General features: G+C 67.8%; 60 protein-coding genes and 1 tRNA gene (2 of these 61 running past the window's edge). 39 read left to right on the top strand and 22 right to left on the bottom strand.

All coding sequences use genetic code 11. From position 1 onward, the window contains the following. Nucleotides 1–589, bottom strand: the 5' portion of a protein-coding gene (locus tag D1409_RS02205; protein WP_123533596.1) for a putative RNA uridine N3 methyltransferase. The gene continues 317 nt to the left of window position 1, outside the view; the window shows 589 of its 906 coding nt (coding positions 1–589); its start codon is at nt 587–589; its stop codon lies beyond the left edge, outside the window. 238 nt (nt 590–827) lie between these two features. After that, nucleotides 828–950: a hypothetical protein gene (locus D1409_RS25515; RefSeq protein WP_268895803.1), complete on the bottom strand. Its 123-nt coding sequence runs from the start codon at nt 948–950 to the stop codon at nt 828–830. 321 nt (nt 951–1271) lie between these two features. Between D1409_RS25515 and D1409_RS02200 the strand changes: the two genes are divergently transcribed. Together D1409_RS02200 and D1409_RS02195 are read left to right on the top strand one after the other, a co-directional pair. After that, nucleotides 1272–1342 (top strand) — tRNA-Gly (locus D1409_RS02200). 538 nt (nt 1343–1880) lie between these two features. After that, nucleotides 1881–2198 carry a hypothetical protein gene (locus D1409_RS02195; RefSeq protein ID WP_123533594.1) on the top strand — a complete coding sequence of 106 codons (318 nt, stop codon included), beginning with the start codon at nt 1881–1883 and terminating at the stop codon, nt 2196–2198. 89 nt (nt 2199–2287) lie between these two features. Here D1409_RS02195 and D1409_RS24245 read toward each other — a convergent pair whose 3' ends face one another. Then, nucleotides 2288–2443 carry a hypothetical protein gene (locus D1409_RS24245; RefSeq protein ID WP_164471535.1) on the bottom strand — a complete coding sequence of 52 codons (156 nt, stop codon included), beginning with the start codon at nt 2441–2443 and terminating at the stop codon, nt 2288–2290. A gap of 323 nt (nt 2444–2766) precedes the next feature. Here D1409_RS24245 and D1409_RS02190 point away from each other — a divergent pair, with 323 nt between their 5' ends. Further along, on the top strand, nt 2767–3750 hold the full coding sequence (locus D1409_RS02190) for a Gfo/Idh/MocA family protein (protein ID WP_123533591.1): 984 nt from the start codon (nt 2767–2769) through the stop codon (nt 3748–3750). Nucleotides 3751–3772: 22 nt separating this feature from the next. Here D1409_RS02190 and D1409_RS02185 read toward each other — a convergent pair whose 3' ends face one another. Beyond that, nucleotides 3773–4441, bottom strand: a complete 669-nt coding sequence (locus tag D1409_RS02185) for a DUF4013 domain-containing protein (RefSeq protein WP_123533589.1) — start codon at nt 4439–4441, stop codon at nt 3773–3775. Between the two features lie 236 nt (nt 4442–4677). Between D1409_RS02185 and D1409_RS02180 the strand changes: the two genes are divergently transcribed. The 9 genes from D1409_RS02180 (at nt 4678) to D1409_RS02140 (ending at nt 12442) form a co-directional block, all read left to right on the top strand. Further along, entirely contained in the window at nt 4678–6042 is a 1365-nt protein-coding gene (locus tag D1409_RS02180) for an ABC transporter substrate-binding protein (protein WP_123533587.1), read from the top strand. Nucleotides 6043–6056: 14 nt separating this feature from the next. Then, a complete protein-coding gene (locus tag D1409_RS02175) occupies nt 6057–7142 on the top strand; it encodes a carbohydrate ABC transporter permease (RefSeq protein WP_164471534.1) in 1086 nt (361 codons plus the stop codon). Then, nucleotides 7139–8113 carry a carbohydrate ABC transporter permease gene (locus tag D1409_RS02170; protein ID WP_123533585.1) on the top strand — a complete coding sequence of 325 codons (975 nt, stop codon included), beginning with the start codon at nt 7139–7141 and terminating at the stop codon, nt 8111–8113. Before D1409_RS02175 ends, D1409_RS02170 begins: the two co-directional genes overlap by 4 nt. A 60-nt stretch (nt 8114–8173) precedes the next feature. Continuing rightward, on the top strand, nt 8174–9319 hold the full coding sequence (locus tag D1409_RS02165; RefSeq protein WP_123533583.1) for an ABC transporter ATP-binding protein: 1146 nt from the start codon (nt 8174–8176) through the stop codon (nt 9317–9319). Nucleotides 9320–9395: 76 nt separating this feature from the next. Then, complete coding sequence (locus tag D1409_RS02160; RefSeq protein WP_123533581.1) at nt 9396–9713, top strand: MTH1187 family thiamine-binding protein; 318 nt, start codon at nt 9396–9398, stop codon at nt 9711–9713. Between the two features lie 129 nt (nt 9714–9842). Beyond that, the gene (locus tag D1409_RS02155) at nt 9843–10067 is read left to right on the top strand and encodes a hypothetical protein (RefSeq protein WP_123533579.1); all 225 of its coding nucleotides are present in this window, start codon (nt 9843–9845) and stop codon (nt 10065–10067) included. 52 nt (nt 10068–10119) lie between these two features. Beyond that, the gene (gene mch / locus D1409_RS02150) at nt 10120–11052 is read left to right on the top strand and encodes a methenyltetrahydromethanopterin cyclohydrolase (protein ID WP_123533577.1); all 933 of its coding nucleotides are present in this window, start codon (nt 10120–10122) and stop codon (nt 11050–11052) included. A gap of 4 nt (nt 11053–11056) precedes the next feature. Beyond that, a complete protein-coding gene (locus D1409_RS02145; protein WP_123533575.1) occupies nt 11057–11554 on the top strand; it encodes a hypothetical protein in 498 nt (165 codons plus the stop codon). A 168-nt stretch (nt 11555–11722) separates the two neighbouring features. Next, nucleotides 11723–12442, top strand: coding sequence for a helix-turn-helix domain-containing protein (locus D1409_RS02140; RefSeq protein ID WP_164471533.1), 720 nt, complete (start codon nt 11723–11725; stop codon nt 12440–12442). On the opposite strand, the gene D1409_RS02135 is transcribed toward D1409_RS02140, so the two are convergent. Next, nucleotides 12439–13080, bottom strand: coding sequence for an alpha/beta hydrolase (locus tag D1409_RS02135; RefSeq protein WP_123533571.1), 642 nt, complete (start codon nt 13078–13080; stop codon nt 12439–12441). The genes D1409_RS02140 and D1409_RS02135 overlap by 4 nt on opposite strands. A gap of 212 nt (nt 13081–13292) precedes the next feature. On the opposite strand from D1409_RS02135, the gene pyrF reads away from it, so the two are divergent. Both pyrF and D1409_RS02125 read left to right on the top strand, forming a co-directional pair. Next, complete coding sequence (gene pyrF / locus D1409_RS02130; RefSeq protein WP_123533569.1) at nt 13293–14117, top strand: orotidine-5'-phosphate decarboxylase; 825 nt, start codon at nt 13293–13295, stop codon at nt 14115–14117. 74 nt (nt 14118–14191) lie between these two features. Continuing rightward, a complete protein-coding gene (locus D1409_RS02125; RefSeq protein ID WP_164471532.1) occupies nt 14192–14824 on the top strand; it encodes a sensor domain-containing protein in 633 nt (210 codons plus the stop codon). Nucleotides 14825–14848: 24 nt separating this feature from the next. Here D1409_RS02125 and D1409_RS02120 read toward each other — a convergent pair whose 3' ends face one another. Then, nucleotides 14849–15070, bottom strand: coding sequence for a hypothetical protein (locus D1409_RS02120; RefSeq protein WP_123533566.1), 222 nt, complete (start codon nt 15068–15070; stop codon nt 14849–14851). 91 nt (nt 15071–15161) lie between these two features. Here D1409_RS02120 and D1409_RS02115 point away from each other — a divergent pair, with 91 nt between their 5' ends. The 5 genes from D1409_RS02115 (at nt 15162) to D1409_RS02095 (ending at nt 20096) form a co-directional block, all read left to right on the top strand. Further along, nucleotides 15162–16517 (top strand): outer membrane protein assembly factor BamB family protein, encoded by a 1356-nt coding sequence (locus D1409_RS02115; RefSeq protein ID WP_123533563.1) that lies wholly within the window; start codon nt 15162–15164, stop codon nt 16515–16517. A gap of 82 nt (nt 16518–16599) precedes the next feature. Then, nucleotides 16600–17187 carry a J domain-containing protein gene (locus tag D1409_RS02110; protein ID WP_123533562.1) on the top strand — a complete coding sequence of 196 codons (588 nt, stop codon included), beginning with the start codon at nt 16600–16602 and terminating at the stop codon, nt 17185–17187. 109 nt (nt 17188–17296) lie between these two features. Continuing rightward, nucleotides 17297–17509, top strand: a complete 213-nt coding sequence (locus D1409_RS02105; RefSeq protein ID WP_123533559.1) for a hypothetical protein — start codon at nt 17297–17299, stop codon at nt 17507–17509. Nucleotides 17510–17618: 109 nt separating this feature from the next. Further along, on the top strand, nt 17619–18302 hold the full coding sequence (locus D1409_RS02100; RefSeq protein ID WP_123533558.1) for a phosphoglycolate phosphatase: 684 nt from the start codon (nt 17619–17621) through the stop codon (nt 18300–18302). 135 nt (nt 18303–18437) lie between these two features. Further along, nucleotides 18438–20096, top strand: coding sequence for a GTPBP1 family GTP-binding protein (locus D1409_RS02095; protein ID WP_123533555.1), 1659 nt, complete (start codon nt 18438–18440; stop codon nt 20094–20096). Nucleotides 20097–20118: 22 nt separating this feature from the next. Here the strand turns inward: D1409_RS02095 and D1409_RS02090 are convergent, their stop codons facing one another. Together D1409_RS02090 and D1409_RS02085 are read right to left on the bottom strand one after the other, a co-directional pair. Further along, nucleotides 20119–20394: a hypothetical protein gene (locus tag D1409_RS02090; RefSeq protein ID WP_123533553.1), complete on the bottom strand. Its 276-nt coding sequence runs from the start codon at nt 20392–20394 to the stop codon at nt 20119–20121. Between the two features lie 80 nt (nt 20395–20474). Continuing rightward, nucleotides 20475–21137, bottom strand: a complete 663-nt coding sequence (locus D1409_RS02085; protein ID WP_123533551.1) for a helix-turn-helix domain-containing protein — start codon at nt 21135–21137, stop codon at nt 20475–20477. 86 nt (nt 21138–21223) lie between these two features. Here D1409_RS02085 and D1409_RS02080 point away from each other — a divergent pair, with 86 nt between their 5' ends. Together D1409_RS02080 and D1409_RS02075 are read left to right on the top strand one after the other, a co-directional pair. Beyond that, nucleotides 21224–22078 (top strand): SDR family oxidoreductase, encoded by an 855-nt coding sequence (locus D1409_RS02080; protein WP_123533549.1) that lies wholly within the window; start codon nt 21224–21226, stop codon nt 22076–22078. Then, nucleotides 22075–22530: a hypothetical protein gene (locus D1409_RS02075; protein WP_123533547.1), complete on the top strand. Its 456-nt coding sequence runs from the start codon at nt 22075–22077 to the stop codon at nt 22528–22530. Before D1409_RS02080 ends, D1409_RS02075 begins: the two co-directional genes overlap by 4 nt. Here the strand turns inward: D1409_RS02075 and D1409_RS02070 are convergent. The 4 genes from D1409_RS02070 to D1409_RS02055 all read right to left on the bottom strand — a co-directional run bounded on the left by D1409_RS02070 (nt 22482) and on the right by D1409_RS02055 (nt 24804). Beyond that, complete coding sequence (locus D1409_RS02070; RefSeq protein ID WP_123533545.1) at nt 22482–23174, bottom strand: HAD family hydrolase; 693 nt, start codon at nt 23172–23174, stop codon at nt 22482–22484. The two genes, D1409_RS02075 and D1409_RS02070, sit on opposite strands and share 49 nt — an antisense overlap. 55 nt (nt 23175–23229) lie before the next feature. Beyond that, nucleotides 23230–23907, bottom strand: a complete 678-nt coding sequence (locus D1409_RS02065; protein WP_123533543.1) for an HAD family hydrolase — start codon at nt 23905–23907, stop codon at nt 23230–23232. A gap of 85 nt (nt 23908–23992) precedes the next feature. Beyond that, entirely contained in the window at nt 23993–24355 is a 363-nt protein-coding gene (locus D1409_RS02060) for a hypothetical protein (RefSeq protein WP_123533541.1), read from the bottom strand. Continuing rightward, complete coding sequence (locus D1409_RS02055) at nt 24355–24804, bottom strand: DUF2240 family protein (protein ID WP_123533539.1); 450 nt, start codon at nt 24802–24804, stop codon at nt 24355–24357. Before D1409_RS02055 ends, D1409_RS02060 begins: the two co-directional genes overlap by 1 nt. Nucleotides 24805–25024: 220 nt before the next feature. On the opposite strand from D1409_RS02055, the gene D1409_RS02050 reads away from it, so the two are divergent. Next, nucleotides 25025–25396: a 30S ribosomal protein S8e gene (locus tag D1409_RS02050; RefSeq protein ID WP_123533537.1), complete on the top strand. Its 372-nt coding sequence runs from the start codon at nt 25025–25027 to the stop codon at nt 25394–25396. 391 nt (nt 25397–25787) lie between these two features. Here D1409_RS02050 and D1409_RS02045 read toward each other — a convergent pair whose 3' ends face one another. Continuing rightward, nucleotides 25788–26786, bottom strand: coding sequence for a phosphate uptake regulator PhoU (locus D1409_RS02045; RefSeq protein WP_123533535.1), 999 nt, complete (start codon nt 26784–26786; stop codon nt 25788–25790). A 469-nt stretch (nt 26787–27255) separates the two neighbouring features. On the opposite strand from D1409_RS02045, the gene D1409_RS02040 reads away from it, so the two are divergent. The 6 genes from D1409_RS02040 (at nt 27256) to phoU (ending at nt 33468) form a co-directional block, all read left to right on the top strand. Next, nucleotides 27256–28341 (top strand): PstS family phosphate ABC transporter substrate-binding protein, encoded by a 1086-nt coding sequence (locus D1409_RS02040; RefSeq protein ID WP_123533533.1) that lies wholly within the window; start codon nt 27256–27258, stop codon nt 28339–28341. Beyond that, nucleotides 28338–29381, top strand: coding sequence for a phosphate ABC transporter permease subunit PstC (pstC, locus tag D1409_RS02035; RefSeq protein ID WP_123533531.1), 1044 nt, complete (start codon nt 28338–28340; stop codon nt 29379–29381). Before D1409_RS02040 ends, pstC begins: the two co-directional genes overlap by 4 nt. Beyond that, complete coding sequence (gene pstA, locus D1409_RS02030) at nt 29378–31018, top strand: phosphate ABC transporter permease PstA (RefSeq protein ID WP_123533529.1); 1641 nt, start codon at nt 29378–29380, stop codon at nt 31016–31018. The genes pstC and pstA overlap by 4 nt, the downstream gene beginning before the upstream one ends. After that, nucleotides 31015–31950, top strand: a complete 936-nt coding sequence (gene pstB / locus D1409_RS02025; protein WP_123533528.1) for a phosphate ABC transporter ATP-binding protein PstB — start codon at nt 31015–31017, stop codon at nt 31948–31950. The genes pstA and pstB overlap by 4 nt, the downstream gene beginning before the upstream one ends. A 68-nt stretch (nt 31951–32018) precedes the next feature. Next, nucleotides 32019–32684: an HAD family hydrolase gene (locus D1409_RS02020; RefSeq protein ID WP_123533526.1), complete on the top strand. Its 666-nt coding sequence runs from the start codon at nt 32019–32021 to the stop codon at nt 32682–32684. A gap of 103 nt (nt 32685–32787) precedes the next feature. Then, a complete protein-coding gene (phoU, locus tag D1409_RS02015; RefSeq protein WP_123533524.1) occupies nt 32788–33468 on the top strand; it encodes a phosphate signaling complex protein PhoU in 681 nt (226 codons plus the stop codon). A 992-nt stretch (nt 33469–34460) separates the two neighbouring features. Here the strand turns inward: phoU and radB are convergent. After that, nucleotides 34461–35174, bottom strand: coding sequence for a DNA repair and recombination protein RadB (gene radB / locus D1409_RS02010; protein ID WP_123533522.1), 714 nt, complete (start codon nt 35172–35174; stop codon nt 34461–34463). 113 nt (nt 35175–35287) lie between these two features. On the opposite strand from radB, the gene D1409_RS02005 reads away from it, so the two are divergent. From D1409_RS02005 to D1409_RS01995, 3 genes are all read left to right on the top strand, one after another. Then, the gene (locus D1409_RS02005) at nt 35288–37141 is read left to right on the top strand and encodes a DUF2264 domain-containing protein (protein WP_123533520.1); all 1854 of its coding nucleotides are present in this window, start codon (nt 35288–35290) and stop codon (nt 37139–37141) included. Between the two features lie 84 nt (nt 37142–37225). After that, a complete protein-coding gene (locus tag D1409_RS02000) occupies nt 37226–37957 on the top strand; it encodes a hypothetical protein (protein ID WP_123533518.1) in 732 nt (243 codons plus the stop codon). Nucleotides 37958–38020: 63 nt separating this feature from the next. Further along, a complete protein-coding gene (locus tag D1409_RS01995; RefSeq protein ID WP_123533516.1) occupies nt 38021–38227 on the top strand; it encodes a hypothetical protein in 207 nt (68 codons plus the stop codon). A gap of 10 nt (nt 38228–38237) precedes the next feature. Here D1409_RS01995 and D1409_RS01990 read toward each other — a convergent pair whose 3' ends face one another. The 3 genes from D1409_RS01990 to D1409_RS01980 form a co-directional block, all read right to left on the bottom strand. Next, nucleotides 38238–39134, bottom strand: a complete 897-nt coding sequence (locus tag D1409_RS01990) for a sugar nucleotide-binding protein (protein WP_123533514.1) — start codon at nt 39132–39134, stop codon at nt 38238–38240. Continuing rightward, nucleotides 39131–40468 (bottom strand): nickel pincer cofactor biosynthesis protein LarC, encoded by a 1338-nt coding sequence (larC, locus tag D1409_RS01985; RefSeq protein ID WP_123533512.1) that lies wholly within the window; start codon nt 40466–40468, stop codon nt 39131–39133. Before larC ends, D1409_RS01990 begins: the two co-directional genes overlap by 4 nt. A gap of 225 nt (nt 40469–40693) precedes the next feature. Next, the gene (locus D1409_RS01980; RefSeq protein ID WP_123533510.1) at nt 40694–41329 is read right to left on the bottom strand and encodes an SOUL family heme-binding protein; all 636 of its coding nucleotides are present in this window, start codon (nt 41327–41329) and stop codon (nt 40694–40696) included. A 390-nt stretch (nt 41330–41719) separates the two neighbouring features. Here D1409_RS01980 and D1409_RS01975 point away from each other — a divergent pair, with 390 nt between their 5' ends. The 4 genes from D1409_RS01975 to D1409_RS24240 all read left to right on the top strand — a co-directional run bounded on the left by D1409_RS01975 (nt 41720) and on the right by D1409_RS24240 (nt 46629). After that, nucleotides 41720–43945 carry a CDC48 family AAA ATPase gene (locus tag D1409_RS01975; protein ID WP_123533508.1) on the top strand — a complete coding sequence of 742 codons (2226 nt, stop codon included), beginning with the start codon at nt 41720–41722 and terminating at the stop codon, nt 43943–43945. A 714-nt stretch (nt 43946–44659) separates the two neighbouring features. Then, complete coding sequence (locus D1409_RS01970; protein ID WP_235853480.1) at nt 44660–44935, top strand: DUF6176 family protein; 276 nt, start codon at nt 44660–44662, stop codon at nt 44933–44935. A 685-nt stretch (nt 44936–45620) separates the two neighbouring features. After that, on the top strand, nt 45621–46397 hold the full coding sequence (locus D1409_RS01965) for a DNA-directed RNA polymerase subunit epsilon (protein ID WP_123533507.1): 777 nt from the start codon (nt 45621–45623) through the stop codon (nt 46395–46397). Between the two features lie 82 nt (nt 46398–46479). Next, nucleotides 46480–46629 carry a DUF7557 family protein gene (locus D1409_RS24240; protein ID WP_164471531.1) on the top strand — a complete coding sequence of 50 codons (150 nt, stop codon included), beginning with the start codon at nt 46480–46482 and terminating at the stop codon, nt 46627–46629. 90 nt (nt 46630–46719) lie between these two features. Here the strand turns inward: D1409_RS24240 and D1409_RS01960 are convergent, their stop codons facing one another. Then, nucleotides 46720–47862: a CBS domain-containing protein gene (locus tag D1409_RS01960; protein ID WP_123533505.1), complete on the bottom strand. Its 1143-nt coding sequence runs from the start codon at nt 47860–47862 to the stop codon at nt 46720–46722. 459 nt (nt 47863–48321) lie between these two features. Between D1409_RS01960 and D1409_RS01955 the strand changes: the two genes are divergently transcribed. Next, complete coding sequence (locus D1409_RS01955) at nt 48322–48813, top strand: HTH domain-containing protein (RefSeq protein ID WP_123533503.1); 492 nt, start codon at nt 48322–48324, stop codon at nt 48811–48813. Nucleotides 48814–48951: 138 nt separating this feature from the next. Further along, nucleotides 48952–49146 carry a hypothetical protein gene (locus tag D1409_RS01950; RefSeq protein ID WP_123533501.1) on the top strand — a complete coding sequence of 65 codons (195 nt, stop codon included), beginning with the start codon at nt 48952–48954 and terminating at the stop codon, nt 49144–49146. Between the two features lie 11 nt (nt 49147–49157). On the opposite strand, the gene D1409_RS01945 is transcribed toward D1409_RS01950, so the two are convergent. Both D1409_RS01945 and hisF read right to left on the bottom strand, forming a co-directional pair. After that, a complete protein-coding gene (locus tag D1409_RS01945) occupies nt 49158–50030 on the bottom strand; it encodes a hypothetical protein (RefSeq protein ID WP_123533499.1) in 873 nt (290 codons plus the stop codon). A gap of 3 nt (nt 50031–50033) precedes the next feature. Next, entirely contained in the window at nt 50034–50849 is an 816-nt protein-coding gene (gene hisF / locus D1409_RS01940; RefSeq protein WP_123533496.1) for an imidazole glycerol phosphate synthase subunit HisF, read from the bottom strand. Between the two features lie 127 nt (nt 50850–50976). On the opposite strand from hisF, the gene D1409_RS01935 reads away from it, so the two are divergent. Together D1409_RS01935 and D1409_RS01930 are read left to right on the top strand one after the other, a co-directional pair. Next, a complete protein-coding gene (locus tag D1409_RS01935) occupies nt 50977–51177 on the top strand; it encodes a DUF7550 family protein (protein WP_123533495.1) in 201 nt (66 codons plus the stop codon). Nucleotides 51178–51258: 81 nt separating this feature from the next. Continuing rightward, a complete protein-coding gene (locus tag D1409_RS01930; RefSeq protein WP_123533493.1) occupies nt 51259–51645 on the top strand; it encodes a hypothetical protein in 387 nt (128 codons plus the stop codon). Between the two features lie 102 nt (nt 51646–51747). On the opposite strand, the gene purL is transcribed toward D1409_RS01930, so the two are convergent. Together purL and D1409_RS01920 are read right to left on the bottom strand one after the other, a co-directional pair. Next, nucleotides 51748–53913 carry a phosphoribosylformylglycinamidine synthase subunit PurL gene (gene purL / locus D1409_RS01925; RefSeq protein WP_123533490.1) on the bottom strand — a complete coding sequence of 722 codons (2166 nt, stop codon included), beginning with the start codon at nt 53911–53913 and terminating at the stop codon, nt 51748–51750. Nucleotides 53914–53966: 53 nt separating this feature from the next. After that, nucleotides 53967–54036: the 3' portion of a universal stress protein gene (locus D1409_RS01920; RefSeq protein ID WP_123533488.1), read on the bottom strand. Its footprint extends 794 nt past the window's final position; 70 of the gene's 864 nt are visible here — the last part of the coding sequence; its start codon lies beyond the right edge, outside the window; the stop codon is at nt 53967–53969.

Below are 54036 nucleotides of genomic sequence, written 5' to 3'. Positions count from 1 at the left end.
GCTCCTCGCCGTAGCGAGAGGCTGCGATGGTCAGCCCGGCGTCGGGCCGCGCGAGTGCGTCGTGTAGGTTCGCGGCGTCGACGACGAACCCTGCCGCGGGCTCGTCGACGAGTTTCGCCCGAACCGGTCGTCGCGAAGAGACCCTGACGGAGACGCGCTCCCCCTCACCCACCTCCATATCGGAAGGGACGGGGAGGGAGACTGGGTGTTGCAGGCCGCAATTGACCCGTACGCGTCCATCAGCACCGACCTCGGTCACGATTCCCTGTCTTAACGACCCCGATTCGTCAGAACCGGAGCCGGTCCGTGAACGGACGCGGAGCGCCGGCAGGACCCCAGCGTACTCCAGTTCGTCCCGCCTGTCCCATACCTCCTTTCGGAGGTAGGGGGGTGTGGCGGCGTACTGCAACACCGTTTTGACGAACCCGGCACCTCTCTTTTCGACCCCGTCTGGGTCGTCGTAGACCGTCAGGCGGTCCACCCGGAAGACCGTGGCCGCGCGGGCCACGTAACCGATCTTGCGAGTCGCCTCGCGTTTGTCCTCGGCTTCCCGGGTGAGGGATGCCGGCACGAGCACACTGGTGGTCATGCCGTGACGCTTCCACGCCGCGCCACTAGACTGTAGCGATACATCCCCAGCCCACCCTTAAAAAAAGCGCGCTTCACACGCGCGGAGGAGAGGCCTTCACATGGCCATCGTTCACACATACACCGTCCGAAGCGACGTGATACTCGCGGGTAGGTTTCCAGCTGGTACCCGGACACCGACACCGCTCGCGCGCGAAGCGGTCGACGGTACTCGGGATCGCGGGCGGACGCACCGATCGTCAGTCGTGAGACGGGATCGGTTCGTCACAGACCGGGCAGGCACCGCGGCCCTCTCCGGCGTCGAGTTTGTTCGGCTGGCCGGTCCATCCACAGACGGGACACATGATCGGGTCGCCGGGCATATCGCGTACGACTGCCGCCCGCCAGCCGGAAAATAGTGGTGACCACGATGCCGCCCCCGCACGCGGGTCTCGCGCACGAGTCCGCGGAGTCCTTCGTCACCGACCGGGTCCTGATCAGGAACGGACGGTCGTCGAGTACTGGGGCTGGGCGTTTCGGTCGAGCCGAGGGGGTGGGACGTGATAGCGATCGGCGAATCAAATCGACAGGGGGCGCGGTCGTCACGGCCGCCCCTTCGACTGTTTCGGAAGTCTTTTATCCCTTTCCGCCAGTCGATATTACTGTAGGCGCGCCGGTGACCCCGGCAGGCGCCGAGCGAGCATGCGACGGTGGTGTAGTGGTATCACAGGACCCTGCCACGGTCCTAACGCGAGTTCAAATCTCGCCCGTCGCACTTTTCCACAACTCGACGACGCGGAGTCTCGTCTCCGCGTCACACCGAGTTGTGGTAAATTCGCTCCGAGATTTGAAGTAGACCGAGGTTCTGCGCCGGAGGCGCAGGTTCTCGGGCGTGGTTCAAATCTCGCCCGTCGCACTTCTTCCGCGAACTACTCCGCGAGCGACCGCGTTGCGTGTCGCTCGCTACCGTGAGCGGATGTGTGCGGGAGAGAGATTTGAAGAATGCCAGTCGCGCGCAGCGAACGGAGTGAGCGAGCACGTCTGGACGTAGTTCAAATCTCGCCCGTCGCACTTTTCCACAACTCGACGACGCGGAGTCTCGTCTCCGCGTCACACCGAGTTGTGGCAAATTCGCTCCGAGATTCGAAGTAGACCGAGGTTCTGCGCCGGAGGCGCAGGTTCTCGGGCGTAGTTCAAATCTCGCCCGTCGCACTTCTTCCGCGATTCGACTCCGAGGGCTCACCGAACGCTCGATCCGGCACGACGCATGGCCGACAGACATATTCGGGCCGTGAGTGTAGTGTCGGCTCAGTGTGAGGGTAGCAGCGAAGCAGGTCTACGCCGTCGGCTTCGGTCTGGGACTGATCGGGAGTCTCGCGGTCGTGGCCGGACTGGTACTCGGCGGGTCAGCAGCCTTCGGAGTGGGTGCACTCGGTGCGACGTTCACCTTCGCCCTCGGCCTCGTCCGTCTCTCCGACAGGGAGGATTTCGACCGGGCCCATTCGCTGGCGTATCGCGTCGCCAACCTGGGCGGTGCGGTGTTCGTGGTCGCGCTCGGTCTCCTGATGCTCGCGATAGGGATCACGACTCTCGTCGCGTTCGGTGACGGCTCGGTCGGCGTGTTCGGCTAACCGATCGTGAATAGAAATCGCGAGTCGACGGTCCGATGACTTTCCTCGCCGTGGCGCTACCCGGAATCACGAACCGGGGGGTGGGTGATTCAGTCCGCGTTCTGTCGGAGCTCGCGTTTGCGGTCCTCGATGGCGCCTTCGATAGCTGCCCGCATGTCGATGCCGTTGGCCTGTTTCAGCGCCGTCTCGAGCTTCGAGAGCGTGTCGTCTTCGTCGCAGGGGAGCGAGTCGGGTCGGTCGGTCATATCCTACCGCAGTCTGAGACGCCGCCTTAACATTTCGGTCTGGAAATCGGAACTGAGAATCGGGCAACTAGCCTGCAGAGAATCGACAGTCACGGTCGTTCAAGAGGGTCCAGCACTATCCAACGGAAACTCTCCCGGTCGGGAGTTCGCTATCGTGAGCCGATGCCGACGGGCGCGTCGCGCGTACCAGCGTCGGTCGCTGATCCTCGGACAGGTCAGTACTACCCATGCCGGTGCGCTGGTATGTCATAGTATAGCATCGTCGAGGCCGACCGGACAGACGGGCCGCGGTCTTTACGGCCGCTCCGTACGTCGACTCGGCTATGCGATTCGGAATTATCAGTACGGCGAATATCGGCGCCGAGTCGGTCGTCCCGGCCATCGTCGCGAGCGACCACGAGGTCGCGGCCGTCGCCTCGCGTGACGGCGCGGCCGCCGAGGCTCTCGCCGACCGGTTCGAGGTCGACGCCGCCTACGAGGGGTACGAGTCGATGCTCGCCGACGACAGTCTCGACGCCGTGTACATCCCGCTTCCCAACGGCCTCCACGCCGAGTGGATCCGCGCTGCGGCCGACGCGGGACTGCACGTCCTCTGCGAGAAGCCCCTCACCGGGAGCGCCGCGGAGACGGAGGCGGTCTTCGACTACTGCGAGGAGCGCGGCGTCACCCTGATGGAAGCGTTCATGTACCGCTTCCACCCGCTGACCGAGCGCGCCGCCGAGGTCGTCGACGAGGAACTCGGCGACGTACGCGCGGTCACGTCGACGTTCACGTTCAGGATGGCCGACGGCGCCGAGGACATCCGCCTCGACCCCGACCTCGACGGCGGGTCCGTGCTCGACGTGGGCACCTACGCCGTCAGCGCCGCGCGCATGTTCCTCGGGGAGCCCGCTCGCGTGTACGCGCGAACACACGACGGACGCGATTGCGGCGTCGACACGGAGATGGCGGGCGTCCTCGAGTACGATTCGGGCGCGAGCGCTCGCGTCCAGTGCGGCTTCGAGACGCCGCTGACGCAGTACTACCGCGTCGAGACGACCGACGGCTGGCTCCGCGCCGAACCGACCTTCGACGTGGACGTCGCCGGCGAGACCTCACTGACCTACGGCGTCGACGGCCGCGAGGTCACCGAGACGTTCGCCCCGGCGGACCACTACCGACTGGAGGTCGAGCACTTCGCGGACTGCGTCGCGAGCGGCGAGACGCCGCGGATCGACCGCGAGGAGAGCGTGAACCACGCACGCGTCCTCGACGCGGTGTTCGAGAGCGCGGAGGCCGGCGAGCCGGTTCGCGTCGCCGACGACTGACCGGGCGACCCGGAGCGTTCGGTCACCGCGCTCGCGCGACGCCGACGGCGCGGCCCCAGAGGTGACAGGCCACCACGGAGCCGTACGCGAGGACGAGCGCGGCGACGACGGGCCCGACGCGGGGGGCGGCGGCGACGAGGTTCGCGACTGAAATGCTCATCGACATCGCCACCGCGCCGGCCGTCCAGCGAGTGAAGTACGCGGCGTGTTTCCCGACCGGGACGACCCGACTGCGCGCGAAGGCGCTGCGGAGCGGACGGTCGCTCGCGGCCTCCGCGAGCGCGATAGGGAGCAGGTAGGCGCCCAGCAGCGAGAGGACGAGCACGGCCGTCGACCCGCCGTAGACCGCGAGCGCGCCGACGAACTCCAGGTCGGCGGAGGCGTTCGACGAGACGGCGCCGTAGATAGTCACCGCCAGGGCGAGGAATGGGACGACGAGATAGCCCAGAGAGACGACCACGGCGGCGACGCTGTCGCGGGCCAGCCCCCGCAGGTCGTCCCCCAGCGGCGGCGCGGGTTCGCCCCGCTCACTCGCGCCGACGACGCGAACGAGATAGCCGAGGAACGGCACTGCGGGCACGACCGGCACGATGAAAGCGAGCATCCCGAGTATCCAGCCGACGACGACGGGCCGTTCGCCGCTCTCGCCACCGAACGGGTACCCGACGGCGCCGTAACGGTCGACGTCCATCTGCTTCGACTGTCACCATCCACTCACGTATGCACTCCGGTCGCCGCCGGCCGGCGCCGAAACGGCGGACTCGTCACTGCGATCGTACAATTTTCTGGCAGCTCGTTAGTTCTCAAACTCCGAACAGATAGGCCCCTTATCCCGCCAGTTTTGCGCATTCAACGATAATATTATATCGTTATATACACTACCATTAAATGTTTCCGCTGCATACGAGCGGGCATGGAGTCTAAATCATGACTCGGAACCGAAGAAGTATTTCTCGACGACGGTTCGTCCAGGCCGGAACAGTGGCGGCGACGCTCGGTATCGCCGGGTGTTCGGGCAACGGTGACGGAGACGGCGGCGACGGCGGCGACGGCGGCGACGGCGGCGACGGCGGCGATGGTAGTGACGGCAGTGACGGTGGCGACGGCGGCAGCACCCCCGCAGGGCCCGTCGAAGTCGTCCACGGCTGGACCGGCGGCGACGGACAGGCCGCCGGGCAGAACCTCCTCGAGGCGTTCGAGGGAGCGTACGACGGGACCGAGGTCGACTGGAACCCGGTCGGCGGCGGCGCGAACACCAACCTGAACGCGGTCGTCGCGAACCGACTGCAGAACAACGACCCGCCGGGCGTGTTCGCCAACTGGCCGGGCAAGTGGATGACCCGCTACGAGGGCGTGCTCGGCAACGTCGACGACGTCTGGGAGGAGGAAGGCTTCGAGGACGCCCACGTGCAGGAGGCACAGGACCTCCACACGCAGAACGGCGCCTATCGAGGCGTGCCGGTCGGTTCCCACCGGCTGAACTGCCTGTTCTACAACGTCTCCGTGGTCGAGGAGGCCGGCGTCGACCCGGACTCGCTGAACAGCATCAGCGCGTTCATCGACGCCCTCGACACCGTCTCGACCGAGACGGACAAGGTCCCGTTCACCCACCTCATGAGCGGGCCGTGGGCGACCGTGCAGCTGTTCGGCGAGATGTACCTCGGCGAACACGGCTACGACGCCTACATGAGCTTCATCGACGGGTCGCCCGACCGCGACAGCGTGGTCTCGACCTTCGAGAACATGCAGACGATCCTGGAGAACTACATCAGCGACGACGCCTCCTCGATCGACCTGACGGCCTCCAACAGCAACATCATCAGCGGCGACGCGGCCTTCATCCACCAGGGTAACTGGGCGGCCGGCGCGTTCCGCAACGCCGACGACTTCGAGTACGACGAGGACTGGGGCTTCAAGACGTTCCCCGGCACGGAGGGCATGTACTCGCTGCACTTCGACTCGTTCCTCTACCCGTCGGACAACCCGACGCCCGAGGCGTCGAAGAACTGGCTGCGCTTCGTCGGCAGCGAGGAGGGGCAGATCGCCTTCAACACGCTCAAGGGGTCCATCCCGACGCGGACGGACGTCGACATGAGCGAGTTCGGTCCCTACCTCCAGGAGACCCAGCAGGACTTCGCCGACGCCGAGGAGCGGCCGCCGAACCTCTACCACGGCCTGGGCGTGTTCGACGAGACGCAGTCCGCGCTCGAGGAAGTCGTCTCCAGCGAGTTCTCCGGACCGTACGACCCCGAGGCGGCCGCCGACGGGTTCGTCGACGCGGTCTCTAACTAACAGGACGACTCCGCATGCGGGATATTTTATCGACACTGATACCACGACTCGGTCGGAGCGGCACAGATAGCGACCGATCGGACGCAGAGACGTCCGAGCGACCGGCGAGCGACCGGTCGGTCGACGGAGACGTGTCAGCGGGCGACCCGGCGGTGCGAGCGGACGGCGGCGTCACCGACCAGCGTCGGTCCACTCCGGGCCGAGTGATCGACGCCGTCGACGACCGGTTCGGCAGCGACTTCGTCGAGTCGCTCCCGTTCTGGGGCCCGCCGTTCCTCCTGATGGGGCTGTTCGTCTACGGCGCCATCGTCTGGAACCTGCTCATCTCGCTGACCGACTTCACGAACTTCGGCAGCCCGGACTACAGCGACCTCGACTTCGAGATGTACACCCGCGCCCTCTCGGACTCGGGCGTCATCTCGGCGACGGCGAACACGTTCATCCTCACGATCGCCTTCACGGTCGCGACGCTCGTCGTCGGACTCTGTCTCGCGATCCTGATAGACCGGGGCATCCGCTTCGAGAACACGTTCCGGACGATCTACCTGCTCCCGATGAGCCTCTCGTTCGTCGTGACGGCGCAGTTCTGGCTGTGGATGTACAACGTCAACAACGGCATCCTCAACATCGCGATCGGGGTGTTCGGAGCCGGTCCGATCGACTGGATCGGCAACCCCTCGGTCGTGCTGTGGGCGGTCGTCCTCGCCCTGCTGTGGCAGTTCTCGGGGTACGCGATGGTCGTCTACCTCGCGGGACTGCGGGCGATCCCGACCGAGCACTACGAGGCCGCGCAGGTCGACGGCGCGTCGACACTGAAGATGTACTGGCGAGTGATCATCCCGCAGCTCAAGGGCGCGACCATCAGCGCGGCGGTCGTCCTGATGGTGTTCGCGCTCAAGGCGTTCGACTTCCTCTACTCGCTCGTGTCGGGGTACCGACCGCCCAACGGCGCGGACATCCTCGCGACGAAGATGGTCCGCGAGTCCTACGGGAACCTCAACTGGGCCTACGGCGCCGCGATCGCGATCATCCTCTTCGCGCTGGCGCTCGCCATCATCGGCCCGTACCTCGTCTACGAGTACCGGAGGGGACATCTATGAGTGACACGTCTACCCCAGCGACAGACGGCGAACTGGACGGCTCTGACGACGCCCGAGCAGCCGACCGACCGGGCGCGCTCGAACGGATCGACGCGTCACGGGTCGCACTCTACGGGTTCCTGATCGGGCTGCTCGCGGTGTACATGGTCCCGATCGAGTCCGGGCTGGTCACCTCGATCAAGACGAGTCCGACCGGCGTCAGCGAGACGCTCCCGTACATGCCGCCGCTCCTCCCGGAGACGCTCCAGTTCTTCACGACCGAGAAGTGGCAGACGGCGTTCGACGCCCTGAGTCGCGGCCTCGTGAGCAGCGCGCTCTACGCCGTGCCGGCGACCATCATCTCGGCGTTCGCCGGGAGTCTGGCCGCCTACGGGCTGACGCAGGCGACCTGGAAGGAACGGTACAAGGCGCCGATACTGGCGCTGTTCGTCGCGGGGATCTTCATCCCGCTGCAGGCGGTGCTGGTGCCGCTGTCGCAGTTCTGGTCGAACATCGTCAACGTGGCCGACCTGCTGGGGTTCGTCTGGGCGCTCGGGATCAACGACGACTACGCGGGCATCGTCGAGATGATCGTCACGCACGTCGCCTACGGGATCCCGATCTGTACGGTGCTGTTCCGGTCGTACTACAAGAACATGAGCGAGGAGATGATCGAGTCGGCGCGACTCGACGGCGCGACGATGCGCGGGGTGTACCGCCGCATCGTCCTCCCGCTGTCGACGCCGATGTTCGCGGTCGTCCTCATCTACCAGTTCACGCAGATCTGGAACGACCTGCTGTTCGCGCTCATCCTCATCTCCTCGTCGGCCAGCCCCGCCGCGCCCGTGGTGTTGATACTCGCGGGCCTCGGACAGTCGATGGAGGGGCAGGACTTCCCGCTCAGGATGGCGGGAGCGTTCATCGCCGCACTGCCGACACTGGCCGTCTACGTCGCGTTCGGCGAGGAGTTCGCCGAGGGGGTGGCGTCGTGATGCCACCCCTCGGCTCGGCCGGCACAGCACGCGAATCCACGACCGAACGGAGGACATGATATGGCTCAACTCGAACTAGACGATCTGACGAAGGTATTCCAGGACGGCAAGGACGAGATTGTCGCGGTCGACGGCGTGTCGATCGACATCCCGGACGGCGAGTTCCTCGTCGTCGTCGGGCCGTCGGGCTGTGGGAAGTCGACGACCCTGCGGATGGTCGCCGGCCTCGAGACGGTGACCAGCGGGCAGATCCGGCTCGACGACCACGTCATCAACGACGTGAAGCCCCAGGACCGGGACATCGCGATGGTGTTCCAGTCCTACGCGCTGTACCCCCACATGACGGTCCACGACAACATGGCGTTCGGGCTGGAGGAGTCGACCGACATGCCCGACAGCGAGATCGCCGAGCGCGTCGAGGAGGCCGCGACGATGATGGGTATCGACAACCTGCTCGACCGGAAGCCGGGCGAACTCTCCGGCGGCCAGCAACAGCGTGTCGCGCTCGGTCGCGCGATCGTCCGCGACCCCGAGGTGTTCCTGATGGACGAACCGCTCAGCAACCTCGACGCGAAGCTCCGCTCGCAGATGCGGACGGAGCTCCAGCGCATCCAGGAGGACCTGGGCGTGACGACGATGTACGTCACCCACGACCAGACGGAGGCGATGACGATGGGCGACCGGATCGCCATCCTCGACGGCGGGGTGCTCCAGCAGGTCGCCACGCCGCTGGAGTGTTACCACGAGCCCAACAACCAGTTCGTCGCCGGGTTCATCGGCGAGCCGTCGATGAACTTCCTCGACGTCGACAACGAGAACGGCACCCTCGTCCGCGAGGGGTTCGAGTACCCGCTCGCGCCGGAGATCGCCGACCGCGTCGCCGGCCGAGACGAGGTCGTCCTCGGTATCCGACCGGGCGCCGTCGAGGTCGAGCACACCTCGGCGGGCGACCACCGGTTCGACGCGACCGTCGACGTCGTCGAGCCGATGGGCGACGAGAACACCGTCTACCTGCTGTTCGACGCGTGGAGCGACGACAACGCGCTCGTCGCGACCGTCAGTGGGATGCGACAGATCGAGAGCGGCGAGTCCGTCGTCGCGCACATCCCCGAGGACGCGATCCACATCTTCGACGGGGAGACCGGCGAAGCGCTCCACAACCGCACGCTCGTCGACGAGGAAGTCGCGGACGTCACCGGCGACTGACGTCCCTCGAGCGCATCTCCACCGCGGACGGAGACGCGCCGCAGGGCTTAGGTCGCCGCCCGTCGTGGGTTCGACTATGACAGTCATCGGATTTCTCAGCGTCGCACCGGTCATCGAGGGGAGCATGGCCGAAGCGGTCGCGAAGGCCGTCGCCGCGCTCGACGAGTTCGACGTGGGCTACGAGACGACGCCGATGGGGACGATCATCGAAGCCGACGACTCCGCGGAGCTGTTCGCGGCGGCCGGGGCGGCCCACGATGCCGTCGACGCCGACCGCGTGAGCACGTTCCTGAAGGTCGACGACAAGCGGACTGTCGAGCAGTCCGCCAACGAGAAGGTCGAGGCCGTCGAGGAACAGCTCGGACGCGAGGCGAAGCGTGAACGATCAGAGTAGCGTCGCTGTTCCCGGCCTGACCGGCCGCGGCCCGACCGGTCCCAGTCCGTCCAGCCGCAGCCCAACCGGTCCCGCTCCGTCCGACCGCGACCGGGGGTTCTTCACTGCAGGCGCTCGCGAGTGTCGGATATGGTAGTGCTGTGGCGGCTCGTCGCCGGTAGTATCGCAGTCGTGCTGGGCCTCGCGTGGGTGATCGCGCCGACACGGATGTCACGACTTCAGAACAGAGTGCTGTACTTCGGGTTCTCCGACGACGACTACGAGGGGACCGAGGGCCAACAGCTCATCGGTCGGATCTCCGGGGCGGTCCTCGCGGTGTTAGGGGTGGCGGTCGCGCTCGGGATCACGCTGTGAGCCGGCGGCGTCGAACCGAAGATGCAAGTCCCGCGGACGAGCACGTCTGCGTATGGAGAGTCTCAACCGGACCGCGACGGACCTGGTCGACGAAGCCCTGGACTTCGCCGACGAGCTGAACGTCGCCGTCCACCAGCTCGACAGCGAGGCGCTGGTCGTCGACTTCGGCGTCGACGTCCCCGGCGGCGTCGAAGCGGGACTGATGCTCGCGGAGATACAGACGGCGGGCCTGGCGACCGTCCAGACCCGGATGGACGAGGTCGGCGGCGCACCGCTGGCACACGTCGAACTGTCGACGGACCACCCGGCGATGGCCCTGCTCTGCTCGCAGAAGGCGGGCTGGGAGCTGAGCGTCGACGGCTTCGAAGGGCTCGGCAGCGGACCGGCCCGCTCGCTCGTCGCCGAGGAGGAGGAGTTCCAGCGGGTCGGCTACCGCGACGACTTCGAGTTCGCCGTCCTCACCGTCGAGAGCGACGAAGTGCCCGGCGACGCCGTGGTCGAACACGTCGCCGAGGTGGCCGGCGTCGCCGAGAGCGGCGTCTTCCTCCAGGCGTTCTCGACGGCGAGCCTCACCGGGAGCGTCGCGATGGCCGCCCGCGCGGCCGAACTCGCCACGTTCCGGCTGTCGGAACTGGGCTACGACCCGCTCGATATCCTGTCGGTCACCGGGTCGGCGCCGGTCGCGCCGGTCGCCGGCGACGAGGAGACCGCCATCGCCCGGACGAACGACGCGCTGGCCTACGGCGGGCAGGCCCACCTCGTCGTCGACGAACCGTTCGACCGCTTCGACGAGGTGCCCTCGACGGCGACCGCCGAGTACGACGCCCCGTTCGCCGAGATATTCGACGACGCCGACTGGGACTTCTACGACGTGCCCGAGTCGGTGTTCGCGCCCGCACAGGTCACCATCGACGTGATGGGCGGCGACACGCACGTTCTCGGCGACGTGAACGAGGACCGCCTCGTCGAGAGCTTCGGCCTCTAGAGCCGTGCGATACAAGATCGTCCCCCCGGTCCGTGACCGCGAGTTCCTCGCGACGGCCCACCGGGCGGTACCGCTCGTCCCCGGGAGCGTCGAGGACTGCTGTATCCGACTGGTCGACGAGACCGCCGCCCCCTCGCGCGACGTCGCGAGAGAGTACCTCACCTTCCTCCAGGCCCTCGAACTCGTCGCGGAGACCGACCGCGGGTTCCGACGGCGCCGGGTCGAAGTCGACGAGGCCGACCTGGCCGACGCCTTCGAGCGGCGCGTGTTCGGCGCGACCGAACTGCTCGACGCGCTCCGCGAGGCGGGGTCGCTGACGGTCGACGAGTCGTTCGACCGACTGCGCGGAGCGGTCCCTCGCTGGGAGCGGGACCGACACACCGACTGGGCGGACGAGTGGCGCGAACGGACCGAGCGACTGCTCGACTGGAGCGTCGCGTTCGACCTGGCGACGCGCGACGGCGACCGCTACCGGGTTTCCGACCAGACACAGAACGAGTAGTCCGGCCGGCGCGCTCGGAATTTCTCAGCGATCCACTCACGGAAGTTCGCCAGACAGATTGTCTATCACCAAGATATGAATCTCCGCGTACGTACTATATTACCGTGAGAGGAGGGTAGTGGAACAGCGGATCGAAATCGTTTAGCTATAACCAACGCACGGATCGGTATGCGCGAGTTCGAGTTCGTCCTCACTTACGATGCGGGCGCCGACGAGTTGATGGACGTGTTCGTGGAGCGGCCGGGGGTGCGGGCGCAGACGGCGGCGTGTTTCGCGAACGAGCGGTCGATGTGGCGCGTCGACCACGTGCTCGGACCGGAGGGGGCGCTGGACGCGGTCGAACCGCTGTTTCTGGACGAGTCGACGTGTAACGAGTGTCTGGACGTGGAGGGGTGTACCTCCACGCGCGAGTATCAGGTCCTGAGCGCCGACCCGGACCACCGAGTCTACTTCACCCGGCGCGAGGAGATCCAGCACTGCCACTCGATCCCCTACCTCGCTGTCGACCACGTCGGCGACGGGATCCTGATCGAGGCCGAGCGCGAGGGCGCGGAGTACGTCTGGCGGCTGCTCGTCCCCGACGGCTGTGCGGTGGGCGCGCTGTACGACCGCATCGACGCGCAGTTGCGCGACGGGATCTCGCTCGAACTCAGCCACGTCTCCGACCCGCAGAACTGGAACGCCGGGTACGGGACCGCCGGCGTGTTGACTCCCGAAGAGCGCGAGACGGTCGCCGCGGCCGTGGCAGCCGACTACTACGGCACCCCGCGGGAGTCGACGGTCGCCGACATCGCCGAAGTGCTCGACACGCCCGAGTCGACGGTCCAGTACCGACTCCAGCGCGCCGAGGAGAAAGTCATGACGCGGTTCGCGGCCGAGACCCTCTAGGCGTCGACGAGGTTCGCGACCATCCCATCGACGTACTCGATCTCGTCGTCGTTGACGCCGTGGCCCATCCCCTCGTAGATCCGCTCTTCCACGTCCGCCTCCAGTTTTTCGAGCACTTCCGTCGTGATATGGACGCGTTCTTCGGGGATGTGCGGGTCCACGTCGCTACAGCCGACGAACGCGGGCGTCCCCTCCAGCGACCCTTCGAACTCGTCGGGGTCGACGGTCTCGCCGATCAGCCCGCCGGAGAAGGCGACGCATCCCCCGTACCGCCGGGGATTGCGCGCGACGAACTCGGTACCGAGACAGGCGCCCTGCGAGAAGCCGAGGATCAGCACGCGCTCGGTCGGGATGCCGGCGTCGTTGGCTTTCTGGACAGCGTCCTCGATGGCCTGCAGGCCGGAGGAGCGTCCGGGTTCGTTCGACTCGACGGGCTGGAGGAAGGAGTTGGGGTACCAGGCGTTGCGGTCGGCCTGCGGCGCGAGCAGGGCCAGACCGTCGCGGTGGAGCTGGCGGCCCATCTGGAGGATGCTGCTGGCGGTCGCGCCGCGGCCGTGCACGAGGACCATCGCCGCGTCGGCCTCGTCGAGGGGCGTTCCGCCCGTGGCGAGTTGCTGACCCTGGTGGGGTCCGTCCATCAGACCGCCTCCTCGACGGTGTCAGTCGGGTCTGAACTCGATACGGGCGCTTCGAGCGTCGCGGAGTCGTCTCTCACGGGCTTCCGTACGGCGCCGACCTACAAAGGCGCTCGCCGACACCGACGCCACCCGATGACATCGGCGTCACCGGCCGCGCCGTCGGACTCGCTGAGAGTCGGAACCTTGTTTACCGGACTCGGCGAGGAGGAGATATGAACTTCTTCGACCGACTCGCCGACCGGATCGCGACCGTCGACAGCGTGGTCTCGGTCGGGCTGGACCCCGACCCGGCGCGGATCCCCGACCACCTCGCCGACCACGACCTGCCCCGCTGGGCGTTCAACCGCCGCATCATCGACGCGACCCACGAACACGCCGCCGCGTTCAAGCCCAACGCCGCCTTCTACGAGGACCCCGACGGCTGGAAGGCGCTCCGCGAGACCGTCGCCTACGCCCACGGGAAGGACGTGCCCGTCCTGCTGGACGCCAAACGCGCCGACATCGGCAACACCGCGCGCAAGTACGCCGACCTCCTCTCCGAGGACGGCATGAACGTGGACGCCATCACCGTCAACCCCTACCTGGGCCGCGACTCACTCGAACCGTTCCTCTCGCGCCCGGACAAGGGCGTTATCGTCCTCTGTCGCACCTCCAACCCCGGCGGCGCGGACCTCCAGAACCTCGAACTGGAGACCGGCGAACCGCTCTACGAACGGGTCGCCGCGCTCGCCGACCTCTGGAACGGGAACGACAACGTCGGCCTCGTCGTCGGCGCGACGGCCCCCGAGGAACTGGAGGAAGTCAGGGACATCGTCCCGGACATGCCGTTCCTCGTCCCCGGCGTCGGCGCGCAGGGCGGCGACGCCGAGGCCGCCGTCGAGTACGGCCTCGCGGACGGCGTCGGCCTCGTCAACTCCTCGCGCGGCATCATCTTCGCCGGGGAAGACCAGGGCGAGGGCTTCGCCGACGCCGCCGGGCAGGCCGCGAAACGGCTGAAGAAGCGGCTGAACCGACACCGATCGGAAGCCGATATATAAGGCTAGGGGAGGCGTTCTCCGCCGGAAGTCGTGGGCCTTTTTATAGGGTCGTGGGACTCCTCCGTTCGACCGTGATGACGACGAGTATCAGTTCGGCCCTGGGACGCTTCTTCGGCGTCGCGGTCGACCCGCAGACGTACCGGAACCTGACCTACCTGCTGCTGACGTTCCCGCTCGGCGTGCTCTACTTCACGATGCTGTGGGGCGGCGGTTCGGCCGGGATCGCGATGATACCGATCCTCGTCGGGATCCCGCTGCTCGTCGCGGTGCTGGCGGTCGCCGTCAACCTCGCGGAACTGGAGACGCGCCTCGCTCGCGGCCTGCTCGACAGCGACGTGACCTACGAGACGCCGAACCCGACCGACGAGACGCTCGTCGAGTACGCGACGCGACTGGCGACCGACCCGCGGAGCTACCTCGCCGTCGGCTACCTGCTCTCGAAGTTCGTCGTCGGGCTGGCCGCGTTCGTCGGCCTGACCGTGCTGGGCACGCTCTCGGCGTCGTTCGCGCTCGCTCCCCTGCTGTACAGCCACCCGGAGATCGCCTACCAGCTGGGGCCGACGACCGTCGACACCCTCCCCGTCGCGCTCGCGCTCTCCGCCGGCGGCGTCCTCCTCGCCGTCGTCTCCCTGCACGTGTGCAACTTCGCCGCCCGCGCTCTCGGCGAGTACACGGAAGTGTTGCTCGGGACCGGAGCGGAGAACTGACCCGGTCCCTGCCGTCGTCACCGCTCAGTACTCGTAGGTGTCGACGCCGTCCGGCAGGTCCTCGGACGAGTCGTCGGGCGTGCCGGTCGGGTCGGACGGGTCGCCGCCCCGGACCTCCGCGACGCACTCGCTACAGACGCCCAGTTCGGTGTCGAAGTGGCGGTCACACACGAGGTTACCACAGCGGTCGCAGGTGTGGTCCACGTCCGGTCGCTGACAGACCTCACAGAGCCCTGAGACGCTCATATTCCCGGTTGGGCCCCGACGCGTTTAGGGGTTTGGTGGCCCCCCGATCGGCAGCACAAGACACTTGCCGCGCTTTGGAGATGTCGGCAGTATGAACAGCCCCTCCCGCCGGACGTTCCTGGCCGCCGTCGCCGCGAGTGCGGTCGGATCGGCCGGTTGTCTCGGCGACGAATCCCGCGAGACCGACACCACTTCCACAGGGACGACACCGACGGCCGGACCGGCCGGAACGCCGACCGCGACCCAGACAGCCACGTCGACTTCGACCGATTCCACACCGACCGCCACGGACCCGCCGACCGACACGCCGACGGAGACGCCGCCATCCGAATCCGCCGCCCTCGCGTGGCGCCGGGGGTTCGACGCCGCCGTGACGGCCGACCCAGTCGTCGGGGCCGACCGCGTATTCGCGGGGTCCGAGAGTGGGACCGTCCGCGCGTTCGACGACAGCGGAGTGGTCGGCTGGACGTTCGAGGCGTCGTCGCCGGTGCAGGACCTGACGCTCGCCGAGGACGTCCTGCTGGCGCTGACGGGGACGAACGAACTCTCGTCGGGGCACGTCCTCCACGGCGTCGACGCGGCCTCGGGCGAGGAGCGGTGGACGTTCAGCCCGACGAGCTGGTGGCTCGAGATCCTCGGGACGGCGGACGGCACGGCCTACGTCGCCACCGCCGACGACGCGCTCTCGGCGTCCGGCGAGACGCTGTACGCCCTCACGCTCGCCGCGGGCGACACCGAGTGGTCGGCCGAGATCGGCGACCCGCGCGAGGCCGTCGTCACCGACGACGCGCTGTTCGTCTCCGCGACCGGCCGGACGTACGGCTTCGATCGAGGGGACGGCCGCCAGCGATGGGCGGTCGAGACGGAGGACCGCTACGGGACGCTCGCGGTCGTCGACGGGACGGTCGTGCAGGCCGTCGACGCCGAGGAGAGCGACCGCTACAGCGTGCTCCTGGGGTTCGACCCCGACTCGGGCGAGGAGCGGTGGCGCTTCGACTCGTGGGACGTGACCTCGACGGTCGCGGCCGACCGCGACCTGTTCGCCGGCGGCGCTCGCACTGCGGCGCTGGACCCCTCCGAGGGCACGGTCCGCTGGGAGGACGAGACGCCGGGATTCCTCACGGATGCGAGTCTAACGGATGGGCGCCTCTTCGCCGGCGGTAACACTCTCACGGCGTACGCCAGTGAGGACGGGTCGGAGGCGTGGACGTTCACGCCCGAACCGGCCCAGGGCGGCGTCTCCGCGGCCGGCGTCGCCGACGGGACGCTGTACCTCGACGCGTACCACGACGCCGACGTGCGAAACCAGTACAAGTTCGCCGTCGACGTCGAGGGCGGAGCGGGGCGCTGGGCCTTCGAGAACGGCACCGAACTCACGGATCTGGTGATCGGTGGCGGCCTCGCCCTCACCGGCGGCGAGGACGGCGTGCTCTACGCGCTCCGGTGACTCCTCGGCCCCGCCGCCGGACGGTCCCGGAACCGCTGGTGCGTCCGAGACGTTTAGGGGGGTCCACCTCCAAGGCGCGAACGTGTACGGTTCCCGTCTCGTCACGGCGCTCGCCGTCGTCTTCGCGGCCACGGCCGCCCTCTTCGGTATCTTCGGATTCGTCTACAACCTCGGCTTCCTCCTCGTCGCCGCGCTGTTCGGCGCCGTCGCCTACTTCATGTGGTACCACGCCTCCGGCCGGTTCGCACAGCGCCTCTACCGCGGCGTGGAGGCCCAGGCCGAACCCGGCCGCGGCGGCGCCACCCGCGGCGGCCGGAACGAGCGCGGCGGCTTCGGCGCCGGTCCCCGCGAGGACTGGGAGCCGCCGCGCGACGAGGACGCGCGACGGCGCGCCAGGGCGACCCAGGGACAGCGGGTGGGCGGCGGGCGACGGCGGGCCCGGGCCGACCGCGGCGGGCAACGTCGACAGCGCGCCGCCGCGGCCGCCCAGCGGAGCGGTCCGACGGCGGCCGAGGCCTACGAGACGCTCGGGCTCGACCCCAGTGCCGACGAGGACGCTATCAAGGCGGCCTACCGCGAGAAGGTCAAGGAGGTCCACCCCGACTCCTCGACGGGCGACGAGGAGGCGTTCAAGAAGGTCAACTCGGCCTACGAGCGACTGACGGACTGAGAGCCACCCTGTGCAGTTCTGCTGCGAAGATTCCGCTCAGTGCGCAATTCTGCTGCCAATATTCCGCTCGGGTCACAGCACGTATATGCGGGCGTAATGTCGTTCAGGTATGACTTCGACAGAGGAGAGATTCGACGTCTCCGGGATCCCTCGAAGGTCTGCGTACCTGTTTCTCCAGTTAGTAGTGCTCTATCTCGTCGCGGTAGTTAGCCTCACCTGGGGCGCACTCGGACTGCCGGTCGTGGTCCTCGCCCTGTTTCTCGCTGTCTACGCGATTTTAAAGCAGGTCGAGGGAATCGTCGAAGACACACTCGATCGCTGACTCCTCTATCGAAGCGGTACATCCGCCCATCGTGTCGAGCGGTCGCCGAACGAAGTTCTGCTGGCGGAGTCACCCATGTTTTTGCCCGCGGAACGCCGACGACCGACCAGTGACACCGCCACTCGCCGTCGACATCGACGGGACGCTCACCGACGAACACCGGGCGGTCTACCCGCCCGTCCTCACCGTCCTGCGCGAGTGGGACGCCCCGGTCGTCCTCGCCACCGGGAAGGCGCTCCCCTACCCGGTCGCGCTCTGCGAGTTCGCTGGCCTCGAACGGACCGTCGTCGCCGAGAACGGCGGCGTCGCGTTCGTCCACGCGACCGACGACCTGCTCTTCCTCGGCGACCGCGCGGCCGCCCAGTCGGTCGTCGACGAGTACGTCGCGGTCGGACACGACCTCGGCTGGGGTGATCACGACCTGATCAACCGCTGGCGCGAGACCGAGGTGGCCGTGAATCGCGACGCCCCGCTCGAACCGCTCCAGCGGATCGCCGCCGACCACGGCCTCGAAGTCGTCGACACCGGCTTCGCCTACCACGTCAAGTCGCCGGACGTGAGCAAAGGGCGGGCGCTGGCGGAAGTCGCCGAGCGACTCGACCGCGACCCCGAGGCGTTCGTCGCGGTCGGCGACTCGATCAACGACGTCTCGACGTTCGAAGCGGTCGGCCGGTCCTACGCCGTCGCGAACGCCGACGAACCGGCCCGCGAGACGGCCGACGTGGTCCTCGACGAGGCGTTCGGCGAGGGGTTCCTCGAAGCGGTCGAACGGATCCGGTCGGGTCGGGACTGACGGGTCCGTTCCGGCGCCCGCCACCGACCGCTCACGAGCGTTCCGGACGCCTCCGGAGCGTTCGGGAGCGCTACCGACGTGTTCCCGGCACAAACCCGGAGAAGGCTTTTGTACTGTCCCCCGTTACCGGCCCTCATGAGCCCCGACCGGGCCGTCCTCGAACGCGCCATCGAGCGCGGTGAGCGCGAGGGCGGCAGCGTCGAGTTCAAAGAGCGGCTCAGCAAAGACCTCCACCTCGCCGACGGCCGTCGAGAGAGCCTTGCCGCCCAGCTCCGACACCGCGTCCTCTCCGGCGACGGCGAGGCGACCTACGTTGTCGGCGTCACCGACGACGGCGGCATCGCCGGCATCGCGCCCGACGAGTTCACCGAGTCGATGGACGTACTGAGCCTGCTGGCCGAGGAAGCCGACGCCCACATCGAGAACGTCGAGACGTGGGGCGTCGACGCCGACGGCCGCGCCGAACCGAAAGACGGCCGCCGCACCGGCTCCGACGCGCCCGCCAAGGGCATCGTGGGCGTCGCCATCGTTCGAGAGGGCGCCGTCCTCGAAGACGACGAGCACATCGTCGTCGGCACCGCCGGCCACGTCGACCACGGCAAGTCCACGCTCGTGGGCTCGCTCGTCACCGGCCAGCCCGACGACGGCGAGGGCGGCACCCGCTCGTATCTCGACGTCCAGCCCCACGAGGTCGAGCGCGGCCTCTCCGCCGACCTGTCCTACGGCGTCTACGGCTTCGACGACGACGGCCCGGTCCGAATGGACAACCCCGACCGCAAGTCCGACCGCGCGCGCGTCGTCGAGGAGGCCGACCGCCTCGTCTCCTTCGTCGACACTGTCGGCCACGAGCCGTGGCTGCGCACGACCATCCGCGGCCTCGTCGGCCAGAAACTCGACTACGGCCTCCTCACCGTGGCCGCGGACGACGGCCCGACGAAGACGACCCGCGAGCACCTCGGCATCCTGCTCGCCACCGACCTGCCGACGATGGTCGTCATCACGAAGGCCGACGTCGTCGACGACGAACGCGTCGAGGAGGTCGAACGGGAGGTCGAGCGCCTGCTCCGCGAGGTCGAGAAGACGCCGCTGTCCGTCGCTCGCCACGGCGTCGGCGCGGCCGTCGAGGAGATAGACGACACCGTCGTCCCGGTCCTCGCGACCAGCGCCGTCACGATGGACGGAATGGACGCCCTCGACGAACTGCTGGAGCGACTGCCCAAGACCGCCGGCCCGGAGGACGACCAGTTCACGATGTACGTCGATCGCTCGTACAAGGTGACCGGCGTCGGCGCCGTCGCTTCCGGTACTATTCGCTCCGGTCGCGTCGAGGCCGGCGACGAACTCCTCCTCGGCCCGATGCAGGACGGGAGCTTCCGCGAGGTCGAAGTGCGCTCTATCGAGATGCACTACCACCGGGTCGACCGCGCCAAGGCGGGCCGCATCGTCGGCATCGCGCTCAAGGGCGTCCGCGAGGCCGACGTGGAGCGAGGGATGGTCCTCCTGCCGCGCGACGCCGACCCCGACCCGGTCCGCGAGTTCGAGGCCGAGGTGATGGTGCTCAACCACCCCACCCGCATCGGCGAGGGGTACGAGCCCGTGGTCCACCTCGAGACGGTCAGCGAAGCGGCGGCGTTCTACCCCGACGACGGCCGACTCCTCCCCGGCGACTCCGGGACGACTCGCGTCCGGTTCAAGTTCCGGGCGTACATGGTCGAGGAGGGCCAGCGGTTCGTCTTCCGCGAGGGCCAGTCGAAGGGCGTCGGCAAGGTCACCGACGTGAACCCCGAGGACTGAGCGCTCGCGGACGGCAGACGCGTCAGGACTCCATCTTGTCGACGATCTGATCGGCGGTGTCGCGCGCTTCGGCGTCGCCCGCGACGGCCTCGACCGGGACGAGCACGCTCTGGACCGTCCAGTTCTCGTTGCCGTGTTCGTCGCCGGTGCGGACTTCGGCGCCATCGACGACGGAACCGGCGACGTTCTCCGCCCAGTCGGGCGTCCGGATCTCGTCGAAGTCGTCGGGGTCGCGGTAGCGGACGTGGTAGTAGTTCTCCGTCTGTTCGACGTCCTGAATCGACGGTGCGCTCGCCATGCCAGACAGTTTCGCCGTCCCGTACGAGAGCCGTCTGCCGGCAAAGGAAAGGCCCGCCGAGACCGTCCGTCACCGTTCGCTCACTCGGCGCGCATGACCCCGTGCAGGAGCGTCGACTCGGCCTTGCGGAGGTGTTCGGCCGCGGTGCTGGGCGCACAGTCGAGGACGTCGGCGACCGCCTCGTGGCTCGCGGTCCGGGGCACGTCGTAGTACCCGAGGTCGAGCGCGGCGTCGACGGCCTCGCGCTGGCGGTCTGTGAGCCTCGCCGTCGGGGCGGCCCGGCTCGCCGCGAGGCCGCCGACCGCCTCGACAGTCACGTCGACGGGGTCGGGGACCTGCTCGACCGCGGCCTGGATCTCCGCCTCGGGACCGAATATCGAGAGGGTCACGTCGCCGTCGGCGCCGTAGACGATCGGCGGGACGACGACCAGCCCGCCGCTGGTGATCGGCCCGAACATGTCCCGGAGCGGCTCGGTCGTCGCGTCGCGAACGTAGGCGTAGAACGACCCCTCGCCCGCGGGCTCGATATCGTAGCCGACGACGACGTCGAACTCCTCGGCGGCGGCGGCGAAGGCGTCGGCGTCGCCCTCGACGTAGTGGAGGATCCCCAGCGCGTCGCCGGTGAAGTTCCACTGGAGCGCCGTTCCCCGCTCGACGAACGACGCGTTCGTCATCACGCCGTACATCGGGTGGATATCCCCCTCCCGTCCGTTCGCCGTGATCCGCACGCGAACGCGCTTCATGCGAGCCAGTCCGCCCGGATTCGTTGAAAAACCTACCGGACTGATCCGGCAGCAACGACACGACATCTCGGCGCGTAGCGACGCACATGAGCGAAACGCTAGTGACCGGCGCGTCCGGTACGCTCGGAAGAGCGTTGCTCCCGAGACTGGTGGACGCCGGGGTGGCCGTCCGTGCCGCGAGTCGGTCGCCACCGGACGAGGAAGTCGAGGTCGACGCCCAGGAGTGGCCGGAGAGTACGGAGGGTAGCGCGGAGTGGGTCGAACTGGACCTCGCCGACGGGACCGGGATCGAGTCGGCGGTCGCCGACGTGGACACCGTCGTCCACGCGGCGAGCGCACCGACCGGCGACACCGAAGCCGTCGACGTACGCGGGACGGAGCGCCTCCTCGACGTGGCGGCGTCCGTGGGCGTCGAACACGTCGTCTACGTGTCGATCGTGGGCATCGACGAGATCCCGTACGCCTACTACCAGCACAAACTGACCGCGGAACGAGCCGTCGAATCGAGCGACGTGCCCGCGACGATCCTGCGGGCCACGCAGTTCCACGCGTTCGTCGACGAGATCCTCGGGACGGTCTCGCGCCTGCCGGTGTGGCCGCTGCCGACGCGGTTCCGGGTTCAGCCGGTCGACCACCGCGAGGTCGCCGACGCGCTCGTCGACTGCGCTACCGGGGAGCCACGGGGGCGCGTTCCGCCGGTCGGCGGCCCGGAGGTGCGGACGCTCGGCGAACTGGCGACGGCGTATCGCGAGGCGCGCGGCCTCCGACGGCCGATCGTCCGACTCCCGGTTCCGGGCTCGATCGCGAGCGCGTTCCGCGAGGGGCGGGCGACCTGTCCGGACCGCGCCGTCGGGACGACGACGTGGGAGGAGTGGCTGGCGTCGGAGTACCGCGACAAGTCCGAACCCACGGCGGCACCGCCCGCGGGAGCGCCGTCGTGACCGTGAACCCGAGAGCGTCCGAAGCACGCGACTGGCAGCGACTCGCGGTCCTGGGCGCTGTCGGTGCCCACCTCGCTCTCACGGGGAGTCACGCCGTCGCACACGTCTCGATCCCGGTCCCGAACCCCGACTGGCAGATCGCCTACGCGCTGCTCGTGTTGCTCGGTCTCCCCGTCGCCGGCGCCGGCCTCGCCGTCCGCGGGGCCGTCGGCCGTGGCGCGCTGCTCGTCTTCGTCGGTGGCGTCGGCGGGCTGATCTTCGAAGTCCTCGCGCACTTCGTCGTTCACAGCCCGGACCACGTCGCGAGCGTCGAGAGCGGCCGAGCGCTGTTCGCCGGGACGGCGGGACTCTCCGTCGTCGGGGACGCGCTCCTCGTCGCGGCGGGAGGCTGGGTGCTCTGGGCTCACTCCCAGGGTCGCTCACGGAGCGCAGTCACGTCGTCGACGCGGTGATCCGGCCGCTCGCGGTCGGTTTCGGGACTCGCGCCCGCGTCCCGGTCCAGCGGGATCCACACCGACGTCAGCCCCGCGCGGTTCGCACCCGTGATATCCGTCTCGATCGAGTTACCGACGAAGACGGCCTCCGCGGGCGTCGCGTCGAGGTCCGCGAGCGCCCGCTCGAACGGGGCCGTCGCCGGCTTGGCCGGCGTGTCGATGCCGGCGTAGACGACCGTGTCGAAGCGCTCGCGGATGTCGATAGCGTCGAGCTTCGGGTCCTGCATCGCGGGTTCGCCGTTCGTGACGACGCCGAGCGCGTGCGTCTCGCCGAGGTCGGTCAGCGTCTCGCCGACCCCCTCGTAGGCCGAGACGTTCCCGTGGTCGCGAAGGTCGGCGTAGACGCTCGCCACGTCCCGTCCGATCGAACGGTCGCGCCCCGCCCGTTCGGCCAGGTCCGCGAAACACCGCGCCCGCCGCTCGGCCTTCGCCTCGGCGTCGTCCCTGTAGCGTTCCGCGATCTCGTGATACCTCGCGACGTCGAAGAGCGGGTCGACACCCGCCGCCTCGAACGCCGCGTCGAGCAGTTCGGCGCTGGAACGGACGTAGTCACAGAGCGTCTCGTCGAGGTCGAAGAGGACCGTCGTGACCGCCGAGGACATCACTGGGAGCGCCGCATGGGTCGGAGAAAAGCGTGCCGGTCGGCCGCGAGACCGCCTACGCCCACGGTTCCTCGACCAGGTCGTGGAGGGACTCGACGACGTGATGGGGTTCGGGGTTGGGGTCGGTTCCGTCCCCGTCGGCGAGCCAGACCGAGCGGACGCCGGCGGCGTGCGCACCGGTCACGTCAGAAGCCAGCGAGTTGCCGACGTGGACCGCTCGGTCGGCCTCGACGCCGAGTTCGTCGAGTGCGACGTGGAACGGCTCGGGGTCGGGCTTGTACGGCGCGTCGTGCCCGGCGTGGACGATCACCTCGAACTCGTCCTCGATGCCGAGGCCGGCGAGCTTCTGGGACTGCATCCACGGGTCGCCGTTGGTGACCATGCCGATCCGGTAGGCCTCAGCCAGGGCGTCGAGCGCGCGCTCGGCGCCGTCGCGGAACGCGACGTTTGTCTGGTCGCGCTCGTCGGTGTAGATGTCGGCGATCTCCTCGCCGACGGCCTCGCCGTGGCCGGCCTCGTCCGCGAACGTCCCGAACGCCGCCCGTCGGGTGTCCCGGATGTCGTCGCCGGCGTCGGAGAACTCCCCCAGTCGGCCGATGTACTCGGCGCCGTCGAAGAATGGGTCGACGCCGACTCGGTCGAAGGCGATCTCGAGGATGTCGTCTGCGGTGCGCTCGTACGTACAGAGCGTGTCGTCGAGATCGAACAGGACCGTGTCTACGGAACCCGTCATTGCCGGATACTAGCCCCCTCTCGGCCAAAAAGCGGTCGATTCGAAGCGCGTGCCGGTCTCTACCGGTCGACGAACCCCGGTCGACTCACTCGGAGTCCGCGAGCCCGGCGACCAGCGCGTCGACCGCCCGCTTGACGGCCGCGCCCGACTCGATCCGGAGGTCCGTCTCGTCGACGACGCGCAGGTCCGGTCCGCGGACGGCCGCCGTGACCGTCTCGGCCGCGAGGTCGACGGAGATGGTCGCCGCGTCCGGGTAGATCCGGACCGTCGCGACGCGCTCGTCTCGGTAGGCGATGCCGTAGGCGACAGTCCCTTCCGGCGAGGGTTCGGCGTCCGGGTCGGCGTCGACGACGGTCACGTCACCCAGCGTGCCGCGGTCGCGGCCGGAGAGCTCAGAGGAGAGGAGTTGCGCGATGCGCTTGCCGTCGGAGACGCGGTCTTCGACCATCAGCTCTCACCCAGTTCGCCGCGCGCGCGGTCGGCGACGTCACCGATATCGACGCCCTCGCGGCGGGCGTAGACGACCGCCGCGGCCTCGACGGTGACGCCGAGGTGGGCCTGGAGCTGGTTGACCTCGGCGACCGCGGTCTGTTTGTCGACGCCCGACTCCACGATAGCGTCCAGCGCCCGCTCGAAGTTCGACCGCTGGCGCAACACGTTGTCGTCCGGGACGAACCCGTCCGGGACCGACAGCTCGCGGTGTTCGAAGGTCGGCGCGACCTCGTCGTCGTCGCGTTCGAGCAGTCCCTCGGTGACGGCGACGTCGACCAGCCGCTTGGCCTGCTCTGGGGAGAACCAGTCGCGGTCGAGCGAGAGCGCGACGACGAATTCGCTCTGCGAGAGGCGCTCGCGGCCCTTCGACCGGAAGGGGACGGCGACGGCGCGACGAAGGCTCATCGTGACTCGATGGGTGGGGCCCGGAACGTAACGTTGCCGGTCGGCGACGAGCGGTCGGTGGCTAGCGGTCGGCGGCGAGCGGTCGGTGGCTAGCGGTCGGTGACGAGCGGTCGGGTCGAGGGAAGCGCGGGTCGAGCGGGCGAAGCCGGGTTCGAGCGGGGCGGACGGACGACGACCGGGAGTCGAGAGGTTGAAGTACACGCTGGGACAGTGGTCAGGTATGAAGTTCCAGGGACGCTCCCCGCGCAAGCGGACCGGCGGTCGACGCCGGGACTTCCGCAAGAAGAAGCGACACGAACTCGGGGCCGAGCCGACGGAGACCCGTCTCGGCGACGCGAAACTCAAGACGATCGACGCCCGCGGCAACACGGAGAAGGTCCGCGCCGTCACCGTCGACACCGCGAGCGTCGCGGACGGCGACGAGGTCGTCACCGCCGAGATCGAAGACGTCGAGGAGAACGCCTCGAACCCCAACTACGTGCGCCGAAACATCGTCACGAAAGGCGCCATCATCGCCACGAGCGAGGGGCGCGCCCGCGTCACCTCCCGACCCGGCCAGGACGGTCAGATCAACGCCGTCCTCGTCGAGTAACGTCGTACTCGACTTCTCGCCGTTCTCCGCCCCGGACAGCAGTGTCTCCGCGTCGCGGTGAACCCGTCCGAGGTACATAGCGCTCCCCCGCGATCAGTAGCGGGCTATATCGCTCTTAGCGACGTTTTTGGTCCATCGGTCGCGAGGTGCGGATGGCGTGCGACGGTCACTTCGGCGGAGCACGCCATCGAGCACACCGGGGCACGCCATCGAACACACCACCGAGCACCCGCACCCCGACGCGTCTCGCACACCACACCGAAGAACTGCCACCTCACGGCGGGGCGTCCATCCCCCGCTTTCTTCTCGTACAAATCCGTCGAACAGTGAGCCGATCAGTACTCCACTGAGAACGAGACGGCACGTCGGGACAGGTCACTTCGTGGATACGTTACGGACTGGGTGCGGCTTTCTGGAGGGCGCTCTCGGCGATGTTGCCGCCGTAGTCGGCGGTCCGGGACAGGGAGTCGACGACGAGACCGAGCGACTGGGCGAGTTCCGGGTCGTCGAGGTTCCTGATGACGACGTCCACGTCTCGGGCGCGGTCGTCGATCGCGGGCAGGTCCGCTCGCGCTTCTGTCGCGAGTTCGACGGCCTCTTCGGGGTCGTCCTCGAGGAGGGCGTCCATCGCTGTCTCGGGGACGGTGACCGCCGCGGCCTGTAACTCGCTCAGCGCCGTGGCCACGGACTCGTTGACCGGTCCGATCTCTAGGGCGATCGTCGCGATCTTCGTCGCGTGGTCGGCGATGCGCTCTAGCTGGCGGGCCGACGACTGGTAGTCGAAGACGGTCTCCCGCGGGAACCCGATCTCCGTCGCGGACGCGGGGTTGCGCAGGACCGTCCGGAACACTCGCGAGACCATGTACCACAGGCGGTCGACGTCGTCGTCGCGCTCGATCACGTCGTGAGCGAGTTCGTCGTCGTTCTCCAGGAGCGCCGTCACCGCGTCGGAGAGCATCGTCATCGAGACCAGTCGCATCCGCGTGATCGCGTTGTGGACCGACAGCTCCGAGGAGTCGAGCAGATCCTGGAGGACGACGCGCTCGCCGGTCTCCTCGATGACCTCGAGGCCGACGAGCCCCTGCGTCGCGTTCCTGATGGTGCGCCGCTGGCCGGCGGTGACCCGTGACGCCTCGAAGTTGATGACGTCGAAGCCGCTGACGTACATCGTCATGACCGCGCGCGTGAGCTGTTCCCCCTCCAGCCCGTCGATGTCGATCGACCCCTCCTCGCGCTCGTTCTCGCTCTTCGGCGAGAGCAGGAGGACGTCCTCCTCGGAGTAGAACTCGACGACGCTGCCCGCGCTCACGTCGTTCTCCGTCGCCCAGTCCTTCGGTAGAGACACCGTGTACGTCGATCCGCCCGTGACCTGGACCTTTCTGGTCTCCATGTCTCGGGTTCACGTGCACTGAGCAATAAATCAACCCCTTTCTATATATTTACATCTACGTACCGGTATATTGCAACATATATCGAGCCGAGGGACACGGGACCGCGACCGTCTCTCCGCCCCGGTCGACGATCGCGGATCGTCTACTAACGCCTATATATTCGGTCAGTGTCGTCGGATCGCCCGGTGGTTCGGTCGCCCAGGCCGAACTCACGGCCGGCCGGTAGCAGTCACTTCGCGGGTAGATTCCGCGATATCCGTGAACGGATCGTCGGCGTCTCGATCTCCCGGCGGGCAGAGACCCGTCTGGCCCCTCAGGAACGCGGTAACGGAGCAGATCCGCGGCGCGACTCCCGTAAGGTCTCCCTACTCCCCGACGACACTGCGCATTCACGGTACGCATGAGTATGTACGTCTATATAGCTATAATAGTAGAGTATTTAGTTAATCTAGAGCCACTCATGAGGTAATGCGGGATACACCTGTGACCCGCCGACAACTGCTGGTCGGCGCAACGGGCGTCGCCGCGTCGCTGGGTGGTTGCATCAGTACGAGTTCGAGACCGCCGGGTCAGGCCGGCGGTGGGGACGGCGGGGGCGGCGGTTCGGACCTGGATCTGCTCAAGGCGGGCGGGTCCTCGACGCTGTTCCCGATCGTCCAGGGTGCGGCCTCCTACTGGGCCTCGAACTACGAACCGACCGACCGGGAGTACTGGGGCCCCGGCCAGTACGACATCGAGACGGACATGCGACTGGCCGACTACTGGGGCAGCAAGTACGGGTTCGAGGCCGACGGCGACGTCAACCCGCCGTTCGAAGTGCGGGTCGGTCTCAGCCACTCCGGGACCGGACTGGAGAAACTCCGCGACGAGCAGATCGACATCGGGAACGCGAGCGCGTCGGCCGCGGCCGAGTTTCCCGACGCCTCGGAGGAGGAACTCTCGAAGTTCACCGAGCACGTCGTCGCCGTCGACGCACAGCCTATCATCGTCAGCAGGGAGATCTACGAGGCGGGCGTCACGAAACTCACCGCCGAACAGGTCCGCGGCATCTACACCGGCGACATTACCCAGTGGTCGGAGATCGACGGCTACGACGGCCCCGAGAAGGAGATCCAGGCCGTCGGTCGAGCGGAGGGGTCCGGGACCGACACCGCGTTCCGGTCCAACATGCTCGGGGGTGCCGACGCCGCGATGGACGGCGTCGACTCCCGGAAGGGACAGAACCAGCAGGTCAAGACGACCGTCTCGAACTCCAACAACGCCATCGCGTACATGGCGCTGGCGTTCGTCGACGACTCGGTGCCCGCCATCGAACTCGAGTTCGACGGGACGACCTACACGCCGGGCGAGAACCTCTCCGACCCCTCCTACCCCCTCGCACGTGACCTCTACTGTTACACCTGGCAGGGCACCTCGAAGAAGGAGGCCGCCTTCCTGCGGATGATCCTCAGCGACTTCGGGCAGCAGAACTTCGTCGTCCCCGAGGGGTACTCGAAGCTGACCGCGGAGCGCCAGCAAGCGGAGTTCGACAAGTTGCCGGAGCCCGAAGCATGAGCGTGGCGACGCGACTCGGCGGCCTCGACAGAAACTCGCGCATCGTCGGCGGCATCGGGACCGTCCTCCTGACGCTGACGATCCTCTCCTTTCTCGTCGCCCCCGCCCTGACTGGCTATCTCGCGGTCGCGTTCGCCCTCTTCGTCGCCGGCAGCTACGTCGTCGACGAGGAGAACACGGCTCGCTTTCTCCTCTTCGTGACGACCACTTCGACGGTCCTCATCCTCGCGTTCATCACCGTCTACCTGCTCGTCAACGCCGTCCCGGTCGTCCGAGAGATGGGGCTGTACCTGCTCGTCGGCTCGGACCCGTTCTGGGACACCAGCGCGAACACCTACTCGCTCGTCCCGATGATGTGGGGGACGTTCGTGACCACCATCATCGCGGCGCTCGTCGCGGCGCCGCTGGGCGTCGCCGGCGCCGTCTTCATCAGCGAGATCGCGCCCGGGTGGGCCCGGGAGATAGTGAAGCCCGCCGTCGAGATGCTGGCGGGCATCCCTTCCATCGTCTACGGGTTCATCGGCTACACCCTGATCAACCCGTTCATGCAGGGCGAACTGAGCCTCCCCGACTACGGGAGCCTCTTCGTGACCGGCCTCGTCATCGGCATCATGGCGCTCCCGACGGTCGTCTCCGTCGCCGAGGACGCCATCGCGAGCGTCCCCGACGCGATGAAGAACGGCGCGGGCGCCCTCGGTGCCACCGACTGGCAGACGACCACGAGCGTCACCCTCCCGGCCGCGTTCTCGGGCATCTCGGCCGCCGTCCTCCTCGGCGTCGGTCGCGCGGTCGGCGAGACCATGGCCGCGACGGTCATCCTCGGGAACGTCACGAACCTGCCCGACCCGCTGATGGACGTGTTCGGCAACACGATCACCCTGACGAGCCTCATCGCCAGCCAGTACGGGGCCGCGAGCGGCCTCCAGTTCTCCGCGCTGTTCGCCGCCGGCGTCGTCCTGTTCGTCACGGTCATGGGCTTCAGCATCGGCTCACAGCTCATCGAACGGCGGATGCGACAGCGACTGGGTGGTGAGCAATGAGTTTCGACACGGAGCGGAGTTCGACCGACACGCTCGTCTCTGGCGACTCGTCGACGCGCGAACTGGTCAGCGGCGGATTGGTCGCGCTGTCGTTCGCGTCGTTCACGGTCGGACTGCTCGCTCTCTTCCAGTACCTGCCCGCCGACACGCCCGTCGCCGGGACGACCGTCTCGACGCTGCTGGGAGCTGCCCTGACCGTCGTCGGAACGGGCGTCGTCGTCCTCGGCGCCGCGTCCTACGGCGGGCTCTTCGAGACCGAGCCCGGCCACACGGGCGGACTCGCCTCCGCCGTCTTCGTCGGCGCGCTCTGGTTCGCGGTGGGCGGCCTCGTCGGCGCGCAGACGCTCGGCCTCTCGACGGCCTGGCCTGTCGTCGCCCTGCTGACGGGCGGCGTCGGCGCGGCAGTCGCGCTGGTCGCACGCGAGGACCTCGGCGTCACTCTCTCGGCCGGCCTGTTCGTGCTCCTCTCCGGACTCGTCGTCGTCACGGGACTCGTCGGACCGGGCTGGCGGTGGGGCCCCGAGAACTTCTCGGTCGTCCTGACCGGCGCGGTCGGCGTCCCGGTGATCGCGCTGTTCGCCGGCCTCGTCGGCGCGTGGACGGCCGCCCGCGTCTACGGCGGCTTCGGACCGCAGGGCCGACAGACCGGCGCCTACGTCCTCGTCGGGACGAACGCGGCCGGCATGCTCGCGCTGCTGGTCTCGGTCGTCGGGTTCATCGCCGTCCGCGGGTTCGGCCCGATGACCGAGGGCATCAAGTACGGCCTCTTCTGGGGCCCGTGGACGTGGTTCAATCCGCCGCTGGTCGACACGTGGGTTATCCTCGAAGGACCGATCGTCTGGTTCTACTGGCCGTTCGTCATGGAGGGGTACACCACGGTCGGTTCGGGGATCGACGGGATCCTCCCCGCCATCGTCGGCACCGTCTGGCTCGTCGTCGGCGCAGTGGCCCTCGCCGTCCCGCTCGGCGTCGGCGCCGCCCTCTTCCTCACGGAGTACGCCGACGAGGGGCGGTTCACCTCCCTCGTCGAGATATCGACCAACGGCCTCTGGAGCACGCCCAGCATCGTCTACGGCCTGTTCGGACTGGCCTTCTTCGTCCCGCGACTCGGCAACACGAACTCCCTCCTCGCCGGGCAACTCGTCCTCGGGTTCATGCTCCTGCCGCTGGTCGTCATCACCAGTCGCGAGTCGCTCAAGAGCGTCCCCGACGAGTACCGGGACGCCAGCGCGGCGCTGGGCGTCTCGAAGTGGGAGACCATCAAGAGCGTCGTCCTCCCGGCGTCCCTCCCGGGCGTCATCACCGGCATCATCCTCGGCATCGGCCGCATCGCCGGTGAGACGGCGCCCATCCTGCTCGTCACCACGAGCGACCCCTTCCCCGCGGAGGTCGCCGGGGTGATACAGGGCGGCTTCCGGTTCACGTCGGCGTTCCCCTTCGTGGCGGTGCCGGACGTGAACCTCGTCCAGTCCTCGAGCGCGCTCCCCTACCAGCTGTTCGCGGTCATCGGCGCCGGGCTCGGGGAGAACCTCGACTTCGCGTGGGGCACGGCGCTCGTCCTCTTGCTCGTCGTCATGAGCTTCTACGCGGTCGGCGTCGCATCGCGGATCTACTTCAGGAGGAAACTCGACCAATGAGCGAAACAGACGTGACACAGACCGGAACGGACGCACCGACCACGGCGAACGACCCCCAGTCTGAGACCCAGACCCACACCACGGCTGGCGAGACGGACGAGCGGACTCAGGAAGAGTGGACGAACTTCACCTTCCCCGGCGAGCCCAAACTCGCCGTCGAGGACCTCGACGTCTACTACGGCGACGACCACGCGCTGAATGGCGTCTCCATGGACATCCCCCGCGAGAGCGTCACCGCCCTCATCGGGCCGTCTGGCTGTGGCAAGTCCACGTTCCTGCGCTGTCTGAATCGCATGAACGACCGGATCAACGCCGCGCGCATCGACGGCTCCGTGAAGCTCGACGGCGAGGAGATCTACCAGGAGGGCGTCGACCTCGTCGAACTCCGCAAGCGCGTCGGCATGGTGTTCCAGGCGCCCAACCCCTTCCCGAAGTCCATCCGCGACAACATCGCCTACGGCCCGCGCAAACACGGCGAGTTGAACACCGGGCTCGTCGCCCGCCTCCTCGGCCGCGACGACAGCGACGAGGAGGAAGCACTCGTCGAACAGTCGCTCAGACAGGCCGCCCTGTGGGACGAGGTGAAAGACCGACTCGACGACAACGCGCTCGGACTCTCCGGCGGCCAGCAACAGCGGCTCTGTATCGCTCGCTGTCTCGCCGTCGGCCCCGAAGTGATCCTCATGGACGAACCCGCCTCGGCGCTCGACCCCGTCGCCACCTCGAAGATCGAGGACCTCATCGAGGACCTCGCGGAGGACTACACCGTCGTCGTCGTCACCCACAGCATGCAACAGGCCGCCCGCATCTCCGACCAGACGGCCGTGTTCCTCACCGGCGGCGAACTCGTCGAGTACGACGACACCGACAAGATCTTCGAGAACCCCGAGAGCCAGCGCGTCGAGGACTACATCACCGGGAAGTTCGGCTAGTCGCCTCCCCCTCTCCGTCGTTTCGCACCGATACGCATACTATTCTCCGCCGCCGACTCCCGCCCACAGTGACGACGTACGAAGCGGTCGTCTTCGACAACGACGGTGTCCTCGTCGAGCTCACCGAGATGGACCTGCTGCGCCGGGTCGCCAGAGAGGCGTTCGCGACCCACGGCGTCGACGACCCGCCCGAGGCGCACGTCGACCACGCCGCCCGCGGCGACCTCGACGGCCTCGCCGCGATCGAGGACTCGTTCGACATCGCGCTCGCCGACTACTGGGCCAGCCGCGAGGACCACGCCGTCCGCCACCAGTGCGAGGCGATCCGCGCCGGCGAGAAACCGCTCTACGACGACGTGTCCGCGCTCGGTGACCTCCCCCACCGCAAGGCCGTCGTCAGCAACAACCAGCACGAGACTGTCGAGTTCATCGTCGACCACTTCGGCCTCGGCGACCACTTCGAGCACGTCGCCGGCCGCGACCCCACCGTCGAGGGCGCACGCCGCCGCAAGCCCGAGACCCACTACCTCGACGCGGCCCTCGACGCACTCGGTACCCGTGACGCCCTCTACGTCGGCGACAGTCCCAAAGACGTCGAGGTCGCCCACCGCGCCGGCGTCGACAGCGCCTTCCTCCGACGCGACCACCGGGCCGACACGGTCCTCGACCGCGAGCCGACCTTCGAGGTCGAGACGCTCACCGCGCTCGCCGACGCGCTCGGCAAGTCCCGGTGACGTACTCTGCGACGCGGCTCCGACCCGTCGCCGACGCTCTCACCGGCTGGCAACACGTTCGACGAGCATAAGGTACATTGCTTCGCCGCCAGTCGGGACAACTATGCCACGCGAAGGATATCAGGAGAAGCTAGACACTCTTCGGGAGGACGTCCTCTACATGAGCGAAGTCGTCCTCGAACGGCTCCGAATGGGCCTCGACGCCCTCGAGACGAAAGACGACGACCTCGCCTGGGAGGTCATCAACGGCGACGACGAGGTCAACCAGCTGTACCTCGAACTCGAACAGGACTGTATCGACCTGCTGGCCCTCCAGCAGCCCGTCGCGTCCGATCTCCGATTCATCGCCGCCTCGTTCAAGATCATCACCGACCTCGAACGCATCGCCGACCTCGCCACAAACCTCGGCGACTACACCCACGAGGCCGAGCGCGACCTCTACCCCGACGTCGACATCCAGGAGATCGGGACGCTCGTCGTCGAGATGGTCGAGGCCTCGATGGACGCCTACGACCGCGAGGACCCCGACGCCTGTTTCGCCATCTCCGAACGGGACGACGACATCGACTCCCGCTGTGAGGCCGCCTCCGAGGCCGTCGTCCGCGACCTCATCGAACGCGAGGTCGACGACGACACCGGCGAGGAAGAGGTCGAACAGCTCATGGCCGACGTGTCCCGCCTCCTCCTCACGATCCGCGACCTCGAACGCGTCGGCGACCACGCCGTCAACATCGCCGCCCGCACCCTCTACATGGTCGAGAACGACGACGATCTTATCTACTAGCAGCCATCTTGTTCCCGCTCGGGTGTCCTCGGTCGCTTCGCTCGCTCACGGCTCGCTCCGCTCCCCGTTCGCATCGAGGTGCTCCCTTCGGTCGCACCTCGCCCCCTGCGGGCACCTCTCGCGGCAAAAACATGGTCTCGTCGAGCGGGGCGAGACGAGGCTCGGAAGTCGCAGCCGCGAGCGAAGCGAGCGGATCGTCTTCCGGTGGTGAAAAAGGCGCGGCCTCGCTTCGCTCGGCCGCGTGAACCGGCGCCTTCGGCGCCGGATGCTCAGTACAGCCCGCAGAGTGAAATTGCGGTGGCGCGCGCTGTCGTCTCGGAATCGCTCGCGATTCCGAGGGCCGTCAGAGCGTGCTCTGACGTTGGCGGCCTCCGTGCCGCGACGGAACTGCGCGAGGGATGAGGAGCGCAACGGAGTGAGCACCGCAATCGGTTGGGGAGGTACGAGGCTGTTTTGCGGTGCTGTGTGTGGGGGAGCGGTCCTGGCGTCCCGACGAGCGGAGCGAGTCAGGGCTCGGAAGACGAGCGGAGTGAGTCTTCCGGTGGACTGAAAGGGCGAGGCGCGCTCGCGGTGTCCTCACGAGCGAAGCGAGTGAGGGCTCGAAAGACGAGTGGAACGAGTCTTTCGGTGAGCGGAGCGAACGGAGTCGCCTGAACGGCCCCTATCCGAGCGAGGGCGGCGCGGTGCAGCTGTCCGAGCGAGGATATGCCGTTCAGCGACCGCGAGCGCGCCGAGGGCTTTCATCGCCTGCTGTCGAGTGCAGTCGAAGCAACTCCTAGCGAGCGCGCCGAGGGCTTTCGTCGCTTGCTGTCTCTTGCGGTCTTTTCAGGCCGGCTTCTCTTCACGAAATTGAAATTCGAAATCACTGCTCAAGAAGCACCTGTACTGAGAGCATTGTCGGTCGGTCTCAGGAAACCAAACTGGAATACCGAATATAGCATCCGACAATCGGATAGCCGGAGAAAGCCACGAAACGAGACGACAACACTCGATTACCGCGGTTCGCCGCTCTCCAGACCGTTGTCGGTGATCTTGAACTGCGCTTTCTCGCCGACGGCCTTCGCGCGGTGTTTCTCGAGGGTCGCCCGGCGGTTGCCGCCGCGGAAGCGGTCGACCCGGAGGATGGTCGCCGACCAGTGGTTGAGGGTGTGGCCGCCGAGTCCGCGGGCCTGTTCGGAGTCGATGTCGGTGAACACCTGGTTGGTGAACGCGACGGCGATGTCGTGTTTCCGGGCCAGCGAGAGGAGGTGGGCGAGCTGTCGCCCGACCGCGCGCAGCGCCTCCCCCTCCTCCTGTTCTGTGCGCTGGAGGCGGTAGAACCCGGTCGCGCTGTCGACGGCGATGAAGTCGACGATGTCGACGAACTCCTCGGCGTCGCGGACGGCCTCCTCCTGCTCTTCGAACGTGTGGGCCTCGGTGACGATGAGTCTGGAAGCCACGTCGTCCACGTCGCGGTCCCGACCGCCGGCGAGTTGCTCCATGCGGTCGACCGACAGCCCCTCGGTGTCGATCAGCAGCGCGGAGTCGCCCCGCGCCGCCAGCTCGACCGCGGCCGAGAGGACGACGTTCGTCTTGCCCGCGGCCGGCGGGCCGTACACCTGCGTGACCGCACCGCGCTCGAACCCCCCGCCCAGCAGGTCGTCGATGGCCCCACAGCCGGTCGGAATACGATCGCTCACGTCCTCCGGTTCGTCGTCACCAGTCAAAAACGATCGCAAAGAGGTGAGGCCGTGGACGCGCGGCGCGGGTCCGTCGCTCGCCCGTTTCCCTCACGGACTCTGAAGGGAGCTTTATCTGGGTCCCGCGACCACCCGATGACATGAATCCGCTCGCGGACAACCCGCTGGAGACCCGCTCGGACTTCCAGTCCGCCGTGGTCTCTCTGTACGAGCCGCTAAAACCCCACTTCAGCCCGGGACGGGCCCGGGTGAACCCCGACCCGCGCGGCGCCAGCCACTCGGAGGCCGCGACGGGGATGGAAGGATTCTCCCGGCCGCTGTGGGGACTCGTCCCGCTCGCCGCCGGCGACGGCGAGTTCGACGACTGGGACCGCTATCGGACGGGACTGGTCAACGGGACGGACCCGGACCACCCGGAGTACTGGGGGAACGCCGGAGACTACTCCCAGAAGCACGTCGAACTCGCGGCGATCGGGTTCGGCCTCGCGGTCGCGAGCGACGAACTGTGGGACCCGCTCGACGAGCGCGAGCGGGCGAACGTGACGCGGTATCTGAACCAGGTGGTCGACGCCGACCTGTACGACTGCAACTGGCTGTACTGGCGGGTGCTCGTCACGCTCGGTCTGCGGTCCGTCGGTGCCGACCACGACTGGGCGGCGACCCGGGAGACGATGGACCGACTCGAGTCGTTCTCCCTCGACGACGGCTGGTACGCCGACGGTCCCGGCGGCTGTCGCGACTACTACGTCGCGTGGGCGATGCAGGTGTACGGCCTCGTCTACGCGGAGCTCGCGGGCGACGAGGACCCCGAGCGCGCCGAGCGCCTCCGCGAGCGAGCGCGCCTGTTCGCCCGGGAGTTCAGACACTGGTTCGCCGACGACGGCGCCGGCCTGCCGTACGGTCGCAGCCTCACCTATCGCTTCGCGCAGGCGTCGTTCTGGGGCGCCCTCGCGTTCGCCGGCGTCGAAGCGCTCCCCTGGGGCGAGATCAGGGGGCTCTGGGCGCGCAACATCCGCTGGTGGGCCGACCAGCCCATCTTCACCGGCGACGGCCGGCTCTCGGTCGGGTATCGCTACCCGACGATCAAGACCAGCGAACCGTACAACTCCCAGTGCTCGCCGTACTGGGGGACGAAAGCGTTCCTGCCGCTCGCGCTCCCGTCGGACCATCCGTTCTGGCGGGCCGACGAGCGGCCGCTCGGTGAGACGCCGACGACGACGGTCCAGCGGGAGCCCGGGATGGTCGTCTGCCGCGACCGCGACGCGGACCACCACTACGCCCTGACCGCCGGGCAGAACAGCCACTACCTGGAGAAGTACACGAAGTTCGCCTACTCCACGGAGTTCGGGTTCGGCGTCCGCAGTCGCGCGCCGGGACTCGGCGGCGCCGGCCTCGACAGCGCGCTCGCACTGACTCACGACGGCCGCGACTACCGGACCCGCATCGACGTCACCGAGACCGAGGTCGACGGCGACACGCTGTACGCCCGCTGGGAACCGTGGGACGACGTCACCGTCGACACCTGGCTCGCGCCCGCGTCGCCGTGGCACGTCCGCGTCCACCGCCTCGACACGGACCGCGCGCTCGAGAGCGCGGAAGGCGGATTCCCGATGGACCGGAGCGGCGAGGACGACACCGAGGCCGTCGACGAGGTGACCGACGGCGCCAGCGCGGTCGTTCGGTATCCCGCCGGAACGAGCGGCGTCCGTGACCTCCGCGGAGACCGCTCGGGCGCCGTCGTCGGCCAGGACCCGAACACGAACGTGGTCGCCGCACGGACCGTCGTCCCGACGCTCCAGGCCGAGTACGAACCGGGCACGCACTGGCTCGTCACGGCCGCCACCGCGGCGACCGCCGAGGGCGACCCGCGCTGGGATCGACCGCCGCGACTCGTCGGAGACGGGAGTCCCCCGGTGGTCGAGAACGCGAACGGGACCGAACTGCTCAGCTGTGACGGCGACGCGCCCGGACCGCTCGACGGGTTCCGTCCGTGACGCCGGAGACGGACGGTCGCACACTCGACGAACGCCCGACCGAGACAGTCGAACACTTAGGTGGGAGGCTGGTCTAGGGCCACTGTGATAGTCGTCGCGACGGCGAACTTCGAAGTCTACCACGGCGTCGTCAACGAGTTGCGCGACCGCGGCGTGACGTTCACGACCGTCGAACTCGACGACGACCTCCCGGACGAGACGACCGTCATCGTCAGCGCCGCCGGCGAGGAGCCGCCCAACCCCGAAGCCGTTCCGGTCGTGCGCGCGGACCCGGACGACGCGCGCCGCGCCGTCGACGAAGTCGTCGCCATCCTCCGGGGCGGGAGCGGCCGCACCGTCGTCGGCGTCGACCCGGGCGAGCGCCCCGGCGTCGCAGTCCTCTCCGGTGACATGGTGGTCGCGACGTTCCACGTCCCCCTCACCGACGCCGCCGAGGTCGTCCGCGACGAGGTGGCAGACGCCGTCGATCCGCTGGTCCGGATCGGCGACGGCGCTCGCCTCCAGGGCGCGAAGATCATCGACGACCTCGAGGACGTCCCCGTGGAACTCGTGGACGAGACCGGGACGACGCCGTATCTGGGCACCGGCGCACGCGGGATGGGCGACGTGCTCGCCGCGGTCAACATCGCCCGACTCGAGGGCGAGCGCGTCGAGTCCCGGACCATCGAACCGACGAGCGGCGAACTCCAGCGCATCAAGGACCGTTCGCGCGAGGCGAGCGAGACGAACCGCGCCATCGACGAGACCCTCGCCCGCCGCGTCGCGCTGGGCGAGTTGTCCATGGACGAAGCGCTCGCGGAGCATCGGGAGGACTGACTTCCCAACTGCCGCGGGAGCGCGAGCGAAACCGGTTCGGCGACCTGTGCCGTAGGTGCTGGTATGACGGACGGAGACGACGACGTCGAAGCGGCCCGGCGCGCCGCCGAGGCGATCGACGAGATCGGCGCCGAGCGCCTGTCGAGTGTACTCACGGAGCTGTTCCGGGAGCACCTCGACGAGATGGACAGCGAGGGCGAAGACGGGGCGGACTGGGCGAGCGAGAATGGGACGGACCGAGAGAGCGAGAACGGGGCGGACGAAGCCTGACGGCCCGCGATCACTCGCTCTCGGTGCCGTCCCCCTGCGACCGGAGCGCGGGCGCGACGGCGGCGGGTTCGAACCCGACGACCTCCCGAAACCGATCGGAAGATAGCGACGTGTCCGGCGCTACGTCCATGTCCGTCGGGATCCGGTCCCGTTCGATCGGGCCGGGGTCGTACCCGAGGGCGCGCATCGCCTCGCAGTGGAACTCGTAGACGCTCACTCGGGGCGTGGGGACGTGGACGACGCCGGTCGCGGCGCCGCGGGCGAGCGCCGCGACGCTCTCGGCGGCCTCGGTCACGAGCACCGGGCTCTTGTACATGTCCGTGAAGTACGCGACCGACTCGCCGCGGTCGAGGTGCGCTCGCGTCCGCGCCAGCCTGTGGTCCAGTTCGCCCCGGGAGAAGCCGAAGAGGTAGCTCGTGCGGAGGACGGCGGCGTCCTCGCAGTGCTCGTCGACCGCGTCCTCGAAGGCGACCAGTCGTCGACCGTAGGCGTCACGGGGCGACCGCGGAGCCGACTCGGCGTACCGACTGTCACGACCGTCGAACACCGCCGCGCTGGACATATAGACGAGGCGCACGTCCGCACACCTCGCTGCGAACCGCTCGGCACGGCGCTCGAAACTGGCGTCCACGTCCGATTCGCCGGTGTCCACGTCGCCGCCGTACTCGACGGCGGCCGTGAAGACGACCGTATCGACCTCGTGCTCGTCGACGAGCGAGCCCACGTCGTCGGTCCAGAAGTCGAACTGGACGCTCGCCGCGGGGCTCGGGGTCGAACAGTAGGTTCCGAGGACGCGACGGTCCGCGCCGCCATCGTCGCTGTCGCGGCCGTCGCCCGCTCGCAGTCGCTCGACGACGGAGCGTCCGAGGAACCCGCTCGCGCCGACGACGAGGACGGTCTCGGTCATTCTCTCGCCGCGGTCTCGGCGCGCCGGACGACCTCCCTGACCGGCAGGCCCGTCTCACGAGCGACCGCTGCGGCGTCGTCGTACTCGGCGCTCACGTCGAACACCTCGCCGGCGTCGTCGCTCGCGACCTTGACCGCCACGTCGTAGGACTCGCCGTCGACCTCGACGGGGACGGTCCGCAGGTCGCGCTCGGCGATCCAGCGGTGACCGGCACCGTGTTCGCGGACGCCGAGCGTCCCCGTCTCCTCCGCGAGTCTGCGCGCGACTCGCTGGGCGTCTTCGGGCTTGACGACGACCTTCACGAGGTGTCCCGGGCGCGACTTCTTCATCGTCGCCGGCAGTATCGACACGTCTCGCGCGCCGGCGTCGGCGAGCGACTCCTGGAGGCCCCCAAGCACCTCCGGCGTCGCGTCGTCGAGGTTCGTCTCCAGCACGGTGATGGCGTCCCGCGTGAGTCCGCCGCTCCCCTCGCCGACGATCGCCCGCAGGACGTTCGGGTACCGTTCGAGGTCGTATCCCCCCGCGCCGTACCCGGAGGCGATCACTTCGAGGTTCGGGAGCGACTCGACCCCCTCGGCGAAGTGCGCGAGCAGTGCCGCGCCCGTGGGCGTCAGCAGTTCCCGCTCGACCGGTCCGCCGCGCAGCGACCAGTCCGCGCGCTCGGCGAGTTCGACGACCGCCGGCGCGGGCACCGGATAGGTGCCGTGGCTCATCGCCACCTCGCCGCCACCGGTCGCGAGCGGTGTCGTCACCACTCGCTCGACGCCGAGGTCATCCAGCAGGAGCGAGACCCCGACCACGTCGGCGATGGCGTCGTCGGCACCCACCTCGTGGAAGTGCGTCTCGTCGATGGCCGTCCCGTGGACGCTCGCCTCTGCCTCGCCGAGCAGTTCGAACACCGCCAGCGCGTCGCGCTCCACGCCGTCGGGCAGGCCCAGCGACTCGACCAGTTCCACGACCTCGGCGTACGTGCGGTTCGGCCCCGCTCCCTCGGCGTGACCGTGTGCGTGTCCATGCCCGTCGTCATCACCGTGGTCGTGGCTGTGGTCGCCGTGATCGTGAGCGTGGCCGTCCGAGTGATCGTGGTCGCCGTGATCGTGAGCGTGGCCGTCGTGGTGGTGCTCACCGTGATCTTCCTCGTCGGCGTCCTCGTGGCGCACGTCGACGGCCGTCGCGGAGATTCCGTTTTTCGTGACCGACCGCACGTCGTAGCGGACCGGGAGGGCGTCCTCGACGGGAGACAGAACGTCCGGGTCCGCCCCGGCCGCGACGAGCGCACCCAGTAACATATCGCCGCTTGCACCCAGCCGACCGTCGAAGGCGAGCGTTCGCATACGATAACTCCCGCGCGCGCAGTGCAAAAACGGTCCGGTGGCGGGTGAGGACCTGGACGGTCAGGGTGTCCGTCGCGTCCCAGCTACCCTCGAGTTCGGAGTTCGGGTCTCCGGTGTGTTCGCAGTCGTCGGAAACGAATTCGTGGAACGAAATTGTGGACCGAAGCTACCTCTCCCCCGCAGGGTGGGCCTGCGCGCTGCCCTGCTGTACCGACTCGAACGGAATCAGCTATCGGTGGCGACCTCGACTGCCACTTCGTTCCGGCGCATGAACGGCGGTGTCCACGGGTCGTCGTAACGCAGGAGATACGGGTCGTCCCGGGGATCGATCCCTTCGCGCTCGAGGGCCGAGCGGAGTTTCCGCTCCTGTCTCGCGACGCGCCACTCCGGGGCGTACCAGGAGAATCGCCTCGCGGCCACTCGCTTCGGCGGCTCGACGACGAGTCTGACCGTCGGTTCCGTCGGTATCGGCACGGTCTCCGGGCTGTACTCCGACGGCAGGTAGAACGACATCCGCACCTCGTCAGTCCCGCTCCCGGACGAATCTGACCGAACGGGGGCCGTCATCGCCACCGACGCTCCCGACCGCGTCTCGACGGGTGTGGTCATGGAGATCGACTCGTCGCCCCCGTTGGCTCCGGAGATGTACCCGAAGAGCCGTCGAAACGCCGTGATCTGGTCCGGTGCCGTCGTTTCGACGAGAACCGTCTGCGGATACGCTCGAAGTTCGACCCCGTCGAAGGTTCGGAGCCGCTCGTAGGGAACCGATTCGGCCGAGCGGTTCGAGTACAGACCCCAGCCGACCCAGCCAGCGAGAAAGACGCCCCCACCGACGATCGCGGCCTTGGTAACTTCCCTCATATGCCGGATTCGTGTGCGACGGGGATTAATGAACCGCTCGTCGGGATCGCATTGGCGCTGTTTTGCCGCGTGGTGTCCGCACAGGGTATCGATATCGACACGATCCTCGACGGGGGCACCCGGGGATCGACTCCGGCGAGTCCGACCCGCGGACCCACCGGCGAGCACGATACTCGGGCCCACCGGCGAGTTCGCGGTCCGCAGACGCAGTGCCGTGACGGCAGGAGACCTGTATCGGGTGCTGAGATCGGACGCATTGTGAGCCCCGAAGCGAGGCGGCGAAATTCGGAGACGTGACGGGGAAATAGCCTGTCGATTCACCGAGGAGACCGCCGGAGGCAAAAAGCATATCCGCGGGGGTACCCGAGTGAGACACACTCCCACTCGACTATGAACGAAGTGCAACTAGAAGTGGCGAAAGCGTACCCGAACGACTCGGGTCGCGGCATCGCCCGGCTGGACCCCGACACGCTCCTACACCTCAAGCTTTCACCCGGCGACATCATCGAGATCGAAGGCAGCGAAGTGACCGCGGCGAAAGTGTGGCGAGCGGACCGACAGGACTGGAACACGGATACGGTCCGCATCGACGGATTCACGCGCCAGAACGCCGACGTCGGCATCGGCGAGCGCGTCGAGATCCGCAAGGCCGAGGCCGAGAAGGCGGACAAGCTCGTCCTCGCGCCGCCCGAGGAGGCCAGCGTCCAGTTCGGTTCCGACGCCGCAGGTATGGTGAAACGACAGATCCTCAAACGGCCGGTCGTCGAGCGCGACATCGTCCCGGTGATGTCCTCGACGAACCACCCGTTCATGCGGTCGCCCGGACAGGCGATCCCGCTGATCGCCGTCGAGACGGAACCCGACGGCGTCTGCCTCATCACGGAGGACACCGAGGTCGAACTCCGCGAGGAGCCCATCAGCGGCTTCGAGAAGACCGGCGGCGGCATCACCTACGAGGATATCGGCGGCCTGCAAAACGAGATCCAGCGGGTCCGCGAGATGGTGGAACTGCCGATGAAACACCCCCAGATCTTCAAGAAGCTCGGCATCGAGCCGCCACAGGGGGTCCTGCTCCACGGCCCGCCCGGCACGGGGAAGACCCTGCTCGCGAAGGCGGTCGCCAACGAGACCTCTGCCAGTTTCTTCTCTATCGCCGGCCCGGAGATCATCTCGAAGTACTACGGTGAGTCCGAACAGCAACTCAGAGAGATCTTCGAGGACGCCAGCGAGGAGGCGCCCTCGATCATCTTCATCGACGAACTGGACTCCATCGCACCGAAGCGCGAGGACGTGACCGGCGAAGTCGAGCGCCGCGTCGTCGCACAGCTGCTCACGATGATGGACGGCCTCGAATCCCGGGGCCAGGTCATCGTCATCGCCGCGACCAACCGCGTCGACAGCGTCGACCCAGCCCTCCGCCGGCCGGGCCGGTTCGACCGCGAGATCGAGATCGGCGTCCCCGACGAGGTGGGCAGGGAGGAGATCCTCCAGATCCACACCCGCGGCATGCCGCTCTCGGACGACGTGACCCTCGGCCGGCTCGCCGACGAGACGCACGGCTTCGTCGGCGCCGACATCGAGAGCCTCACGAAGGAGGCCGCGATGAAGGCGCTCCGCCGATACCTCCCGGAGATCGACCTCGACGAGGAGGACATCCCGCCGAGCCTCATCGACCGGATGATCATCAAGCGCGAGGACTTCCGCGGCGCCCTCAACGAGGTGAGTCCCAGCGCCATGCGCGAGGTGCTCGTCGAGTTGCCGAAGGTGTCGTGGGACGACGTGGGCGGCCTCGAGTCGGCCAAGGGCAAGGTCCAGGAGTCCGTCGAGTGGCCGCTGAACAAGCCCGAGAAGTTCCGCCGGATGGGTATCGACCCGCCGAGCGGCGTCCTCCTCTACGGCCCACCGGGCACCGGGAAGACGCTGATGGCCAAGGCCGTCGCCAACGAGACCGACGCCAACTTCATCAGCGTGCGCGGCCCGCAACTCCTCTCGAAGTGGGTGGGGGAGAGCGAGAAGGCCATCCGCCAGACGTTCAGGAAGGCGAAGCAGGTCGCCCCGACGGTGATCTTCTTCGACGAACTGGACTCGCTGGCGCCCGGCCGCGGCGGCGACGTCGGCAGTAACGTCTCCGAACGCGTCGTCAACCAGCTCCTCACCGAACTCGACGGGCTGGAGGACATGGAAGACGTGATGGTCATCGGCGCGACCAACCGCCCCGACATGATCGATCCGGCGCTCATCCGCTCGGGCCGCTTCGACAGGCTCGTCATGATCGGCGAGCCCGACACGGAGGGCCGCGAGCAGATCCTCCGCATCCACACGGAAGACCAGCCGCTCGGTCCCGACGTGAGCCTGCGAGAGCTCGCCGAGGTCACCGACGGGTTCGTCGGCTCGGACCTGGAATCGATCGGCCGCGAGGCCGCCATCGAGGCGCTCCGCGAGGACGAAGACGCCGACGTCGTCGAGATGAGTCACTTCCGACAGGCGATGGACAACGTCCGCCCGACCATCACCGACGACATCCGCGACTACTACGAGCAGATGGAAGAGGAGTTCAAGAGCGGCAGTCAGAACGCCCAGCAGCGCCGTTCCGGCGGCCGCATCGGCTTCCAGTAGCGACCCCTTTTTCGAGCGGGTGCCCCTCGCTCTCTTCTGTCGTTCTTGTTCGGTGGAATACCTCGCTTCGTTCGGCGTGTGTTCAGTGCAGCCCGCAGAGTGAACAATTGCGGTGGCGCGCGCTGTCGTCTCGGAATCGCTCGCGATTCCGAGGGCCGTCAGAGCGTGCTCTGACGTTGGCGGCCTCCGTGCCGCGACGAAGCCGCGCGAGGGATGAGGAGCGCAACGGAGTGAGCACCGCAATCGGTTGGGGAGGTACGAGGCTGTTTTTGCGGTGCTGTGTGTGGCGGAGCGGTCCTGGCGTCCCGACGAGTGGAGCGAATCAGGGCTCGGAAGACGAGCGGAGTGAGTCTTCCGGTGGACTGAAAGGGCGAGGCGCGCTCGCGTTCAGTCGTCTGAGCGGGCACTATCCGAGCGTAGCGAGGATATCCCGCTCAGCGCCCGCGAGCGTGTCGAGGGCTTTCGTCGCTTGCTGACGACTGCGGTCACTCCAACTCGACTTCTATTCACGACTCACTACATAGAAACAACTACTCAACGAGCATCCGTATCGAACAGGCATCGACACCTGTGGCTGCACCCACGTGAGAGACTACGTTCCACAGCCGCCCAAACGATAAGCGACCGAGGGACCTATCGCTCGAACAGAATGACCGACGTCGTGATGGTCAAACAGCGCGTGGAAGAGGGCAAAGTCGACCGCTGAAAGAGTGGATGGGTGAAGTCCGCGACCGAAGTGACGAGGTCGTCGAGACGCTCCGGGACGAGGGGATGAAAACAGAGTCGGCGCTCCTCGAACGCACCGACGACGGCCCGCATCTGGTGTACTACATGGAAGCCGAGGACATCGAGCGAGTCTGGGACCAGTTCGAGGACTCCGACCACGACATCGACGAGGAGCACAAAGAGGTCATGCGCGAAGTGCTCGAAGACGGGCAGGACGTGGGCGAGTACGAACTACTGTATCACGTCACGAATCCCGACCGGTGACCGTCCGGGCCGCTCGTTCCTTTAAGTAGTTCTCGTCACAACGGCATATGGTAAGAGGATTTCTGCGTCGTACTACGATTCGTCAGCGACGCCTACCCCACCTATACCGACGGTCGAACGATCGACGACTGAGTCGCTGGGCCGTTCGCTCCTTTAAGTGGTTCTCGTCACAACGGGGTATAGTAAGAGGAGTTCTTCGCGACATCGCGATCGATCAGCGACGCGGCCACAGTTCGCTTCGACGGCCGGCCGATAGCCGATTGCGGATGGGTCCACTGAGGCCATCGTTCCTTTAAGTAGTTCTCGTCACAAGGGGGTATAGTAAGAGGAGTTTTCTGAGATCTCGTTTTGACCAGCGACCGCTGGGTTCGGGTAGCGGCCACAGACACGACCGGCCGGCTCCCGACGGTGGCCGACGACTGGGGGGCGCTTGCTCGCGACAGGCCTTTAAGTAGTTCTCGTCACAACGGGGTATAGTAAGAGGAGTTCTGCGGCGTAGTTCGACTCCGAGCGACGCGTCCGTCGTGACTCGGTCGGGTCCCGTGGCCGCTCACAACGTCGGCCGGGGCGCTCTTTAAGTAGTTCTCGTCACAACGGGATATAGTAAGAGGGGTCGTGCGGTTCTGCGGTCAATTTCGACCGTCAGCCGGTGCTTTCTATAGTCCAGAGGGCGAAGCCCGACGAGATGAACGGGGGACGTGACGCGGCTGACGACGGGCTCCGGGCCCGAAGCGAGCCGGTCGATCCGCGAGCGGAACGGGAGGTGAGCACCCGTCCGGGAGACGGTTCACTCGGGCGAGTCGAGGCTGTCAAGGACGAGTCGTTCCGCCGGTGGGACGTGACGACGCCGAGCGCGACGCTCATCGGTCGACCGGAGCATCCAGACGAGGACGTGGGCGAGAACCTCCGGCGGCTCCACGACGAGCAACACCCGGCGATGGCCGGCCACGGCGAGCGGATGCACCGACTGGAGAAGGCGCGCATCACGCACGCCTTCTGCAATCGGCTCGGCCTGACGCCGTGGGAGCGCGACCGGGCGCTCGGTATCATGACCGACCTCGACCTGACGGTGTTCGGGAGCCAGCGGGCCATCCAGAAGGTCGCGCTCGTCGTCATCCAGCACGTCGTCGACGACGAGCGCCAGCGGATCCTCGGACTCCACGACACCGACTGGATCGCCGAGCAACCGCCGGAGTCGCTAGCGGACCTGCACGAGCGGTTCGACTCGATCAAAGACGACCCCCGCTACCGGACGCTGCTGGACATCGTCGGACTCGACGTGACGAGCGTCAACCGGCTGGACCGGACGCTCAGAGACCAGCTCGACGAACAGGACCTCCGCGGCGCGGCGTTCGGCCGGAACCCCCACCGCGACCCCAGTCTGCCGGCGTTCCGCGCCCGAGACCCGACCGAAGTGATGCAGTCGTCCGACGAGAGCGGCGCGGAGAGCGCGTCCGAGTGAGACGCCGTCGCGACCGCTCGAAGCGTGGTCCCGCTGCGCCCATCAGGTTCTTCCGGCTCGCCGTCCAATGGTACCCACCCACATGACGACCACTATCGAGATCGACGACGACCTCGCCGAGCGCATGGAGCGACACCTCGAAGACGACGAGTCGCTGGCCGAGCTCGTCGAGGAACTCGTCTCCGTGTACGAGACCGAGGGCGCCTTCCTCCAGGAAGGCTACTCGGAGTAAGTCCGGCTGTCGGTCGAGCGCACCGGGCGAGCCGCTGTCGGGAGAGAGCGAAGCGGAAAGCGCCGTGGTGGGGCGCAGTGGTCGCGAGGCTTACAGTTCGCCGAGTTTCCGGAGGAGCTGGCCGCGGTACTCCTCGTCGGCCTGCACGTCTTTGAGTTCGAGGACGTTCCGTTCCAGTTTGTCGAGCGCGACGCCGAACGCGGAGTCGGCGCCGTACCCCTCGCCGGAGCCGGCGGCCTGGCCCTTGTTGGTGCGCAGGCGGATCTGACAGCGGATCAGCGGCGTGCCGCGGAGTTTCTCCTTGTGTTCGTGGAAGCGAACGTGACAGTGCTGGACCTGCATCGCCTGGTACTTGTCGGCGACGCGCTCGATGCGCTGGCGGATGTCCTCCCGGCTGATCGTGTCGAGGAGCTTGATGTTGGTTATCTGGACGTCCATGTGCTCCTCCTCGGTGAACGTCAGCGCGCGAAGCACGTCCGTCTTGGTGAGGATGCCCTCGACGACGCTGTCGTCGCCCTCGGGGGTGACCACGAGGCCGGCGTAGTCGTGTTCGAGCATCCGCTGGACGGCGTCGCGTACGGACTCGTCGAGCGTCGTCGTCGCGACGGGACTGTTCATCTCGTCGTAGACGGGCAAGTCGAGCACGCGCTCGATGTCGCCGGCCCGCTCGCCGCGGGTGGCCTTGTCCATGTCGCGGACGACGATGTCGACGATGTCGTGACGGGTCACCATCCCCGAGAGCCGCCCGTCCTCGTCGAGGACGGGGAGCCTGGAGATGCCGTGTTCGCGGAGCAGGTTGATCGCCTGCCCGACGTTCGACTCCTCGGTGACCGTGACCACGTTGTCGGTGTAGATGTCCCGGACCGTGAGCGCGTCGAGGTTCTCGAGGACCGCTTCGAGGATCGCGTCCTCGGTGACGATCCCCCAGAGGCGGTCGGCTTCGAAGACGGGGGCGACCTTGGTTCCGCCTTCGACGAGGACGCGGGCGACCTTGCGCACGTCCGCCGTGCGCTCGACTTTCGGGGCCGACTGCATCATCGCGCTCGCCTTCGTGTTGTCTTCGATGTGAGACTGCACCAGCTGTTTCTGCGTAATGATCCCAGCGTACTCGTCGTCGTCGGTGACGATCAGACCCTTGGGGTTCTCGCGTTCGAACAGCGACCGCACTTTCCCCAGGCGTTCGTCGACGTCGACAGCGACATACTCGCTGGTGGCTATATCAGCAATATCCATCTGGATCCTCCATCTGGAAAGTTTCACGCCGAAGATAATCAATCTTGGCGCCCGATCCCACACTCTGGGGTGGCCACTGCCGCGACCGCCGGGGCCCCGACGTGACTGCTGCCTGTCGTCAGTCCCTCCGATCAGTCACTGGTATGGACCGTTTTCTCGACGGTAAACACTGTATACGACCGGCCGTCTCGACGTCGACTGCGGATTTGCCCACGCAGTACGTCCAGCGACGGGAGAGTGTCGACGACGGTGCCCGCCGACCGACTTCGACAGTAGTCGAATAATACTACGACTTTAATCGAAACCAACGATTCGCGGAAAAGTCGGAAGGCTATCCGAATGGAAGTTAACGTTCGTTCACCGAAGGCGGGGTAATAGCGCCGTGACAAACACAAACATGCATAATTCGGGAAAAACAGCAGAAGTTTTTTCATCACCCGGTGCGGTGGTTGGTGTACGATGACGGGGACACAGACGCCGCGGATCGAACTCTACGTCAGGTCGCTGTTGCCCGACGGTGCGCACAACAGGCAGGAAGCGGTGATCGAGCGACTCCAGGAACTCGACGCCGAGGACGAGATCGAGGACTTCTCGGTCATCGTCTGGGGCAAGCAGATCGCCCGGAACTCCTCGGGCGCCCGCACGGAGGAGGGCGAGTACATCCTCAATCGTGTCGCCGAGTTCAAACAGTGGGCGCTCTCGAACAACGTCTCGCTCGAATCGTTCTACCAGACTCACGAAGTCGAGAACGACGTGACCGACGAGCCGCGCACGGCGATGGTCCTGCCCGTCATGGGCCTGGCGGAGTACGACGGCGAGGAACTCCGCCACGTCGCCCCCTGTACGAAAGGCGACGAGGTCCACACGATCATGGACCGGCTCGACCGCCTGGAGCGCGGCGAGCCCACCGCCATCGAGCAGACCACCGACGTATCCATCCTCTCCGACTGACCCCGTCCCCCGTCCGGCCGCCGCATTCGTTCGCCGGTCACTCCGTTCCCGCCGTAGAGACGACCGAACCGACAGCGTCGCGACCCTGCGCCAGCAAGGCGGTTCTACTTCACTAGCGCTCCCCTCCCTCCGGAAGCAATGGCAACACGGAACGCGAGAACCTTCGGGAAGCTCAGCATCGTCTCGACGCTCGTGGACGCGGCCGTGGCATTCGCCCGCGGCCGCAGGAAGAGCGGCCTCCTGCTCGTCGTCGCGGCGGCGCTGTCCTCTCGGATCCCCGGCCTCGGAACGCTCGTCTCCGTCGCGCTCCGGGTCGCTCGCCGGATGCGCTGAGCCGCGAGCGGTCAGCAGACCAGAACGCTGACGAACACGCGGTCGTCCGGCCCCGCGTGGACGTCGACGCCGACGCGGCCACGCGGCGTCTCGTAGAACGTCTGGTCGAACCGCTCGTAGTCGTCGACCAGCGCGGTCGCGAGGGCCTCCGGCGAGTCGAACACCCCGTCGCCGGCGTCCTCGGCCGTGAGCGAGTACGCGCGCAGTGCGGTTATCTCCTCACCGCACGCTCCGTCGAGTTCGTCGAGGACGCTCTGCTCGCCGTAGCGTGTCCCACCGTCGTACACCGCTCGAAGCCGCCCCTCGTTGTAGAGCCGTGTGGCGTCGTCGAGGCTCTCGTGGCGCTCGTAGGCCTCGAATCCGGCGACGCTCCGCCGCTCGTTGAGGTCGGCGACGAACGCCGTTTCCGTCTCGGCGAGGTCGACTCCGGCGACGCTCTCGGCGCTCCCCGGCACGTCGCTCCCCATGCCCGGGAGCGTCACGACGCCGAGCAGACCGAGGACCAGCACGGCCCCGGCGACCAGTGCGACCGCCAGCCCCGCCGCGTAGCGCGCGCTCAACAGGTCGACGTAGGAGGTGCCGCTCAGTTCCTCGGCGTAGTCGGCGTCGTCCGGGACCCGCCGCTCGAGGCTGGCGTTCCCACAGCGGCTACACGGCGGCGAGTTCTTCTGGTGGACGCGACCGCACTCCGGGCACACCCACACCGGTTCGCGCTGGTGGTCGGGGTCGTCGGGCGCGACCGGCACCACCGCCTTCTCGAACTTGTGGTGCCCGCAGTTGTCACACGGCGGGTCGTTCCGGTCGTGGGGCTTGTCACACCACGCACAGCGCCACTTCGCGGACCGCGTCCGGGCGTCGTCACCGGACCCCTCTCCGTCACTCATCGCTCAGAGGCGCACGGGCACGTCGTGGTCGTCCAGGTATCGCTTCACCTCGTCGATGGAGTATTCGTCGAAGTGGAAGATAGAGGCCGCGAGCGCCGCGTCGGCGCCCGCCTCCGTGAACACCTCGTAGGCGTCCTCCGGGCCGCCACACCCCGACGAGGCGATGACGGGCGTCGAGACGGCGTCGCACACCGCCTTCGTCAGCGGGATGTCGTAGCCGTCTTTCGTCCCGTCGGCGTCGATGGAGTTGACGAACAGCTCGCCCGCCCCGCGCTCCTCGGCCTCCTCGGCCCACGACACCACGTCCACGCCCGTCCCCTCGCGTCCACCCTTGACCGTACACTCGAACCAACAGGACTCGCCGTCGACATCGACGTAGTGCTCGCCCGCCTCGTCGTAGCGGCGGCGCGCGTCGACGCTGATGACGATACACTGGTTCCCGAAGGCCCGCGCGCCGTCGGTGATCAGTTCCGGTCGCTCCAGCGCGCCCGTGTTGATCGACACCTTGTCCGCGCCCGCCCGCAGGGTCTCTTTCACGTCCTCGCGAGTGCGGATCCCGCCGCCCACCGTCAGCGGGATGAACACCTCGTCGGCGACCGCGGAGACCGTGTCGAGCATCGTCTCGCGGCCCTCGGCGGAGGCCGTGATGTCGAGGAAGACGAACTCGTCGGCCCCGGCCTGGTTGTACTTCTTGGCCATCTCCACCGGGTCCCCCGTGTACGCGAGGTCCTCGAAGTTCACTCCGGTGTAGACCGCCGCGTTCCCCTCGTCGTCGAGGTCGACGTCGATACAGGGGATGATCCGCTTCGTCAGAGCCATCTATACCTCCGTCTCGGGAGGCGAGTGGCAAAAGGTATCCGCTCTCCGCGTCGAGCGGCCCCGCAGTCGTGCTCGGACGGCGTCCGGTTCCGACACGCTAAGGTGCCCCCCGGACGGATCGGAAGCTATGAGCGACGACCACGACGACCACGGACACGAGGAGCGCCCCGACTACGACCCGACGCGCAAGGAACTCCCGTCCGGCGAGCCGCCGCTTCGCAGCACCGCGCCCCAGAGCGAGTACACGACCCGCGACGTCGGCGTCGGCTTCGCCGTCATGCTCGTCGGGGTCGCCATCGCCTTCGCCCTGCCGCTGGCGCTGGTCTGACGGAGAGTCGCGGCGGCCGGGCTCTCTCTCCCAGTGAAGTCCGACGGAAGCGTTTTTTACGACTGTCGCGTTCGAGTTGGTGTGTCTGAGACGAATCACGGGGCCCTGATCGACCGTCTGGAGGACCGGGTCGGGGACGGGCTCAAGACGGTCACCAGGTTCACCGAGGACGAGTCGGACGTCTTCTACGGCGCCGACTGGTTCGAGCGGATCGTCGCCGAGGTCGACACCCGTTCGCCGGAGAAGATGCACCGCGACGCGGTGTACCAGCTTCAGCAGGCCGACATCGGCAGCGAACTGTACGGGAGCCGGATCAAGTCCGACATCCAGGTCAACGAACACGGCACCGGCATCGCCCTCTACCCGAAATCGGACGTGGGATTCTACGTCTGGATCGACGAAGAGGCGTCCGTCGAAGTCCCCGACGTCGTCGACGACTGCCTCGACGCGCTCGAAGAATCGGCGTAGCGCGGCGTCGCGTCGGTATCCGCTCGGATAGGACGCGGGGCGACGAACCGAACCGGCAAACCGACCCGACTTCTTTCCAGAAATACGCCAGTTCAGAGCGGTCTACGCCAGTTCCCGCTCGATCACGTCGCGCAGGTCGGCGACGTCGGCGGCGCCGTACGAGAGGGCCGCGTCGTCGAGCGTCACGTCGAGCGTCCCGGAGTCGTCGGCCTCACCGAGATCGTACACCGGCGTGACGCTGTCGAACGCTTCCCGAACGCTCCGCGGATCGGTCGTCTCGATCACGACACGGCCCGCCTGTTCCCCGAACAGCAGGGCCTCGGGGCTTCCCTTGGACGGCGCGTCGAGGTCGACACTCGCGCCGGCTTCGTCGGTCACCATCTCGGCGAGCGTCACGGCGAGGCCGCCGTGGCTCACGTCGTGGGTCGCCAGCGTCGACTCGTCGTTCGCGACGTCGACGAGCGTCTCGACGAACGCGTCGGGGTCGGCCAGCGACTCGGGGAACCGGTCCGTGCCGCCGAACTGCGCGAGGAACTCCGACCCGCCGAGGCGGGCCTCGGCGTCGCCCTCCAGCGACCGAGCGCCGACGAGGAGGAGTTCGCCCTCGCCCTGCAGGGCCGCCGGCGGCGCGTCGTACCCGTCCTTGACCCCGACGAGTGCGAGCGTCGGCGTCGGCGGGATGGGACCGGTGACCGAGTCGTTGTACAGCGAGACGTTCCCGCCGACGACGGGCACGTCCAGCGTCGAGCACATCTCGGCGAGCCCGTCGACGATGCCCTTGAACCCGCCGTACACGTCGGGTTTCTCCGGGTTGCCCCCGTTGAGACAGTTGACTGCGGCGTGAGGTCGCGCGCCCTTCGCCGCGACGTTGGTCGCGTTCTCCAGCGCGACGGCGCGGGCGCCCTCGTACGGCGCCGCGTCGGTCCAGTTGGGGTCCGCGCCCGAGGAGAACGCCACGCCCGCCTCTGCTTCTCGCACGGCCATCACGGCCGCGTCGTCGCCCGGCGCCATCGCGGTTCGGACCTGCACCTCGTGGTCGTACTGCCGGTATACCCACTCCTTCGAGGCGGTGTTCGGACTGCCGACGACCGCCTCGAACGCCGCGGAGAGGTCGACGCCGTCAGGCAGGTCACGCTCCTGTTCGACCGGTTCCTCGGCGGGCAGGTCGTGGAACGGCGCGCCGTCGCCGAGGAACTCCGCGGGCGCGTCGACGACCGTCTCGCCCTCGAACGTACAGACGTAGTTCCCGGTGGTCACTTCGCCGATGACCGACGATCCCAGGTCGTAGCGGTCGGCGATCTCGTGGACGCGCTCGACGTTCTCCGGCCGGACCTCGTAGCACATCCGTTCCTGGCTCTCCGCGAGCAGGTACTCCATCGCGTTCATGTTCGGCTCGCGCTCGTGGACGTTCGTCAGTTCGATCTCCGCGCCCACACCGCCCTTGGCGACCATCTCCGACGACGCGCCGCCGAGGCCCGCCGCGCCGAGGTCGCGGGCCGACTCGATCAGGCGCTCGTCGATCAGCGCCTCGTTCGCCTCGATGAGAAGCTTCTCCGTGTATGGGTCGCCGACCTGAACGGCTGGGCGGTCCTCCGTCTCGGCGTCCTCGGCGAGGTCCTCGCTGGCGAAGGAGGCGCCGCCGAGACCGTCGCGGCCCGTCGAGTTCCCGACGAGCATCAGTTTGTTCCCCGGTTCCTGTGCCACGGCGGTGACGAGGCGGTCCGGGTCGTCGATCAGCCCGACGCAGGCGACGTTCACGAGCGGGTTGCCCTCGTAGTCCTCGTGGAAGGCGGTCGAGCCAGTCACGGTCGGGACGCCGATACAGTTCCCGTAGTGAGAGATTCCCTCGACGACGCCCTCGAAGAGATAGCGGGAGTGCTCGCGGTCGAAGTCGCCGAAGTACAGCGAGTCCGCGAGCGCGATGGGATAGGCGCCCATCGAGAGCGTGTCGCGGACGATGCCGCCGACCCCCGTCGCCGCGCCGTCGAACGGGTCGACGAACGAGGGGTGGTTGTGGCTCTCGATGCCGAGCGTGACGTACGTCTCGTCGTCCGCGTCGGCCGACGGGAGGGAGACGACGGCGGCGTCGTCGCCGGGGCCGACGACGACCTGGTCGCCCTCGTTGTCGAACGCGCCGAGGAGCGGCCACGAGGAGCGATACGCGCAGTGCTCGCTCCAGAGGTTCTCGAAGAGCGCGGCCTCGGCGCGGGTCGGTTCCCGCCCCAGCTCGTCGACCACGAGTTCGCGGTCGGCGTCGGAGAGACTCATTACCGGTCCGTCGCTCCCCGCCGGCTAAATCGCTTTCTATGCGCGCCGCGCGCTCACTCACCGGCCGCGCGTACCGAGAGGACGGGGACCGACGCCGACCGCATCAGGTTCTCGGTGACGCTC

It is taken from the genome of Halosimplex salinum, assembly GCF_003730195.1.
GTDB lineage: Archaea > Halobacteriota > Halobacteria > Halobacteriales > Haloarculaceae > Halosimplex > Halosimplex salinum.
This window is presented reverse-complemented; position numbering and strand designations above follow the sequence as displayed.

What these genes read in the sequence shown, in the direction of transcription:
- D1409_RS25515 (WP_268895803.1), bottom strand. Translation starts at nt 950, where the DNA reads ATGCCCGGCGACCCGATCATGTGTCCCGTCTGTGGATGGACCGGCCAG.
- D1409_RS24245 (WP_164471535.1), bottom strand. Translation starts at nt 2,443, where the DNA reads ATGACCGACCGACCCGACTCGCTCCCCTGCGACGAAGACGACACGCTC.
- D1409_RS02190 (WP_123533591.1), top strand. Translation starts at nt 2,767, where the DNA reads ATGCGATTCGGAATTATCAGTACGGCGAATATCGGCGCCGAGTCGGTC.
- D1409_RS02185 (WP_123533589.1), bottom strand. Translation starts at nt 4,441, where the DNA reads ATGGACGTCGACCGTTACGGCGCCGTCGGGTACCCGTTCGGTGGCGAG.
- D1409_RS02180 (WP_123533587.1), top strand. Translation starts at nt 4,678, where the DNA reads ATGACTCGGAACCGAAGAAGTATTTCTCGACGACGGTTCGTCCAGGCC.
- D1409_RS02175 (WP_164471534.1), top strand. Translation starts at nt 6,057, where the DNA reads ATGCGGGATATTTTATCGACACTGATACCACGACTCGGTCGGAGCGGC.
- D1409_RS02170 (WP_123533585.1), top strand. Translation starts at nt 7,139, where the DNA reads ATGAGTGACACGTCTACCCCAGCGACAGACGGCGAACTGGACGGCTCT.
- D1409_RS02165 (WP_123533583.1), top strand. Translation starts at nt 8,174, where the DNA reads ATGGCTCAACTCGAACTAGACGATCTGACGAAGGTATTCCAGGACGGC.
- D1409_RS02160 (WP_123533581.1), top strand. Translation starts at nt 9,396, where the DNA reads ATGACAGTCATCGGATTTCTCAGCGTCGCACCGGTCATCGAGGGGAGC.
- D1409_RS02155 (WP_123533579.1), top strand. Translation starts at nt 9,843, where the DNA reads ATGGTAGTGCTGTGGCGGCTCGTCGCCGGTAGTATCGCAGTCGTGCTG.
- mch (WP_123533577.1), top strand. Translation starts at nt 10,120, where the DNA reads ATGGAGAGTCTCAACCGGACCGCGACGGACCTGGTCGACGAAGCCCTG.
- D1409_RS02140 (WP_164471533.1), top strand. Translation starts at nt 11,723, where the DNA reads ATGCGCGAGTTCGAGTTCGTCCTCACTTACGATGCGGGCGCCGACGAG.
- D1409_RS02135 (WP_123533571.1), bottom strand. Translation starts at nt 13,080, where the DNA reads ATGGACGGACCCCACCAGGGTCAGCAACTCGCCACGGGCGGAACGCCC.
- pyrF (WP_123533569.1), top strand. Translation starts at nt 13,293, where the DNA reads ATGAACTTCTTCGACCGACTCGCCGACCGGATCGCGACCGTCGACAGC.
- D1409_RS02125 (WP_164471532.1), top strand. Translation starts at nt 14,192, where the DNA reads ATGACGACGAGTATCAGTTCGGCCCTGGGACGCTTCTTCGGCGTCGCG.
- D1409_RS02120 (WP_123533566.1), bottom strand. Translation starts at nt 15,070, where the DNA reads ATGAGCGTCTCAGGGCTCTGTGAGGTCTGTCAGCGACCGGACGTGGAC.
- D1409_RS02115 (WP_123533563.1), top strand. Translation starts at nt 15,162, where the DNA reads ATGAACAGCCCCTCCCGCCGGACGTTCCTGGCCGCCGTCGCCGCGAGT.
- D1409_RS02105 (WP_123533559.1), top strand. Translation starts at nt 17,297, where the DNA reads ATGACTTCGACAGAGGAGAGATTCGACGTCTCCGGGATCCCTCGAAGG.
- D1409_RS02095 (WP_123533555.1), top strand. Translation starts at nt 18,438, where the DNA reads ATGAGCCCCGACCGGGCCGTCCTCGAACGCGCCATCGAGCGCGGTGAG.
- D1409_RS02090 (WP_123533553.1), bottom strand. Translation starts at nt 20,394, where the DNA reads ATGGCGAGCGCACCGTCGATTCAGGACGTCGAACAGACGGAGAACTAC.
- D1409_RS02085 (WP_123533551.1), bottom strand. Translation starts at nt 21,137, where the DNA reads ATGAAGCGCGTTCGCGTGCGGATCACGGCGAACGGACGGGAGGGGGAT.
- D1409_RS02080 (WP_123533549.1), top strand. Translation starts at nt 21,224, where the DNA reads ATGAGCGAAACGCTAGTGACCGGCGCGTCCGGTACGCTCGGAAGAGCG.
- D1409_RS02070 (WP_123533545.1), bottom strand. Translation starts at nt 23,174, where the DNA reads ATGTCCTCGGCGGTCACGACGGTCCTCTTCGACCTCGACGAGACGCTC.
- D1409_RS02065 (WP_123533543.1), bottom strand. Translation starts at nt 23,907, where the DNA reads ATGACGGGTTCCGTAGACACGGTCCTGTTCGATCTCGACGACACGCTC.
- D1409_RS02060 (WP_123533541.1), bottom strand. Translation starts at nt 24,355, where the DNA reads ATGGTCGAAGACCGCGTCTCCGACGGCAAGCGCATCGCGCAACTCCTC.
- D1409_RS02055 (WP_123533539.1), bottom strand. Translation starts at nt 24,804, where the DNA reads ATGAGCCTTCGTCGCGCCGTCGCCGTCCCCTTCCGGTCGAAGGGCCGC.
- D1409_RS02050 (WP_123533537.1), top strand. Translation starts at nt 25,025, where the DNA reads ATGAAGTTCCAGGGACGCTCCCCGCGCAAGCGGACCGGCGGTCGACGC.
- D1409_RS02045 (WP_123533535.1), bottom strand. Translation starts at nt 26,786, where the DNA reads ATGGAGACCAGAAAGGTCCAGGTCACGGGCGGATCGACGTACACGGTG.
- D1409_RS02040 (WP_123533533.1), top strand. Translation starts at nt 27,256, where the DNA reads ATGCGGGATACACCTGTGACCCGCCGACAACTGCTGGTCGGCGCAACG.
- pstC (WP_123533531.1), top strand. Translation starts at nt 28,338, where the DNA reads ATGAGCGTGGCGACGCGACTCGGCGGCCTCGACAGAAACTCGCGCATC.
- pstA (WP_123533529.1), top strand. Translation starts at nt 29,378, where the DNA reads ATGAGTTTCGACACGGAGCGGAGTTCGACCGACACGCTCGTCTCTGGC.
- pstB (WP_123533528.1), top strand. Translation starts at nt 31,015, where the DNA reads ATGAGCGAAACAGACGTGACACAGACCGGAACGGACGCACCGACCACG.
- phoU (WP_123533524.1), top strand. Translation starts at nt 32,788, where the DNA reads ATGCCACGCGAAGGATATCAGGAGAAGCTAGACACTCTTCGGGAGGAC.
- D1409_RS02005 (WP_123533520.1), top strand. Translation starts at nt 35,288, where the DNA reads ATGAATCCGCTCGCGGACAACCCGCTGGAGACCCGCTCGGACTTCCAG.
- D1409_RS01995 (WP_123533516.1), top strand. Translation starts at nt 38,021, where the DNA reads ATGACGGACGGAGACGACGACGTCGAAGCGGCCCGGCGCGCCGCCGAG.
- D1409_RS01990 (WP_123533514.1), bottom strand. Translation starts at nt 39,134, where the DNA reads ATGACCGAGACCGTCCTCGTCGTCGGCGCGAGCGGGTTCCTCGGACGC.
- larC (WP_123533512.1), bottom strand. Translation starts at nt 40,468, where the DNA reads ATGCGAACGCTCGCCTTCGACGGTCGGCTGGGTGCAAGCGGCGATATG.
- D1409_RS01980 (WP_123533510.1), bottom strand. Translation starts at nt 41,329, where the DNA reads ATGAGGGAAGTTACCAAGGCCGCGATCGTCGGTGGGGGCGTCTTTCTC.
- D1409_RS01975 (WP_123533508.1), top strand. Translation starts at nt 41,720, where the DNA reads ATGAACGAAGTGCAACTAGAAGTGGCGAAAGCGTACCCGAACGACTCG.
- D1409_RS01970 (WP_235853480.1), top strand. Translation starts at nt 44,660, where the DNA reads ATGGGTGAAGTCCGCGACCGAAGTGACGAGGTCGTCGAGACGCTCCGG.
- D1409_RS01965 (WP_123533507.1), top strand. Translation starts at nt 45,621, where the DNA reads ATGAACGGGGGACGTGACGCGGCTGACGACGGGCTCCGGGCCCGAAGC.
- D1409_RS24240 (WP_164471531.1), top strand. Translation starts at nt 46,480, where the DNA reads ATGACGACCACTATCGAGATCGACGACGACCTCGCCGAGCGCATGGAG.
- D1409_RS01960 (WP_123533505.1), bottom strand. Translation starts at nt 47,862, where the DNA reads ATGGATATTGCTGATATAGCCACCAGCGAGTATGTCGCTGTCGACGTC.
- D1409_RS01955 (WP_123533503.1), top strand. Translation starts at nt 48,322, where the DNA reads ATGACGGGGACACAGACGCCGCGGATCGAACTCTACGTCAGGTCGCTG.
- D1409_RS01950 (WP_123533501.1), top strand. Translation starts at nt 48,952, where the DNA reads ATGGCAACACGGAACGCGAGAACCTTCGGGAAGCTCAGCATCGTCTCG.
- D1409_RS01945 (WP_123533499.1), bottom strand. Translation starts at nt 50,030, where the DNA reads ATGAGTGACGGAGAGGGGTCCGGTGACGACGCCCGGACGCGGTCCGCG.
- hisF (WP_123533496.1), bottom strand. Translation starts at nt 50,849, where the DNA reads ATGGCTCTGACGAAGCGGATCATCCCCTGTATCGACGTCGACCTCGAC.
- D1409_RS01935 (WP_123533495.1), top strand. Translation starts at nt 50,977, where the DNA reads ATGAGCGACGACCACGACGACCACGGACACGAGGAGCGCCCCGACTAC.
- purL (WP_123533490.1), bottom strand. Translation starts at nt 53,913, where the DNA reads ATGAGTCTCTCCGACGCCGACCGCGAACTCGTGGTCGACGAGCTGGGG.